50 protein-coding genes, 3 tRNA genes and 1 pseudogene (1 of these 54 cut by a window edge) are annotated in these 57,089 nt (G+C 65.5%); 28 read left to right on the top strand and 26 right to left on the bottom strand.

Going from position 1 to position 57,089, the window contains the following annotated elements; translation table 11 throughout:
* Positions 1-267 precede the first annotated feature (267 nt).
* Both NO876_RS08545 and NO876_RS08550 read left to right on the top strand, forming a co-directional pair.
* On the top strand, positions 268-1,044 hold the full coding sequence (locus tag NO876_RS08545) for a PPC domain-containing protein (protein WP_256421269.1): 777 nt from the start codon (positions 268-270) through the stop codon (positions 1,042-1,044).
* A gap of 141 nt (positions 1,045-1,185) precedes the next feature.
* Complete coding sequence (locus tag NO876_RS08550) at positions 1,186-1,773, top strand: acyltransferase (RefSeq protein WP_256421270.1); 588 nt, start codon at positions 1,186-1,188, stop codon at positions 1,771-1,773.
* 67 nt (positions 1,774-1,840) lie between these two features.
* Here the strand turns inward: NO876_RS08550 and NO876_RS08555 are convergent, their stop codons facing one another.
* Both NO876_RS08555 and NO876_RS08560 read right to left on the bottom strand, forming a co-directional pair.
* Positions 1,841-2,806, bottom strand: coding sequence for a hypothetical protein (locus NO876_RS08555; protein WP_256421271.1), 966 nt, complete (start codon positions 2,804-2,806; stop codon positions 1,841-1,843).
* A 147-nt stretch (positions 2,807-2,953) separates the two neighbouring features.
* Positions 2,954-4,204 (bottom strand): protoporphyrinogen/coproporphyrinogen oxidase, encoded by a 1,251-nt coding sequence (locus NO876_RS08560; RefSeq protein ID WP_256421272.1) that lies wholly within the window; start codon positions 4,202-4,204, stop codon positions 2,954-2,956.
* 251 nt (positions 4,205-4,455) lie between these two features.
* Here NO876_RS08560 and NO876_RS08565 point away from each other — a divergent pair, with 251 nt between their 5' ends.
* Complete coding sequence (locus tag NO876_RS08565) at positions 4,456-5,943, top strand: lipopolysaccharide biosynthesis protein (protein WP_256421273.1); 1,488 nt, start codon at positions 4,456-4,458, stop codon at positions 5,941-5,943.
* A gap of 110 nt (positions 5,944-6,053) precedes the next feature.
* Here NO876_RS08565 and NO876_RS08570 read toward each other — a convergent pair whose 3' ends face one another.
* The 3 genes from NO876_RS08570 to NO876_RS08580 form a co-directional block, all read right to left on the bottom strand.
* Positions 6,054-7,715 (bottom strand): GMC family oxidoreductase, encoded by a 1,662-nt coding sequence (locus tag NO876_RS08570; RefSeq protein WP_256421274.1) that lies wholly within the window; start codon positions 7,713-7,715, stop codon positions 6,054-6,056.
* On the bottom strand, positions 7,708-8,289 hold the full coding sequence (locus tag NO876_RS08575; RefSeq protein ID WP_256421275.1) for a gluconate 2-dehydrogenase subunit 3 family protein: 582 nt from the start codon (positions 8,287-8,289) through the stop codon (positions 7,708-7,710). The genes NO876_RS08570 and NO876_RS08575 overlap by 8 nt, the downstream gene beginning before the upstream one ends.
* A 129-nt stretch (positions 8,290-8,418) precedes the next feature.
* Positions 8,419-9,312, bottom strand: a complete 894-nt coding sequence (locus tag NO876_RS08580) for a hypothetical protein (protein ID WP_256421276.1) — start codon at positions 9,310-9,312, stop codon at positions 8,419-8,421.
* 248 nt (positions 9,313-9,560) lie between these two features.
* Here NO876_RS08580 and NO876_RS08585 point away from each other — a divergent pair, with 248 nt between their 5' ends.
* Both NO876_RS08585 and NO876_RS08590 read left to right on the top strand, forming a co-directional pair.
* Positions 9,561-10,697, top strand: coding sequence for a glycosyl hydrolase (locus NO876_RS08585; RefSeq protein ID WP_256421277.1), 1,137 nt, complete (start codon positions 9,561-9,563; stop codon positions 10,695-10,697).
* 3 nt (positions 10,698-10,700) lie between these two features.
* The gene (locus tag NO876_RS08590) at positions 10,701-11,867 is read left to right on the top strand and encodes a glycosyltransferase family 4 protein (RefSeq protein WP_256421278.1); all 1,167 of its coding nucleotides are present in this window, start codon (positions 10,701-10,703) and stop codon (positions 11,865-11,867) included.
* A gap of 54 nt (positions 11,868-11,921) precedes the next feature.
* On the opposite strand, the gene NO876_RS08595 is transcribed toward NO876_RS08590, so the two are convergent.
* Positions 11,922-12,842, bottom strand: a complete 921-nt coding sequence (locus tag NO876_RS08595) for a glycosyltransferase family 2 protein (protein ID WP_256421279.1) — start codon at positions 12,840-12,842, stop codon at positions 11,922-11,924.
* A gap of 312 nt (positions 12,843-13,154) precedes the next feature.
* Here NO876_RS08595 and NO876_RS08600 point away from each other — a divergent pair, with 312 nt between their 5' ends.
* Positions 13,155-15,188 carry a hypothetical protein gene (locus tag NO876_RS08600; RefSeq protein WP_256421280.1) on the top strand — a complete coding sequence of 678 codons (2,034 nt, stop codon included), beginning with the start codon at positions 13,155-13,157 and terminating at the stop codon, positions 15,186-15,188.
* Between the two features lie 111 nt (positions 15,189-15,299).
* Here NO876_RS08600 and NO876_RS08605 read toward each other — a convergent pair whose 3' ends face one another.
* The 3 genes from NO876_RS08605 to NO876_RS08615 form a co-directional block, all read right to left on the bottom strand.
* Positions 15,300-16,280 carry a DUF1616 domain-containing protein gene (locus NO876_RS08605; protein ID WP_256421281.1) on the bottom strand — a complete coding sequence of 327 codons (981 nt, stop codon included), beginning with the start codon at positions 16,278-16,280 and terminating at the stop codon, positions 15,300-15,302.
* Positions 16,281-16,407: 127 nt separating this feature from the next.
* A complete protein-coding gene (locus NO876_RS08610) occupies positions 16,408-17,673 on the bottom strand; it encodes a sulfatase-like hydrolase/transferase (RefSeq protein WP_256421282.1) in 1,266 nt (421 codons plus the stop codon).
* A gap of 458 nt (positions 17,674-18,131) precedes the next feature.
* Positions 18,132-19,280, bottom strand: a complete 1,149-nt coding sequence (locus NO876_RS08615; RefSeq protein WP_256421283.1) for a hypothetical protein — start codon at positions 19,278-19,280, stop codon at positions 18,132-18,134.
* Positions 19,281-20,481: 1,201 nt separating this feature from the next.
* Between NO876_RS08615 and NO876_RS08620 the strand changes: the two genes are divergently transcribed.
* Complete coding sequence (locus NO876_RS08620; RefSeq protein ID WP_103992856.1) at positions 20,482-20,910, top strand: CopG family ribbon-helix-helix protein; 429 nt, start codon at positions 20,482-20,484, stop codon at positions 20,908-20,910.
* A gap of 34 nt (positions 20,911-20,944) precedes the next feature.
* Here NO876_RS08620 and NO876_RS08625 read toward each other — a convergent pair whose 3' ends face one another.
* Positions 20,945-21,442, bottom strand: coding sequence for a DUF7575 domain-containing protein (locus NO876_RS08625; protein ID WP_256421284.1), 498 nt, complete (start codon positions 21,440-21,442; stop codon positions 20,945-20,947).
* A 462-nt stretch (positions 21,443-21,904) separates the two neighbouring features.
* Between NO876_RS08625 and NO876_RS08635 the strand changes: the two genes are divergently transcribed.
* On the top strand, positions 21,905-22,732 hold the full coding sequence (locus NO876_RS08635; RefSeq protein ID WP_256421285.1) for a ZIP family metal transporter: 828 nt from the start codon (positions 21,905-21,907) through the stop codon (positions 22,730-22,732).
* Positions 22,733-22,745: 13 nt separating this feature from the next.
* Here NO876_RS08635 and NO876_RS08640 read toward each other — a convergent pair whose 3' ends face one another.
* The 4 genes from NO876_RS08640 to NO876_RS08655 form a co-directional block, all read right to left on the bottom strand.
* Positions 22,746-22,943 carry a DUF8029 family protein gene (locus NO876_RS08640; protein ID WP_256421286.1) on the bottom strand — a complete coding sequence of 66 codons (198 nt, stop codon included), beginning with the start codon at positions 22,941-22,943 and terminating at the stop codon, positions 22,746-22,748.
* Complete coding sequence (locus tag NO876_RS08645; RefSeq protein WP_256421287.1) at positions 22,933-23,625, bottom strand: DUF4382 domain-containing protein; 693 nt, start codon at positions 23,623-23,625, stop codon at positions 22,933-22,935. The genes NO876_RS08640 and NO876_RS08645 overlap by 11 nt, the downstream gene beginning before the upstream one ends.
* A gap of 158 nt (positions 23,626-23,783) precedes the next feature.
* Positions 23,784-23,858: transfer RNA gene (locus NO876_RS08650), tRNA-Ile, on the bottom strand.
* A 107-nt stretch (positions 23,859-23,965) separates the two neighbouring features.
* Positions 23,966-24,038, bottom strand: a tRNA-Asn gene (locus NO876_RS08655).
* Between the two features lie 258 nt (positions 24,039-24,296).
* On the opposite strand from NO876_RS08655, the gene cca reads away from it, so the two are divergent.
* The 4 genes from cca to NO876_RS08675 all read left to right on the top strand — a co-directional run bounded on the left by cca (position 24,297) and on the right by NO876_RS08675 (position 28,739).
* Complete coding sequence (gene cca / locus NO876_RS08660; RefSeq protein ID WP_256421288.1) at positions 24,297-25,691, top strand: CCA tRNA nucleotidyltransferase; 1,395 nt, start codon at positions 24,297-24,299, stop codon at positions 25,689-25,691.
* Positions 25,692-25,767: 76 nt separating this feature from the next.
* Positions 25,768-27,231, top strand: coding sequence for an APC family permease (locus tag NO876_RS08665; protein ID WP_256421289.1), 1,464 nt, complete (start codon positions 25,768-25,770; stop codon positions 27,229-27,231).
* A 72-nt stretch (positions 27,232-27,303) separates the two neighbouring features.
* Entirely contained in the window at positions 27,304-28,023 is a 720-nt protein-coding gene (locus NO876_RS08670) for a universal stress protein UspA (protein WP_256421290.1), read from the top strand.
* Positions 28,020-28,739 (top strand): universal stress protein, encoded by a 720-nt coding sequence (locus NO876_RS08675; protein ID WP_256421291.1) that lies wholly within the window; start codon positions 28,020-28,022, stop codon positions 28,737-28,739. The genes NO876_RS08670 and NO876_RS08675 overlap by 4 nt, the downstream gene beginning before the upstream one ends.
* A 113-nt stretch (positions 28,740-28,852) precedes the next feature.
* Here NO876_RS08675 and NO876_RS08680 read toward each other — a convergent pair whose 3' ends face one another.
* The 5 genes from NO876_RS08680 to NO876_RS08700 form a co-directional block, all read right to left on the bottom strand.
* Positions 28,853-29,869, bottom strand: a complete 1,017-nt coding sequence (locus tag NO876_RS08680; protein WP_256421292.1) for a histone deacetylase family protein — start codon at positions 29,867-29,869, stop codon at positions 28,853-28,855.
* Between the two features lie 2 nt (positions 29,870-29,871).
* Positions 29,872-30,303: a histone gene (locus NO876_RS08685; protein WP_256421293.1), complete on the bottom strand. Its 432-nt coding sequence runs from the start codon at positions 30,301-30,303 to the stop codon at positions 29,872-29,874.
* Positions 30,304-30,433: 130 nt separating this feature from the next.
* Positions 30,434-31,912, bottom strand: a complete 1,479-nt coding sequence (locus tag NO876_RS08690) for a single-stranded DNA binding protein (RefSeq protein WP_256421294.1) — start codon at positions 31,910-31,912, stop codon at positions 30,434-30,436.
* Between the two features lie 285 nt (positions 31,913-32,197).
* Entirely contained in the window at positions 32,198-32,698 is a 501-nt protein-coding gene (locus tag NO876_RS08695; protein ID WP_256421295.1) for a hypothetical protein, read from the bottom strand.
* 102 nt (positions 32,699-32,800) lie between these two features.
* Positions 32,801-34,105: a dicarboxylate/amino acid:cation symporter gene (locus NO876_RS08700; RefSeq protein ID WP_256421296.1), complete on the bottom strand. Its 1,305-nt coding sequence runs from the start codon at positions 34,103-34,105 to the stop codon at positions 32,801-32,803.
* Positions 34,106-34,437: 332 nt separating this feature from the next.
* Between NO876_RS08700 and NO876_RS08705 the strand changes: the two genes are divergently transcribed.
* Positions 34,438-34,510: transfer RNA gene (locus tag NO876_RS08705), tRNA-Arg, on the top strand.
* Positions 34,511-34,763: 253 nt separating this feature from the next.
* Here the strand turns inward: NO876_RS08705 and NO876_RS08710 are convergent.
* Entirely contained in the window at positions 34,764-36,311 is a 1,548-nt protein-coding gene (locus tag NO876_RS08710; protein ID WP_256421297.1) for a right-handed parallel beta-helix repeat-containing protein, read from the bottom strand.
* A gap of 360 nt (positions 36,312-36,671) precedes the next feature.
* On the opposite strand from NO876_RS08710, the gene NO876_RS08715 reads away from it, so the two are divergent.
* Entirely contained in the window at positions 36,672-37,679 is a 1,008-nt protein-coding gene (locus NO876_RS08715) for a YeiH family protein (protein ID WP_256421298.1), read from the top strand.
* Between the two features lie 65 nt (positions 37,680-37,744).
* Here the strand turns inward: NO876_RS08715 and NO876_RS08720 are convergent, their stop codons facing one another.
* Positions 37,745-37,972, bottom strand: a complete 228-nt coding sequence (locus NO876_RS08720; protein WP_256421299.1) for a DUF7564 family protein — start codon at positions 37,970-37,972, stop codon at positions 37,745-37,747.
* A 169-nt stretch (positions 37,973-38,141) separates the two neighbouring features.
* On the opposite strand from NO876_RS08720, the gene NO876_RS08725 reads away from it, so the two are divergent.
* Positions 38,142-38,780 (top strand): DUF309 domain-containing protein, encoded by a 639-nt coding sequence (locus tag NO876_RS08725; protein WP_256421300.1) that lies wholly within the window; start codon positions 38,142-38,144, stop codon positions 38,778-38,780.
* Between the two features lie 52 nt (positions 38,781-38,832).
* Here the strand turns inward: NO876_RS08725 and NO876_RS08730 are convergent, their stop codons facing one another.
* Complete coding sequence (locus tag NO876_RS08730) at positions 38,833-39,312, bottom strand: universal stress protein (protein WP_256421301.1); 480 nt, start codon at positions 39,310-39,312, stop codon at positions 38,833-38,835.
* 183 nt (positions 39,313-39,495) lie between these two features.
* Here NO876_RS08730 and NO876_RS08735 point away from each other — a divergent pair, with 183 nt between their 5' ends.
* On the top strand, positions 39,496-40,929 hold the full coding sequence (locus NO876_RS08735) for a glycoside hydrolase family 68 protein (RefSeq protein ID WP_256421302.1): 1,434 nt from the start codon (positions 39,496-39,498) through the stop codon (positions 40,927-40,929).
* 45 nt (positions 40,930-40,974) lie between these two features.
* Here NO876_RS08735 and NO876_RS08740 read toward each other — a convergent pair whose 3' ends face one another.
* The gene (locus NO876_RS08740) at positions 40,975-43,122 is read right to left on the bottom strand and encodes a glycoside hydrolase family 32 protein (RefSeq protein WP_256421303.1); all 2,148 of its coding nucleotides are present in this window, start codon (positions 43,120-43,122) and stop codon (positions 40,975-40,977) included.
* Positions 43,123-43,409: 287 nt separating this feature from the next.
* On the opposite strand from NO876_RS08740, the gene NO876_RS08745 reads away from it, so the two are divergent.
* Positions 43,410-45,089, top strand: coding sequence for a glycoside hydrolase family 13 protein (locus NO876_RS08745; protein ID WP_256421304.1), 1,680 nt, complete (start codon positions 43,410-43,412; stop codon positions 45,087-45,089).
* Between the two features lie 46 nt (positions 45,090-45,135).
* On the opposite strand, the gene NO876_RS08750 is transcribed toward NO876_RS08745, so the two are convergent.
* A complete protein-coding gene (locus NO876_RS08750; protein ID WP_256421305.1) occupies positions 45,136-46,059 on the bottom strand; it encodes a DUF8054 domain-containing protein in 924 nt (307 codons plus the stop codon).
* A gap of 151 nt (positions 46,060-46,210) precedes the next feature.
* Between NO876_RS08750 and NO876_RS08755 the strand changes: the two genes are divergently transcribed.
* The 8 genes from NO876_RS08755 to NO876_RS08790 all read left to right on the top strand — a co-directional run bounded on the left by NO876_RS08755 (position 46,211) and on the right by NO876_RS08790 (position 53,831).
* Positions 46,211-47,185: an aldo/keto reductase gene (locus NO876_RS08755; protein WP_256421498.1), complete on the top strand. Its 975-nt coding sequence runs from the start codon at positions 46,211-46,213 to the stop codon at positions 47,183-47,185.
* Positions 47,186-47,266: 81 nt separating this feature from the next.
* Positions 47,267-48,319 (top strand): TrmB family transcriptional regulator, encoded by a 1,053-nt coding sequence (locus NO876_RS08760; RefSeq protein ID WP_256421306.1) that lies wholly within the window; start codon positions 47,267-47,269, stop codon positions 48,317-48,319.
* A 133-nt stretch (positions 48,320-48,452) separates the two neighbouring features.
* Positions 48,453-49,961, top strand: coding sequence for an extracellular solute-binding protein (locus NO876_RS08765; RefSeq protein ID WP_256421307.1), 1,509 nt, complete (start codon positions 48,453-48,455; stop codon positions 49,959-49,961).
* A 57-nt stretch (positions 49,962-50,018) separates the two neighbouring features.
* Complete coding sequence (locus NO876_RS08770) at positions 50,019-51,026, top strand: carbohydrate ABC transporter permease (protein WP_345780740.1); 1,008 nt, start codon at positions 50,019-50,021, stop codon at positions 51,024-51,026.
* Positions 51,023-51,976 (top strand): carbohydrate ABC transporter permease, encoded by a 954-nt coding sequence (locus tag NO876_RS08775; RefSeq protein ID WP_256421308.1) that lies wholly within the window; start codon positions 51,023-51,025, stop codon positions 51,974-51,976. The genes NO876_RS08770 and NO876_RS08775 overlap by 4 nt, the downstream gene beginning before the upstream one ends.
* A gap of 2 nt (positions 51,977-51,978) precedes the next feature.
* Positions 51,979-53,166 carry an ABC transporter ATP-binding protein gene (locus NO876_RS08780; RefSeq protein ID WP_256421309.1) on the top strand — a complete coding sequence of 396 codons (1,188 nt, stop codon included), beginning with the start codon at positions 51,979-51,981 and terminating at the stop codon, positions 53,164-53,166.
* The gene (locus NO876_RS08785; protein WP_256421310.1) at positions 53,166-53,369 is read left to right on the top strand and encodes a DUF8005 family protein; all 204 of its coding nucleotides are present in this window, start codon (positions 53,166-53,168) and stop codon (positions 53,367-53,369) included. Before NO876_RS08780 ends, NO876_RS08785 begins: the two co-directional genes overlap by 1 nt.
* 174 nt (positions 53,370-53,543) lie before the next feature.
* Positions 53,544-53,831 carry a hypothetical protein gene (locus NO876_RS08790; protein ID WP_256421311.1) on the top strand — a complete coding sequence of 96 codons (288 nt, stop codon included), beginning with the start codon at positions 53,544-53,546 and terminating at the stop codon, positions 53,829-53,831.
* 37 nt (positions 53,832-53,868) lie between these two features.
* On the opposite strand, the pseudogene NO876_RS08795 reads toward NO876_RS08790, so the two are convergent.
* Both NO876_RS08795 and azf read right to left on the bottom strand, forming a co-directional pair.
* A pseudogene (locus tag NO876_RS08795) lies at positions 53,869-53,994 on the bottom strand (NAD(P)-dependent oxidoreductase); the annotation flags it as partial.
* A 351-nt stretch (positions 53,995-54,345) separates the two neighbouring features.
* On the bottom strand, positions 54,346-55,134 hold the full coding sequence (gene azf, locus NO876_RS08800; protein WP_256421312.1) for an NAD-dependent glucose-6-phosphate dehydrogenase: 789 nt from the start codon (positions 55,132-55,134) through the stop codon (positions 54,346-54,348).
* Positions 55,135-55,303: 169 nt separating this feature from the next.
* Between azf and NO876_RS08805 the strand changes: the two genes are divergently transcribed.
* From NO876_RS08805 to NO876_RS08815, 3 genes are all read left to right on the top strand, one after another.
* A complete protein-coding gene (locus NO876_RS08805; protein ID WP_256421313.1) occupies positions 55,304-55,648 on the top strand; it encodes a dihydroneopterin aldolase family protein in 345 nt (114 codons plus the stop codon).
* Positions 55,649-55,732: 84 nt separating this feature from the next.
* Positions 55,733-56,197, top strand: coding sequence for a DUF5790 family protein (locus NO876_RS08810; RefSeq protein ID WP_256421314.1), 465 nt, complete (start codon positions 55,733-55,735; stop codon positions 56,195-56,197).
* A gap of 174 nt (positions 56,198-56,371) precedes the next feature.
* Positions 56,372-57,089, top strand: the 5' portion of a protein-coding gene (locus NO876_RS08815; protein WP_256421315.1) for a helix-hairpin-helix domain-containing protein. 206 nt of this gene lie beyond the right edge of the window; the window shows 718 of its 924 coding nt (coding positions 1-718); its start codon is at positions 56,372-56,374; its stop codon lies beyond the right edge, outside the window.

The following is a 57,089-nucleotide window of genomic DNA, read 5'->3' on the forward strand; positions in this document are numbered from 1 at the left end:
CCCGGTCTCGTTTGTTCTGTCACCTGGTGGTCGACGTGTATTCCTCGTCTTGGCGGTGAAAGCGGGTGCAGTCGGGTCGCCCTTCGTCGTTCGTTTATTCTCATATGTAACCTGTTATTATATGGACAAAACCTACTACGTGGGATGATATAAAATAGCCATATATAATATATAAAAAAGTCTATACTATATACATAGTACTTTTTCGGCTGACATACCATTAGAGTACGGCCAAAACGCAAGCAAACGGGTCCATACGGATGAACTATGCGTGAGAAAGACGGAACAGAGGGTCAAGAGGGCTCGGGACTGAGTCGTCGCTCCTACCTGCAGCTCGGTGGTGCGACCGCAGCAGCGCTCGTGAGCGGTTGTCTCGGTGGCGACGGTAAATCGACGGCGACGGAGATGCAGCCGCTTCTGGCGTACGGATATGGAGGTGGTCCGATCGTTTCGCAGGAGTCGTTGACCGTGAGTGCCGGAGCGACATCGGAGAGCGAACCGAACGACCACCGGAGCCACGCGACGGGAATCGAACTCGGGACCGAAGTCGCTGGGACGCTCACGTCGGCAGACATCGACTGGTATGCGTTCGAGGTGGCGGCCGAGCAGTCGTTCACCGTCGAACTCGACCGGGTGGCGGCCGACGGCGTGTCGCTGGTCGCGCTGTTCGATCCGGAGGGGAACAACCTCGACCAGATATACGTCGGAAGCGACGAGCCCACGGCGCTTCCGGAGACGGCCGATCAGTCGGGGACGTACTTCGTCGAGGTCGTCGACATCAACCAGAGCGCCAGTGACTACACGCTGACTGTCCAGTCCGCTTCGGAGAGTCCGACCGAGACGGCGACGCCAACCGACACTCCCACGCCGACTGAGACGGCGACGGCAACTGAGACGGCGACGCCGACGGAGACTGAGACGCCGACGGCAACCGAGACGGCGACAGCAACTGAGACGGCGACGCCGACGGCGACTCCCGGCTCGGATTCAGACTACGGGAAACTCGGATTCGGCCAGTACGGGTACGGCGGCAGCGGCGCGTAGCGTCGCAGCGGCTCTCCAGCCCGCGCTCGGTCGATCGTCCGGCCGTACCGGCGGTCGTTTCGAGCGATTACCGCGATCGATCGGGCGCGACGACCGATAACGCAGGGATACTTTTATTCTCGCGTTCGAATACTAATCACGATGGAGACGATCCGTTCGGCCGTCGCACTGCTCTCCGAGAAAGGGCCCGTTACCTTCAGTGCCATCGTCCGGTCGCGCGTCGCCGGCGAACTCAGGCGATTGGCGCTGAACGCCCGGCACAACACGAGTATTCATCGCTCCGCCACGGTGGATTGGGACACGAAGTTCGGAACGGACGGACGCATACGTATCGGCCAGGACTGTCGGATCCGAAAGAACGCCGTGATTATGCCGTCGGGCGGACGGGTTCGGATCGGATCTAACTCCCTCGTGAACGTCTTCGGAACGCTGCTGGGGCAAGGTGGCCTCGAAATCGGGCGGGACGTACTGATCGGTCCGCACACGACCGTCGTCGCCGCGAACCACACCTTCGAGAACCCGGACGTACCGATCGACGAGCAGGAACTGTCCAGGGAGGGCGTCGAGATCGGCGACGACGTCTGGATCGGCTCGAACTGCACGGTCCTTGACGGCGTCACGGTCGGCGAGGGATCGGTGATCGCCGCGGGAAGCGTCGTTACCGAATCGGTCCCCGAGTACACCGTCGTCGCCGGCGTGCCGGCCGAACCGATCGGCACTCGCGACTGAGACTCGGCGGTCAGCCTTCCGCCGTCGATCCTCATCGGCGGTGCGTCTCGACGTCGACTCCGTGACTTCAGCGATAGCCCAGCATCTCAAGTTGCTCTTCGACCTCGTCTTCGAGGTCGTCGGCCGACTCGTCGGACCGCTGTAGCTGCGGAGTGTACTCGCCGCGGCCGCGCCCGCTCGTCCGCACCCACGGCACCTTCCGGAGCGGGGGGACCGGCAGCATCGGATGCGCGTACAGGCCATACTCGCCGAACAGTTCGCCGTGGTCGGCCGTGACGACGATGTCGTCGGCGTCGATGTCGTCGACGAGCGTCGCGATAGTATCCAGCCCGTCTCGGAGATCAGCTAGGTACGTTTCCCACACCTCCTGGCGGGGCGTTCCGTTCTTCAGCGCCGTCCACGGGTCGCGTTCGAACTCGCGCAGCGGACGGTTCTCCCGCAGGGCTCGGCTCCCGTACGGATGGTGCGGCGGGAGGTAGTGGACGATCATCCGATCGGGTGACAGCGACCGCCACGTCGATATCGCCCTGTCGGTCACCGCCTCGGGAACGACGGTCCCGCTGTAGGGGTTCACCGGTCCGTAGCGCCACACTTCGTCGAACGCGAGGAAGGCGTCGGGCGTCACCGTGTCCCAGCCGGTGAGACGCTTCGAGAACTCGGGCCAGTCCGGTTCCGCCTCGTGCAGCAGAGCCCACCGACTCGACGGGTTGGCGGTGACGAGCGCCGTGTTTCGGATCTCTGCGCGGTTGCCCTGCGTGAACGTGTGCGCGACCCACTCGCGCGTCGCGCTGCCGCGCGACCACACCGTGTCGCGCGGCGCCAGGAAGTCGTACTCGTCCGCGACCGCTTCCATCGCATCGACCCGGCAGGTGTCTAAGATGACCAACACGTCCCACTCCCGATCGAAGACGTCGACCCCGTGTGGGAGCCAGGAGGACGCCACCGTCAGCGTGGCGTCGGCGGCCTGCCTGAACCGGCCCGCGTGCGGGACTCGGCGGACGATCGAATCCGGGAGGTACCGGAGGTTCTTCATTGGGGGACACACGGTCGTCGTCGACTAAATGATTACTGTCTTACCGACCCGGTAACCGTCGCCTAACGGACCGTTGATGGGGAGCACGCCCGCTCGTCGATTGGAATCGACTCGGAACCGTCGATCGGATCCGACGCTGAACGCGACCTAGTCGGTGGCTCTGACGTCTGTCGTCGTGGTTATCTCTTCGAGCGTCTCGTACGCTTGCTGGACGATGTCCTTGATCCAGATGTACTCGTACGTGCTCACGCGGCCGAGGTTGAAGACGTTCTCATAGGAACTGAGCTTCCCGTTGATGCGCTCGAACTTCTCGATCTCCTCGTTCACCGGCAGGGGGTACGCGTGGGGTGCACGGCGGATTTTAGCGTCGATCGTCTCCGCTTCGATGCCCTGTTCGTCGAGGAAGTCGAGCAGGTAACTCTCGAACCACTCCTCCGAGCGCGACCAGACGTCGTCGCCGACGAAACACGGGAACTCGACGGTGAGGATGTACTCGCCCCCGGGGATCGACTGGGGCGTGAACTCGTAGTCGGTGATGCGCGTGAACTCGTAGTGGTTTGGGAAGTACCCCCAGTCGACGTGCTCGGGGAACAGTCGCTCCGAGGCCTCGAGGTGTGCACCGAGAATCACCATACTCCGATAGTTCAGTTCCTCCTCGGTGTCGACGAGGATGCTGGGATCGATCGTGCTGACGAACAAGTCGCTCGTGAGTTCCTCGCCGCTCTCGGTCCGGACGCTCGCGATCGTGTCGCCGTCGGTGTTGAGATCGGTCACCCCGTCGAAGACGACCTCGCAACCGGAAACCATCCCCGAGAGGATCTCGGTGTACTTGTCCGTCGGGTAGTACGCGCCGTCGCCAAAGAACTCCTGTTCCTCCTCGGGGAAACTGATCTTGAAGTCGAACCAATCGCCGGTGATCCGCGCGGGGTCGATCCCCCAGTGTTTCTCGGTGTAGTGCTTGTTGTACCGCTCGTACAGCGTCGGGCCCACCTGGTTCAGCATATACTCCTCGAAGAACTCGGCGTCGGTCTTCCCCGGTGCCTCTGCCAGTTCCTCGCGGATCTGATCGGCGTCGTCCCATCGGTCGATGTTCTGCTTGCTCACCGGGTAGTGGTGCGGATCCTCGAGGCCCCCACGCGGATACGTCGCAGCGTAGAACTCGTGTGCATCGAGGTCGGTGAATTGTGAGAACAGCTCCCCGACGATCGCTTCCTCCTCTTCGTCGTAGAAGAGCAGGTGCGGAGCCGAGTCGCAGTGGTATCCGCTGTCGAACTCGATCTCACGGAGGAGCCCGCCGATCGCGTCTTTCTCGACGATCGTCACGTCGTACCCCGCCTCGTCGAGCAGGTGGCCGAGCGAACAGCCGGCGACGCCCGCGCCGATGATTGTCACGTCCACGGTCGTCTACGTATACAGACTGTTTCGGGTAAAGTTATTCGCGTTCTACCGCCCGGTACGGGCAGCCTCATCGGAGATTGTGGCGGGTCACAACATCGCACGGCGTCGGGGTCGAGATCGCTGCCGCGTCTCGTGACGTTCGCGAGTGAGGGAGCGTCTAACTGACGGAAACGATCGCGATAGCCGTGTTAGGACGTTTATTCTATGAAAAGAACTTAGTCGGGCTCTGCCATACCAATCTGCGACTGTGAATGGCTACCGATAATTTGGGCGACGTCGAGAGCAGGCTTCGAAAGTTGATCCACGACACTAGCTTCTACTCCATCGCCGTCTCCCTCTCGTCGCTGCTGGGGCTGGTCTCGCTCCTCATCTTCACCCGGGCGTTCCCGCCCGCGTCGTACGGTCGCTACGCGTCTTCGGCGGCGATCGTCGCCATCGTGAGCACGCTTCTGTTCGGGTGGCTCGAGCAGGCCGTCGTGCGGTTCACACCCGAGTTCGAAAACCGGAAGGTCATTCAGAATCTCCTCTCCGTCTTCACGCTCGTGTCCGGAGCGTTCGTGCTCGTCGCTATCGGCGGCTATCTGCTGTTCGGCGACTCGCTCGGTGCGTACCGACTGTTCTTCTTCCCGGTGGTCGCGCTCATCGTCGCGCAAGGGTTCTTCCAGCCGCTGATTATGTTCTTCCGCGGCACGCTGGAGTCCCGCTCGGTCGCGAAGTTCCGGACGTTCAACGCGTTCGGCCGACTGCTCATCTCGCTGGTGCTGGCGCTCGTCGTCCTCAACCACATCGTCGGCTGGCTCTGGGGGACCGCGCTCGCGATTCTGGGGACGATCGCCCTGATGTTTATCACGACCGACGAATTGCGCGTGGTCCCGCGGATACAGAAGGACGTCCTGCGTCGGATGATGAGCTACGGCGTGCCGATGATCGGATTCATCATCGGCGAACCGTTCTTGACGCAACTCGATCGGATCCTGTTGGAGGTGATCCGCGACAGCGCTTCCGTCGGCATCTACTCCTCGAACTACACGCTCATCAACCAGGGGCTCAGACTCGCGTACTTTCCAGTCCTCCGGGCGATGCAGCCGATCGTCGTCAACGAGTGGGACGGCGACAACGAGGACGAGGTCGGCGACATCATCTCGAACTTCTCGCGGTACTTCGTACTCCTGGGGATCCCGGTGATGGTGCTCGGTATGGGGCTGGGCCGACCGCTGAGCGGATTGTTGCTCGATCAGGGGTACAACCAGGGGTACACGATCATTCCGTTCGTCGCCGGCGGCGTGTTCTTCTGGGGGTTGGCCGACGCTGGTCAACGGGGATTAGAGCTGAAGGAGGCGACGCTGACGCTCTCGATCGGCGTGCTGCTGGCGATCGGCTCCAACTTCCTCCTGAACCTCCCGATGATCTACTACTTCGGGTATATGGGGGCTGCGGCCGCTACCCTCATCAGTTCGGGTATCTACGTCGTCTTCGTCTGGTACGTCTCGAGTCGACACATCAACTGGAGTTTCCCCGAACACACGATTCGAAACACCGTCCTCGCCGGGACGCTGATGGGCCTTCCGCCCGCCGCCGTGTATCTCACGGGAAGCTACACCCACGTGCTCGTGGTCGCCGCGAGCCTCTTGGGGGCCCCGATCTACCTGACGGTCGTCTACGTCCTGGGAGAGTTCCGCGAGGACGAAATCCGGGCCGTCTCGGATCTGTTCGACACGGTCGTCGGCCCCCTCCGCTGATCGGGACTGAGGACTGCGTACCGGTGATCGTACGGCGGGGGTCGCGACCTTCGATAGGTGGCTCCAACAGCGTCTAAGACGCCTGGTATCGATCGGATCTCGGAGCGGATTCACAGACTTTCGTCGACGTGATCGGCCGCCTTCAGGGCGAGCGCGGCGATCGTCAACGTCGGATGCGTCGCGCCGCCGGTGACGAAGACGCTGCCCGAGGCGACGTATAGGTTCCGGACGTCGTGGGTCCGCAGCGTCGGACGCACGACGCTCTCGGCCGGGTCGGTTCCCATTCGGGTGGTCCCCATCTTGTGGGAGGCGGGCCGCGGGCTGTCGAAATCGCTCTCGAAGGTGATCTCCGCGCCCAGTTCGTCCATAATGTCGCGCTGTATCTCCCGGGCGTACGCCATCGTCTCGCGAGCGTGTGAGCCGAGAGACCACGAAACGTCGGGGACGGGATTTCCGAAGCCGTCGGTCCGGGAGAGATCGAGCGTGACGGCGTTCCCTTCTCTCGGAAGGAGTTCGGGATTCGCGATCATCCCGACGCGCCGGTTCGGCGTGTCGGCTCGCATCTCTTCGAGCGCTTCGTCGCCCCACTTGTCTCCGACGAGCGGGTCGAACATATCCTCTCGCGTGTCGCGGTCTCCGCCGCGGAGCGCGCGAGTCGTCCCGGACACCGGGTCGATGTTCTCGAACGCGAGTTTGATGCTCCCCGGAGTCGGCTCCTCGTGATCGTAGAATTGGTGGGTCTCGCTCGTGTAGAACCCGATCGGGTTCTGGTTCGTCGGCTCGTCGAGGACGCCCTCGACCCGGACGATCGGGTGATCCATAAAGTAGCGGCCGACCGCGCCGCTGGTGTTCGCCAGTCCGTCCGGATACGTCTCCGAGGCCGACAGAAGCAGCAGCCGAGGGATCTCGACGGCACCGCAGGCGAGCACGAACCGGTCGGCGGTCTGTCGGTGCCGCTCGCCGTCGGGCGTCGCGTACACCGCTGCCTCGACGTGCGCGCCCTCGTCGTCGTGGACGAGGCGCTGGACCGGCGCGCGGTCGACGACCCGGGCTCCCTCCGCTTCCGCCTTCCTGACGTGGATGTCGGCGCTGTATTTGGCGCCCGAGGGACAGACTGGGATACAGGTGCTGAAACCGAGACACTGGGTCCGGTCGTCGTAGGGCTCGGAGTTTCTGGCCTGCGGGATAGTGTGCATCGTGATCCCGAGTTCCTCACACGCCGCTGCGAACAGCGAGTCCGAGTAACTCGGGGGGAACGCGTCCATCGGATACTCCTGTTCGCGGGGGGGCCCGAAGGGGTTGTCGTCGGCACCGGCCACGCCGAGCTCCCGCTCGGCGCGCGCGTAGTACGGGCGGAGATCGTCGTACCCGATGGGCCAGTCCGACGCGAGGCCGTACCGACTGTTCATCTCGAAGTCCTTCTCGTGGAAGCGCGTCGCCATCCCGAGCCAGTGGAGCGACGTCCCGCCGATCCCCTTCACGCGCGTCCGGTTCAACCGGTAGTACACGTCGCCCGAAGAGGCGTACCTGTCTCGCGCGCCCCCGACGTCCCACACCTCCTCGAAGCCCACTTCCGGGCGAATCGCCGCCTCCATCCGCTGACGGCGGCTCTCCCGATCGAACCGGGGGCCGGCCTCGAGGATCACCACTTCGTGGCCCCCCTTCGACAGCGAGTAGGCGGCGAGCGCGCCCGCCACGCCCGAACCGACGACGCAGACGTCGGGGTCCGGAACGGGGGTGCGATCACGCGACTCCGAGGACGACTCACTCATCGCTCTGAGGTCCCACACCGTTCACCGACGCCGATCCGGACGTGGTCGACGGTGGTTTCTGATACGACTCGTACCCGCCCGGATGGCCGATCGGGTTTTCGACTCCGAGCAGCCGACTTCCGCGGGGTGAGGTGTACAGTCCGTACAGGAGTTGATTGACGACGTGGTAGCGGACCCGTTGGGGAACGCTCCCGTCCGGACTGGAGACCGTTCGATCGACGCCCATCGATCGCAGCACGGAGTCGCATTCGGTCGGTGACAGCGCGCTCATCGCCGCCCCGTGCGTCCCTCGGGCGCGTTTGTCGAGCGCTCTCGCCGCCGAGGCAATCTCACGCTGCCGTGCCGGCGGCAACCCCCGCACGTATTGATCGACGAACTCCCCGATTCCCGTCACCTCCGACGGATAGACCACCCTCGCGACGGCGGTCAGGACACCGACGCCGTCGTCGGTGATCTCGACTCCACCGCTCGCGGACGGTTCTCCGACCAGCTCCGGCACGTCTCGAACCGCCGGAATTACCGAGCCGCCACCGGCGAAAAGGGCGGCTACCGCGTCCCGTCGCGTGAGTTCCATACTGCGTCCTCACAATCGCCACACATATCATATTTAATTCACGTGAGGATGAAAATAACAAAAACTGACAGTTTTATGGCCGGCGAGGAATACGGGCTGTCGACCCGCCGCGGGGCGCCCCCCCAGACTTCAATTTCGGGCGTCGGACTCCGGTCGGTTCAGCCGCCACCGCCGCAGCGCGAGCACCAGAAGCGTCATCGCTGTCACACCCAACGCCGTCTGCAATTTCGACCCATGCCGGCCGAAAATCCACGACTGCTCGAGGAACAGGAGCGGCTCGAGGCCCCGGCTTCGGAAGTGGACCGCCGGAACGAGTTCGATCAGATAGAAGCCGACTGCGGCGATGCTCCCGAGACAGAGCCACGCGACCGGAACGGCGACGACCGCGAGCGGCCACCGTCCGCCGGCGTCGGCGGGGGGCTCCAGAGACGGCTGCGAACTTCGGAGTCGCGAGAGCGCTCGTCCGATCGCCGTCGAGCGAGTCAGCACCGCGGCACCGACGCCGCCGAGCAGCACGGCCGAGAGGAAACTGTTGATCGAGAGGACGACGCTCGTCGGGAAGAACTGAAACCGTCCGGTGAGTTCGTAGCCCCACGCGGTGACGGTTCCCACGTAGAGCGACGCCACGGCGACGACGGCGACGGTACGACGTATCCCCAGTCCGGAATCGGTGTCGACTCCCCGATCCGACGGACGGTCGAGAGCGTTTCGGAGTCCCGAAGCGGCGAGGCCGAACGCGAGATAGCCGAGGGACAGCCAAGGGTCGAACACGCCGTGGAAAAGCTGGTAGGCGAGGTAGCCGAGGACCGTCCCGACCACCGCCGCTGGCCCCGCGAACAGACCTGCCAGTGCGGCGAGTGCAGGCAGCAGTTGCAGCAGCACCGGTCCGGTCAGCGGCCACGACGGACCGACTGTGATAAGCGCAAGGCCGGTGAACGCGGCGATGCTGACGAGAGCCGACCCCACCGCCCGCCGCGAGAACAGCGGGCGATCCGTTGGAACGCGTGCGGTACCGTCTGACACTTCGATAAACGTCCGTCGCAAGTATAATAAATATCTCGGCGGGCCGGCTGGTGAGTTTCCGCTACCGACGTGCGAGAGGAACCCGACGGACCTACGCGCGACCGTGGACACCCGACTGAGCGGCCACTTCGATTCCGTGGAGACCGGCTCGATGACCTCCTCGGTTCCGCGAAGACTCCGTTCGGCGATCCGTTCTATCCCACGAAGTTAAGTTGGAGGAAACGGAAATACAGTGGTAATTGACTGCTATGGACGCCGGATCAACGAGCCGACGGTGCCGGACCGACAGGATTGAAGACGGCTCCGACACGGACACGAGCGTCCGACGGCGGGAGCTACTGAAACGTGCCGGACAGGGAGCAGTCGTCGCGTCGGGGCTGCTCGCCGGCTGTTCGGCGAACGAGGACGGCGGAGACGCGAATCCGACGGGAACAGCAACCGAGACTTCGGCCAAACCGTCACTCGACCAGTTTGGCGTCGGCGTCTACCTCGGAGACGAGGGCGCGCTGGAACCCTGGGAGGAGTGGTTCGGCCGGACTGTCGACTACTACTCGCTCAACGTCCCGCGCGACGGGTGGGAGAAGTACCGTATCGAGAATATGCCGCTTGAGCGGCCGATAGCCGACATCGCAGCCGACAGAGAGATCGTCGTCACCGTCCATCTGTACCCGCCGGAACAGACGAGAATGATCGCGGTTGCCAGGGGAAACCACGACGAACAGTTTCGGGCGATGGCCCGGAGTTTTCTCGACAACGACCTCGCGGACGCGACGCTCCGAATCAGTCACGAGATGAACGGGCGCTGGGCCGCGACCGGGGCGGTCGGCCGCCCCAGGTGGTACGTCGCGGCGTGGCGACAGGTCGTCGACGTGTTGGACGGCGTCGACGGAACCGACTTCTCCTACATATGGGCCCCGCACATCGGGGAACTCCATATGGACGCGACCGAGGCCTATCCCGGCGACGACTGGGTCGACAAGGTCGGTCTGACGGTCTACGACGTGAACGACCTCTACTACCCGGAGGACTGCGACCCCGAGTGCGTGCGAAACCGTCGACGGCAGGTGTGGGACAACATCGTCGACGGCAACTTCGGCCTGAACGATTGGGCCCAGTTCGCCCGCGACCACGGCAAACCACTGGTGTTCCCCGAGTACGGCGTGACCGCACGTAATCGAAACGGCGCAGGTGGCGGCGACAACCCGCTGTTCTTCCGGTGGTTCGCCGACTGGATGCTCGCCAACAGCGACGTGGTCGAGTGGCACAACGTCTGGAGTTTCGTCGCGGGGTCGCACTACATCGGCCCCGAGAGCGAACACCAGTCGTCGGAGTTCCCGCGGCACGCCGACGCCTCGGAGGCGTTTAAATCGCTGTACGGGGGCTGAGCGATGAACCTGCTACAACTGAGTCGGGTCGCGCCGCACCCACCACAGAACGGCGCTGAGGTCCGGGTCTGGAAGACGTCGGAGAAGCTGTCGGAGCAGGGGGATCTCTGGTTGGCGACGCCCCCGGGCGACGAACCGATTCCGGGCGATATCACACAGATCAGTCTGGACTCGATGCTGTTCGAACGGCGGCCGCTCTGGAATGAACTCTGGACCGCGTCGTTCGTCGTCTCGAAGCGCCACCCGCTCCGGACGCTGCTCACGCGCGCGGCGGTCTCCGCGGTGGACGATCACGACGTCGCCTTCGACGTCGTCGTCTGCGAGTTCCCGCAGCTGACCGACGCGGCGATCCGACTGGCGAACGAACACGACGCGTGGCTGCTGTTGAACAAGCACAACGCCGACTATCGGATTCTGGACGGCTTCCTCAGAGAGCGGTCCGTGCCGAAACCCATCCGCCGACGGGCCGTCGAGAATTTCCTGTCGCTCGAACGGCGCGGGATCGCGCACGCCGACGCGGTCGTCTTTCAGTCCCAGGACGACGCCGACCGGTTTGAGGACGCACCCGCCGAGTCGACGTTCGTCGTTCCGAACGGCTGCGACTTCGAGTCGATTCGAGCTGGCGGAGATTCGGAGGCGCTGCGACGGGCGTGGGACATCGACCCCGAGGCGTTCGTCTGCGTGTTTCTCGGCTCGTACGACTACTCGCCGAACCGGCGTGCCGCGGAAGCGATCACCGACGAGATCGCGCCGGCGCTCCCGGACGTCGAGTTCGTTCTCATCGGACGGAATCCGCCGACGACGGACGGGGAAAACGTCCACGCGCCCGGCTACGTCGACGATCTCGCGGGTGCGCTGGAGATGGCCGACGTCGCGCTCTGTCCGCTGTTCAGCGGCTCCGGCACCAAACTCAAACTCCTCGATTACTTCGCGGCAGGGCTCCCTGTCGTGACGACACCGGTCGGCGTCGAGGGACTCCCCGTCGAGGACGGAAAAGACGCGCTCGTCTCCGAGACCGTCGAGGGGATCATCGCGGACGTCGACCGTCTCAGGGCGTCCGATGATCTGCGTGCGGAGTTGTCGGAGGCGGGGCGCGACATCGCCGCCGACCACTCGTGGGAGTCGCTGATGGCGGAGTACGACGAGATACTCGACGGTGTCGATCAGTAGAGCGGATGCGGTCGGCCAGCCACGTAGCAATGCACTCCAGCGGCCCGCACTGCGTCACCCGGCGAGTTCCGAGTACGGTCGGAACGGCGCGTCGGCGGCGTAATCTCGGAGGCCGATCAGCACGGTTCGGATCGCCGCCGTCTGCCCCGTGACGGCCCACTTGACGAATGCCAGCAGGAGAACGGCGGCGAACGACGGGTAAAACATCGTGCGCTCCGTCAGCGAGAAGTTCTCCGCGGCGAACTGGAGTTTGTTCCGCGTGCTGTGGTAGGTCATAAACGGCGAGGTGCCCCCCGTGAGGCCGATACGGTGGTAGATCTTCGAGTCGGGCGTCGTGAGGACCTTCCATCCCCGTGCTCGCGCCTTCCAGGCGAGGTCGACGTCTTCCATCCCGAGGAAGTAGGCGTCGTTCAGGAGACTGATCTCGGTGAGGAAGTCCGGATCGAGGAGGACGAGACACGTTTGGACGTAGTCGACGGGGTACGGCTCGTCCCGAGGCGGCTCGCGTATCAGCCTAGCCTTCCCGCCGGCCCAGGGGTAGAACCGATAGCCCGCGTTGTGTATCTCGCCCGTCTCTGCGTGGTGGATGACGCCGCCGACGGCGGCCACCCGCTCGTATCGCTCGGCGGTCTCGACGAGCGGTTCGAGGAAGTCCTCGGTGACGATGGTGTCGTCGTTCAGGAGGAGGACGTAGTCGACGCCGGCATCGAGGGCGTGGCGGATGCCGGCATTGTTCCCGCGGGCGAAGCCCAGATTCTCGTCGTTGGCGACGAACTCACACCACTCGTACTCGCGTCGCAGTCGCTCCAGGGACCCGTCCTCCGAGCCGTTGTCGACCACGACGACGCGGTAATTGGGGTAGGAGATCGACTCCAGGGAGTCGAGACAGTCGCTGGTCTCCCCGTAGTTCTCCCACGTGAGGACGACGATTCCGACTGTCGGCGTGTCGCCCGAGTGTTCGGTGACACCCGACATCACGACCCCTGGAATCGATGATCCGACTCCCGAAACGGACTCTCATAGCGGGGCATCGGCTGTTGTGTGTGCATCGTTCCATAGCGAGTGGAACGTGCCCCGTATTCATTGTTGTGCCGTTATCTGGAAGTTAACGTCGACAACGTCGGGATCCCCGAGACGGAGTGTCGATCGATAGACCATCTGAGCCGACGGGTAGATCGACGCCGTCGTGGTGGCCTGTTGCGGCCATTCCGCCGATAAACGGGGGAGAGAAACGCCCTTCGTAACCTACTCATAATAATACGAGGTGGCTCACAAACGGGAGTGTAGATGGTGCACGTCTATCCTCGAATCATACTCCGTCTCTTTCTCCCGGCGGCCCTTCTCTTGGCGCTGATCACGTCAGTGACCGCCTTCCAACTGCTCGGACCGGTCGCCGGTATCAAAAGCGGGTACATACTCATCGGGCTGCTGTTCGCGGTGGTGTTGTACCTCGCTGTCGGTGCCAGAGAGTTCGAGACCGGCTGGGACGCAGAAGGGATCGGCTCAGACTGGAAATCGGACGCGGGGGGTCGCTCGGAGTTCGCCTGGTTCGGTTCAGCGGTGTCGCCGTACAAACTGGTTCTCGTCTTTGTCTGCGTGCTGGTCGCCGCGGTCGCGGCGGCCGACGCGGTTCCCGGAATCGACGCGTCTGCCGTCCGGACGGGTGCGATAGTGGTCGGGCTCCCTGTCGGGTACAGCGCCCTCATACTTCAGCTCCGGCGTGGCGTGCCGACCCGCGAATTCCTCGCACAGGCCGTCGCGCTGTACGCGCTCGACCCGCTTACGAAGTACCTCTCGACCGCGTTCTATTTCGGACGGGGAGACATCCCGAAACACGTCCACTACATCGATCTCGTGGCCACGACGGGCACGTGGCGGTCGATCCCCGAACTATCGTTCTACCACTACTTCCCGGGACTGCAGACGCTCGGTGGCTCGATCAGCCTCCTCACCGGATTCCCGGCGTACGATTCGCTGATGCTCACTGGTATCGTCACCTACGCGATCGTCATCTGCGTCTCGTATCTTCTCGCGCGACTCCTGTTCTCCGCCCAGCCGATCGCGCTCTGCGTCGCGCTGGGCACCAGTATGCTCGCGCCGATCCATCGGTACAGCGTCTACTTCTACCCACAGGCCTTCGCCGTGGCGCTCGTGCTGATACTGGTGTTTCTCTCCGTTCGGTACATCGACGCTGACTCGACGGGCTACGTCGAGTACCTCCTATTGAGCGCGCCGCTGGTCGTCGCACTCTGGTTCACGCACCACCTGACGGTCGTTCTCTTCGTACCGATCCTCCTGTGTCTCGTCGCGATTCCGATTCTCGCCGAGCGGGTGTTCGGGGTCGGAGATATGATCCGACCCCGGATACCGGTACTTGCGATCTGGGTCCTCGGGAGCGTCCAGTACTGGCTTGCACAGGGAGTGTTCGTTAGTTCGCTCCTCGATTCGGTTGCCAACGTGTTCAGTCAGGGAGAGATCGCGGAATCGGAAGCGGGCGCGACGATCGAGGCGCTCGGGACGGAAATTCCCGAACCTTCTGTCGGTGAGGCAGTGCTCAGCCTCGCCAGCGCCGGCGGAATCTACAATATACTTCTCGTCTGCGCGCTCGCGTTCGGTGTCGTCTGCATCGTTCGGGCCCCTGCCAGATACCGCCGCGCCGGCGGGTTCGTCGCCGTCGGCCTGCTTGGTTCGGTCCTGATGCTCCGAATTCCGATCGATATCCACGGGTTGACACGGATTCAACTGCCGCTCAGCGTGTTCGTGGCGTTCCTCGTCGGTGGCGGAATCTACGCCGTCGTCTCGGCTCGGAACGTGCCGGTGAAACGAATCGCGCCCGGACTGTTCGTCTTCGTGCTGCTCGCGACCGCCGGCCCGGCGGTCGTCTCGGACGACCTCTACGACCTCCACTCGGGGCCCGACCTCTGGGAGACGCGGACGCTCCCTGAACCGCAGAAGGAGTTCACCGCCACCGAGATGGAGAGCTTCCGGCAGTCGGCCGCCTACGCGGAGCGGTACGACGTGACCGTAGAGACTGACTGGCCGTCGTCGATCGGCCTCAGCCGGTACGGTACCGACTCCGAGCAGTTCGCGGTCGACGACGGCCGTATCAGGACCGAGGAGGAGCTTCTGCTCTACCGACAGCGGTGGACCGACCACAGCGTCAGACTGATCCCCGAACAGGCGTCGTTAGTGACGCTTCTCGTCTCCGAGGAGTGGCTTGGTGAAACCGTCCGGACCGAGAACAAGGTGTATACGACCGGAGAAGTCGGACTGCTCGCAGATCACTCGGACGGATCGCAGTTCGAGCGCGCAAATCCGTGAGGAGAGCGTTTCGACTTCACCGCGTGGTCGTACTTCGGACGTTCGTTCGTTCGTGGAATACTTCGGCACTACGGGGTGCCGAGAATCTCCATACAGGTACGTCGGACAGTATCAGGATCCGCCTTCGACGTCGACCCAGATGTGCACCTCGCGGTAGGCGGTCTCGACCGACGGGTTCGTCGGCGGCGAATCGGCGTAGAGCAGGTACGTCAGCCGGTAGTTCCCGCTACCCACCTCGGGAGTGACCGAGTGGTTGACCCGTCTGGTCTCACCGTCTTCGAGGGTCGCAGCGAACTGCTGTAGCTCCGTCTCTTCGACGGATTCGCCCCCTTCGTATCGCTGCAGAAGCACGACCACCGTGTACGTGACTTGTTCTCCCTCCCGGTTGTCGATCTGGACGGCGAACGGTTCGCTCGCGCCACGAATCAACGACGACGGATAGTCAGACGCGACGAGCTCGCCGTCGTCGTCCGTCGCGAGCAGGCCGAACCCCGTTATGTCGTCCTCCCGTTGATCGCCGAGACCGAGGCCGACAGAGACGGCAGCCAGCACGACCGCAGCCGCGACAGTGACGTTCACCGCGGTTTCCGCGGTCGTCCAGTCGGAGATCCCCGGACGAACGTCTTCCGCGGCCGCCTCGGAAGGGGACCGGAACGGTCTTTCGGACCGCTGCCTCCGCACGGCCGCGCCCCCGACACCGGCCGCAGTGACTGCGGCGAGGCAGACAAAAATGGCGGTCGGGGTGATTCTCCCCTGAACGAGTCCGAGCGCGAGTCCGACGACGATGGTGAGCGCGACGCTCACCCCGAAAGAGAGAACCAGACGTTCGAGCCGGTCGAACGTTCGGTCGGCGTCCCCCGTGGACTCGGTCGGCCAGCGTCTCCCTTCCGCCGTGTCGCCGTCGCTGGGGAGGACCAGTGCGGCGACGACGGCGTATCCGGGAACGAAGAGGACGAAGCCGAATGAGAGCACCCCGCGGAGCGGCGTCCCGTTCAACGGGGAAACGAACACGAAAAGCCCCGTGACGACGGTGACGACGGCGACAGCGAGGAGGTCCGAGGGGTAATCGAGAGAACGGTCCGTCCCCACCATCAGCCGATCACCGCGTTACCGTACGAAGGGGCTCGTACCTGTGCTGCCTCCGAGACGGCGACGCTCGCTGGTCGGCCGCGCGGGTCCCCGCGTCTGTCTCGGTCAGTCATCGGTTCGGCTGTTTGGGTCACCGGTATCCGAGTTCTTCCAGGCGTTTCTCTACGGTCTCCGAGGCGGTTCTCCGAGACGACAGCACTCGCTCGACGACCTCTTCGGCGTCTCTGAACTCCGACAGCCGATCCGAGGCGGACTGTCGCCTCGGATCGGTCGGATCGTCGATCGAGTGGGTTTCGTTGGGGTCCGTCCGTAGACCGTAGAACTCCGACCGCTGCTTTTCGCCGTCGGCGTCGTAGGATTCGATGAGTTTCGCGTCGGCGGTCCGGTGTGCGAGATACACCATCTCTCGGTCGCCGAGGTGGGAGTGGTTCACCTGGACGCTATCTCGCGCGGTGCCGTCGTACGGTTCGCCTCGCCAGTCTGCCGGCCGTTCGAGGTCGAATCTCTCGGCTATCGTGGGGGCGAGATCCATCTGTCTGATCGGCGCTTCGGTCAACTCGATTCCCGGGTCGCGTACGTAGAACGGAACTCGCACGCACTCGTCGTACAGCCTCGCGTGCCCGATGTACCCGTTGTACAGCTCTTCCCCGTGATCCGCCATCACGATCACGGTCGCGTCGTCCGGAACGAACTCCAGCACCGCCGCCATCTGCTCGTCAAGCAGTCTGACGCACTGCCAGTACAGTCGCTCGATCGTCTCGAGCACGGACTCCGACGCGTCCATCCCGTCTCGAGAGAACTGGACGATGGATCGATACGTGTTGACCAGTCCGGACAACAGCCCTCGACGCAGTCCGGGATAGTACGGCCCGTGGACGTCCATCAGATGCATCCAGAGGAACCGGGGGGAGTCGGTGTCACGGAACCACTTCCGCGCCCGACGACCGATCTCCTCTGCTCGCACCCTCGACTGTAACCTGAGGAGATTCCAGAGCCGGTCGAACTGCGTGTATTCCGAGCGGTTCTGCTCCTCGGTCTGACTGCTCATCCCGTCGTTCCAGAACGTATCGAATGACCCCGCCCACTTCCCGAGAAACGGGTTCGACGCGATGAATGCCCCCGTTTCGTATCCGGACTCGCTCAGTAGCGCCGGCAGCGTCGTGACGCCGTCAGCGACGGCGTCGAAGTCGGGTTCGCGGTAGGCATTGTGAAAGAACTGCGAGGCCAACACCGTGGGAAAGACACCGTTCGTCGCCGCCGCCTGACAGATCGCTTCCCCGCGCTCGAAGTCCGACACCAGCCGTCGGAACCGGGGCATCCTCGCCGGTGCGTCGTGTCGCCAGCAGTCGATCGTGAGTAGAACGATGTCCCGACCACGCGAACTGTCGCCACCCATCTTCTCACCGGCTGTGTCGAGGGGCTACCTGCTCGGAAACCGAAGCGCGACTCCCCACCCAGCGAGCCGTACGCGATCTCGCGTCGCCCCAGTTGGAGTCACCGCCGACAGCGGCCACCGACGGGAGGCTCCGCGACGAACGGCTCGTTCCCGTGACGCTCGACGACCGCCCGGCCGCTGTTCCGATTCGAGCGGTCCGTACGTCACACTCCGAAGGATCAGTCCTCATTACGAACTGAACTCTCCGCCCCTTCGCACATTGTTATAGTTCGTTTAACGTGCGAGCGGATCCAGACGGGACGTACGACTGGGAGCGGAACTGCGCGCTCGATCGATAAAAAATGACGGCGGTAGGATCGAGCATACCCCGTTCTCGTGCCCGGAAGTCGGTGCTTTCGACCCGCGAGGACTCTGTGCGGTCGAACGGGGCGAACCGGTGGGGCGCGGCCGAGATTCAGTTACGTCGACTCGATCTGCTCGATCCGCTCGGCGAGGTCCTTGATGTCCTCCTCGATCGATGCGAAGTTGTCGTTCAACGGGACGTGCCAGTCCAGCGTGCCTTCATCGGGTCGAGAGTACCCGCCGTACGCGGATACTGTGTCGTCGGTCCCCGACTCCGTGTCAGTGGAGTCGGTGCTGCCGCCGCTGTCGACGGTGTTGTTCAGGTCCGACAAGACGCGGTCGCGCCACGCTTGGCCGACGTCCGGCAGCCCCGACTCCTCGGGCGGGTAGATCCGGTGTTTGGGCGAGTCACCGTTCCAGTAGGTCTGGAACACCCAGTCGTGCTGTCCGGCGTAATCGAGGACCCGATGAATGAACTCGGGATTGTCGAGTCCGCCGTTGTTCGTCCAGGCCTCGGTCGCACAGCCCCACTCCCGGAAGCCCATCTTGGCGCCTCGCTGGTCGGCGAACGCCTGCCACATATCGAGGACCGGTTTGTGCTTCTGGTTCCACGCCTCGTCCCGAACCTGCTCTAACTCCGACTCTGTGAGCGAGGACGGGTCGTCGGGGTAGACGCCGTTACCGGCGTCGTAGAACGAGGGCGTCACGATCGGTGCCGGTTCGTCCGACGGCCAGTAGTCGGACTGCACCGGCCACGCTTCATCGGCGACGCCGATCCGATTCTGCGAGGGCGCATAGCAGAACGTGAAGTCCGCGCCGTCGACCGACTGCATCTCGCGGACGACGCGGGCATATCCGTCCCGGTAGTTCCCCGGCTCGTCGTACGCTGACTTCGAGCCCCACTCGAGGCTGAACTCGTGGTTCGGTGCGATGTAGGCGTCGCCCATCCCGACGCTGACGAGGTCTCTGGCGAAGCTACGGTACTTCGCGTCGAAGTCCCCTCGCGCGGGCGGGCCGTAGTCCCCGCGATTCTCGCCCGCGAACTCGTAGGCGATCACCATATTCCGGTCGGTGTTCCCGAACGTCTCCTGGAGCGACTGTCGAGTGTTCGATGCGCCCGCGCCCGGCTCCCAGGTGATTCCGACGACGTCGTGGAATCCCGCGGTAAAGGTAGTCGTAACGAGGTCGATCTGCTGGCCGTCCAGCCAGTCATCCTCGAACTGTTCGACCTTCGATTTCGTCAGCAGGTACAGTCCGTGTTTCATAATTCGTTCTCCGGAGTGGTGTGCTCGTTCGACTCCATCATCCGTTAGTTATAGCTTAATAGGATAAACCTTTCCTTTTTTGGAGGTATTAGTAGACATTCGTTACATTCTCGATCTAGTGAAGTTATTTCTTCCAATAATATAAATAGCAGTAGAAACCGATCTTAGCCGCCACCAATATCTGATAATTAACTCGTTAATAGCTACATTAACGGTGCGAAAGGCGGTTTACTCTGGAACGCGACCGCGATCCCAGCGTCGCTTCAACGATGTAGACACTGGCGTGGTCACGCCGTCAGTGCCTGCTCGCGTCCGATGGCGACGCGTACTATCTCGTGGACGAGCAAACGCTCTGATTGGGATTTGGTAGGGGAGTATGATAGCCCAGAAGCTCGACCCCCCCGACTGGCTACAGTCGTCGATTCGGATGAACCTGAATCGACGAAGTGCTACGATACTCCCCGAATGGCTCACCGGCTCGATCCGGAGACCGTGTTTCGACGGATCTCCTCGGACCGGAAACGAGTGATCGCCCACAGTGGATCTCGATCCGACCGTGTCCCGGTCTCGTCAACTCTCGGAAGTCGTCGTCGACCCGCTCTATCGGACGTAGACCATTGTATCGCTACGGTTTCTCGACGTACGCTTCGCCAGTTCCGATGCCCGTCCCGTCGTCGGAGGTTTCTTATCGGATCCGGCAGTCGGATGCGGCGATTGGGAACGAAGCGTCCGAACTATCGTCTGGGGACGGTCCTCGTGACCGAACCAAGGAGGCGTTCGTCGTTCCTCGGCTTCGAAGAGGAGCCCCATACGACTATCCGGAGGTGACCGCTACGTCCACGGTACAAACGCGCATAGAAACATTGAAATATTGAATACTATCACAAAATATTGTAAAATTTACTTCAACGGTCGCAACCGGAGGGAGAGAATCTGATAGCAGAAACGGTTTCAATGGCTCAAATACGGATTAACACGACCATACCTCGGTATATCTGATCATAACCTCAACTACTGACCAACTCCTATAAGATAAAATATCTATATTCCAAAGTGATATAATACCTCTCGGAACCGACGTCGAAGGGCCAAAAGAAAATACATAGAGAGACTCAGTTCTGTCCGCCCCGGGATGTTGTCACAGCCGACCTCCGGACCGAAGTTGCAAGGAATTAATATCGAACACCGACTGAGTTAATATATGACCGTCGTCAGCGTCTCGATGCCCGAAGCGTTGGTCGAACGCATCGACTCCTTCGCCGAGGAGCACGGCTACACCGGCCGGAGCGAAGTCGTCCGCGAGGCTTCGCGGAACCTCCTGGGGGAGTTCGAGGACAAACGACTGGAGGAACGCGATCTCATGGCCGTCGTCACCGTCGTCTTCGATTACGAGACCACGAACGTCGAAGAACGGATGATGAAACTCCGCCACGAATACGAGTCCCTCGTCGCCTCGAACTTCCACAGCCACGTCGGCGAGCACCGCTGTATGGAACTGTTCGTCCTCGAAGGTCGCCTCGAAGACATCTCGACGTTCGTCGGCAAGATCCGCGCGACGAAGGACACGCTCAGCGTCGACTACTCGGTGATGCCGGTCGACGAGTTCAGCGGTTTCGACGTCGAGGAGTGATTCGGACGGGCAGAACGGTCTCTCGGTGACCCCGTCACTCCCCCCGGCCGTCGTCGGTGTCCAGTCGCGTCGTACACCACGGACAGAAGTCCAGTTCCGGGTCCAACTCCTTCCCGCAGTTCGGACAGCTCTCGGCGTCCGACGCGACCGACGGCCCGTCCGATCCCATCGTGGCGGTCGCGGCGAGGCCCGTCTCGCGCCCGTCACCATTTAGACCCGCGGCTCCGTCCGCTGTCCGTGTGGTGCCCTCGCTGCGTGCCTGCTGCTGTCGGCGGCGAGCGAGGACGTACGCGTCGGCGATGCTCGCGATGCCAACCGCGAAGACGGGTGCCAGATCCGCCGGATCGCTCCCTTCTCCCGACAGCAACGCCTGTGCGGCCTCTGGCGGGACGAACAGGTACGACACGATGACGGCCGCTGCAAACCACGCAAGCCCCCGTCGCCAGCGCCGCAGATAGAAGTGTCCGAGTCCGGTGGCGAGCGTCCCGAGGAGCGCCGCGAGCCACGGCCGCTTCCCCCGCTTCCGATCCATATCCCCTACTTCGGACGCCCCCGATTAGGTCTTGTGGGTCGGTTTTTGCACGGTTGTGTCCCGGCTATCCTGACGGGGAGAGTGTTTAGTTTGGAGCATTGAGACAGTTGTCGACGGCGACAACCCCGCTAACTGCAGTTGAATACCGAGCGTCATCGCACGCTCGGGTGTCTGCTGTCGCTCCAGGAGGTCCCAATCAATCCAGTCCCCACATCCTCTCAGAGGGTTGATTTTTGCATAGACCAGCACAGAACCATACCGCCTCACTCTTCGTCCGTAACTAAACACGACCGGGTCATCCGACCGATAATATAAGGCGTTCCGCGATGAGTCCCCTGCTGTGATCGACTGTTCGAGACGCCGGGACCCGGACGACGGCTACGTCACGCGGGGCGGTCGCCGTCGACGGTCGACGATCGCTCCCACCACTCGGTCTCGTCGGACCGACCCGGAGGCGACGACGTGATCGCCGACCTGTTCGTCGAGTGGTTCGGTCCGAATCCGATCGTCCACGCCCTCGTCGGGGGATTCGTCATCGCCGGGATGAACCTCTTCGGGGCGTCCCTGGTGTTGGTCTGGCGGGATCCCTCCGAGCGCGCGCTCGACGGCGCGCTGGGCTTCGCCGCGGGCGTGATGCTCGCGGCCAGTTTCACGAGCCTCATCATTCCGGGAATCGAGATCTACTCGAACGGGAACCCGATCCCGACTCTCGTCGGCGTCCTCCTCGGCGCGCTCTTCCTGGATCGATCCGACGGCCTCGTCCCGCACGTCCACTACCTCCTGACCGGACGGCGGCGCTCCGACGCGGCGAACCCGAGCGACGCGCTCCCGCTCGACGACGAACGGCTCGTTCCGGTCGTGCTCTTCATCTTCGCGATCACGATCCACAATATGCCCGAGGGACTCGCCGTCGGCGTCGGATTCGGCAGCGGCGACGTCGCGAGTGCGATTCCGCTGATGCTCGCGATCGGCATCCAGAACATCCCCGAGGGGCTCGCGGTGTCGGTCGCGGCCGTCAACGCCGGGCTCAACCGCCGCGCCTACGCCGTCTTCACCGGCATTCGCTCGGGGATCGTGGAGATTCCGCTGGCCGTCCTCGGTGCCTACGCGGTCCAGACCGTCTCCGTCTTACTCCCCTACGCGATGGGCTTCGCCGCCGGCGCGATGCTGTTCGTCATCAGCGACGAGATCGTCCCCGAGACGCACACCGGCGGCAACGAGCGGATCGCGACGCTCGGAACGATTATCGGCGTCGTCGTGATGCTGTATCTCGACATCTCGCTGGGGTGAGTCCCACGTCAGCTTAGATCGGTCCGAGCCCCACCGCGCCCAGCAGCCACAGCACGAGGCTGACGGCGAGGGCGACGAGGACGACGCGCCAGGCGAGCGCCAGCACGATGCGCCCCACCACGATCACGAGCAGCAGGACGAGCAGGGTCCCGACGATCCCGGGGAGGGAAGTGAGCTGACCGCCGAACAACAACGCGGTACTAGGTCCCATCGTCTCCAGAGCCGTATTCGACCTGGGTACCGCTCGCGACCGGCTGGAGCAGGTACCGATCGGTCCGGCCCCGACGAACGGGCGTGAAGTCCCCCGTGAAAGTCGTCACCTGGTCCTCGCGGATCTCGAAGGGCTCTTTGAACTGCAGGGGGGCGCTCCCGGGCGTGTCGACCTCGGCCTCGTCACCGCCGTCGAGCACCCCTTCTACGTCCGTCACGTCGAGTTGCAGGAACTCGTAGGTCCCGACGTCGAGTTCGCGCTCGTCGATCAGCTGTGTGTTTCCGTTCTGTAGCTCCACGAGGTCCGCTTCTTGCGGTTCCTCGAACTCGTGGTACTCCCGGCTGTCGCTCTCGTCGACGTCCGCTTCGGTCTGTTCCCCTGTGCCGTCGGCTTCGGTCCGCTCGCTGTCGGTTCCGCTATCGTCCGCTTCGGTGCCCGCGGTGTCGGTGTCGGCGTCGCTGTCGCCCTCGCTCGGCTTGAGCCAAATTCCCTGAATCGCGACCACGCACGACTCGAAGTCGGCGATGTCGCCGGGTTGATCCGTCACCTGCGTGGCGAGCGTTCCGGTCGCCGATGCGGTTCCGGCACACCCCGCCAGCCCGACCGTTCCCGCTGCCGCGATTCCTGCTGCCTTGAGGTACGTCCGTCTGTTCAGATCGGTCGTCGGTTTCTGTCGGTTCATCGTGTCTCGTTCCTGGATCGGCTACCACTTAGTTCGGAGACTCTATGACCCGGAATACCCCCGATTTTCCGCCGTTGAAGGCTATTTTCGGTGTTTTAACGATTTCAAACTCGGCTTTATTGGGGATGCCGTCGGCTCAAAAGCGATTAGTTTCGAGATGGGCCCTAGGGGGTTCGAACCCCTGACCACCCGGTTATGAGCCGAGCGCTCTGACCAGACTGAGCTAAGGGCCCGACGGTCTACCGTTTCCCGGTCTCCCCCTTAGACGTGTCGTTGGCTGGCGACAGCGCGGGACGAAGGGCAAAGCGGCCGCTCCCGGGTCGACGTCGAGCGGAAGTGACGCCGTCGCCAGGGCTCGAACCTGGGACCACCTCGTTAACAGCGAGGTGCTCTACCAACTGAGCTACGACGGCTCGGTGTGCCTGCACACGAACGTACACCGAGGTAGTATGATAGGGCTTTCGTTTTCACCGCACGGATGCGAGGTACGGACACGGGGACTGCACCGACGCCGCCTCGCTCTGCCCGCACCGATGCCGCCTCGCTCCGCCCGCACCGACGCCGCCTCGCTCCGCCCGCACCGACGCCGCCTCGCTCCGCCCGCACCGACGCCTCTCCGACCCGCCCGCATCGACACCCTTTCGCCGGACCCTCTCGAAGCCGTGACAACGATGGCCGACGCCGACGAGAGACGCCGGGTGATAGAGCGGGTCCGCGAGCGCGTCACCCCCGACGCGGGCGAACGCGAGGCGATGCGGTCCGCGGTTTCGACGCTCACCGCGCGGATCGAAGCCGAGCTCTCGGATCTCTCGGTCGACGCCGACGTCGTCCAAGTGGGATCGACCGCCCGCGGGACCTGGCTCGCCGGCGACCGTGACATCGACCTCTTCGTGCGGTTCCCGGCAGATCTCGACCGCGAGACGCTGGAACGCTACGGGCTCGAAATCGGCAACGCCGTCCTGCCCGAGGGTCACGAGGAGTACGCCGAACACCCCTACGTCACCGGCGAGTTCGAGGGCTTCGACGTCGATCTCGTGCCCTGCTACGACGTCGGCGACGGCTCCGCCCTCCAGTCGGCGGTCGACCGGACACCGCACCACAACGCCTACCTGCGCGAACGGATCGACGCCGACCTCGCCGGCGAGATGCGCGTCTTCAAGCAGTTCCTGAAGGGGATCGGCGTCTACGGCAGCAACCTGAAGACCGAGGGGTTCTCGGGCTACCTCTCGGAACTGCTCGTCCTCGAACACGGCGACGTGGAGGCCCTCCTGTCGGCCGCGGCCGACTGGCACCCGCCGATCGTCTTCGACCCCGAGGACCACGGGACGAGATCGCACGACGACCCGCTCGTGATGGTCGATCCGACGGATCCCGCGCGGAACGTCGCGGCGGTCTGCGCCGCGGAGAACGTCGCTCGGCTCCAGCACTACGCTCGCGAATTCCGTTCGGCTCCGAGCGAGGATCTCTTCGAGGTCCGGACGCCGGAGCCGATCGGCTCCGATGCCGTCCGAGCGCACCTGGATCGCCGCGGGACGACGCCCGTCGCGGTCGTCTTCGACGCCCCGGACCTCGTCGACGACCAGTTGTACCCCCAGCTCCGGAAGTCGCTGTCGGGCGTCCGCGACGAACTCGACCGCCGGGGCTTCGAGCCGATTCGGGCGACGACGTTCGCCGACGACCGCGCCGTCCTGTTCGTCGAACTCGCCCACCGAACCCTCCCGGCGATCGAACGCCACGACGGGCCGCCCGTGCACGTTCGGGCGCACGCCGAGGGGTTCTGCGAGGCGTACGCGGACGAACCGGCGGACGCCGCTCCGGGAGACGACGCCCCGCCCGACACCTACGGTCCGTTCGTCGAGGGTGACCGGTACGTCATCGAGCGGGACAGGGAGTTCACCGACGCCGTGGCGTTCCTCGAATCGGAGGCCCTGCTCGGAGTCGGTCTCGGGGCCCAGATCGAACCGCGACTGGAAACCGGCTACGAGGTTCTCGCCGGCGACGCGGTCGCGACGCTGTCAGAGGAGTTCGGCGCGGCGCTGGCGGCGTATTTCGATCCCCGGCCGTGACCGCCTCGGCGGACGCACGCCGGTCGTGCGACGACGAATCCAAACATTTTGATGGTGGATCACGTGTGGCACCGTAATGGCCTCGGAGACGGAGACGCAACTCGAACGAACGCTCGGACTGACGGAGGCGTCGATGATCGGCGTGGGGACGATGGTCGGTGCCGGCATCTTCGTCCTTCCGGGATCGGCGGCGGCCTTGGCCGGCCCGGCGTCGGCGGCGGCGTTCGTGATCGCCGGTGGCATCGCGATGCTGACCGCACTCTCGGCCAGCGAACTCGCGACGGCGATGCCGGCGTCGGGCGGTCCGTATCACTTCATCAACAAGGGTCTGGGACCGCTCTTCGGCTCGATCGCCGGACTGGGTAACTGGCTCGGGCTGGCGTTCGCGACGGCGTTCTACGCCGTCGGGTTCGGGAACTACGTCGCTCCGCTGGCGGCCGGTCTGAACCTGAACCTCGGGATCGTCGCCGCGGTCCCGCTGAGCGGCGCACAGATCGGTGGGGTCGTCGCCACCAGCGCGTTCATCGCCGTCAACTACCTCAGTACGGACGGCACGGGTGACCTCCAGAACGTCATCGTGATCGTCCTGTTGGCGATCCTCGGACTGTTTATGGCGCTGGGCGCGACGCAGGTCCGATTCGCGGAACTGACGCCGTTCTTTCCGCAGGCGACGGGTCCGAGTGCGATCCTCCCCACGACCGCACTGGTGTTCGTGTCGTACCTGGGATTCGCGCAGGTGGCGACCGTCGCCGGCGAGATCAAAGAGCCCTCGACGAACCTCCCGCGGGCGATGGTCGGTAGCGTCCTGCTCGTGACGGTGATCTACGCGGTGTCGATGCTCGTCCTCCTCGGCGTCGTCCCGCTGGACCGGGTCGCCGGCGAGGGGACCGCGATCGCCGTCGGCGCGCGAGCGGTCTTCGGCGGGTTCGGGATCGGAGTCGTCGGCGTCGGGCTGTTGACGTTCGGCGGGCTGCTGGCGACGGCCTCGTCGGCGAACGCGTCGGTGCTGTCGGCGTCTCGCATCAACTACGCGATGGGTCGAGACGGCCTGATGGACCAACGACTGTCGGCGATCCACGACCGGTTCAACACGCCGTACCGCTCGATCGCGCTGACTGGGGCGCTCATCCTGGTGTTCATCGTCGCCGGGCGAGTCAACGCGCTCGCGAAGGCCGGGAGCGTCCTCCACCTCCTCGTGTACGGGCTGCTGAACGTCTCGCTCATCGCGATGCGCGAGACCGAGGCGATGGGCTACGACCCCGGGTTCGAGGTTCCGGGCTACCCCGTGGTACCGGTGCTCGGGGCGCTCCTGTCGTTCGGGCTGATCGGTTTTATGGACCTCCAGCAGATACTGCTGGCCGGCGCGCTGGTCGTCGCCGGCGTCGTCTGGTACCTCGCGTACGTCCGAAAGCGCGTCGAGGACACGAGCGCGCTGGCCCGGTATCGCTCGCCGCCGGACGTCGAAGTCGAGGTCGAGGTCGATTTCGACCTCTCGACCGACGACGGTGCGACGACTCAGGAGCGTGGTACTGATGTCTGATCGCCATCGGCCGACCACGTCCCCCGCGATCGAAACGGCGGTTCGGACGCCGACGCGCAGCGGTGATGGCATATGATCGAGAATCCAACCATACTCGTTCCGATCGACGTATCGGACCCGGACGAACCGGCGCTGGACCTGATCGGGGCGGTGCACCCCCTCCGCATCGTCCTCCTCGGATACCATCCCGTGCCCGATCAGACAGCGCCGCAACAGATTCGGGACGCGCACGAACAGGACGCCACCGACGCCTTAGAGGCGTGCGCCCGACGGTTCGCCGACGCCGGAGTCGACCTCGAATCGGTGCTGGTGTTCACCCGCGATCGCGTCCAGACGACCGATCGCGTCGCCAACGAGTACGACTGCGATGCCGTGCTCGTCCCCGGCGAAGCCGCGACGCTATCCCGCGTGCTCGTGTCGCTGAAGGACGAACAGAACATGTTCCGCGTCCTCGAAGTGATCAGGCTCGTTATGGAGGCCAACGACCTCGAAGTGACGCTGTTTCACGCCGACAGCGTCGAGCGGGGCAGCGCCAGGTCGGAACTCTACCTCCGGGGAGCGACCGACTGGCTGGTCGAACAGGGGCTCCCCCGCGAGTCGATATCCTGGGAGGAGCCGACCGCCGAGACACAGGAGAGAGACCTCCTCGACCTGGCGGATTCGCACGACTTCGTCGTGATGGGCGAACACGAGCCCGGCATCCGCGAGCGCGTCATCGGCGACCTGCCGAACCGCGTCCACGACACCACCGGCCGACCGGTGCTGGTCGTCCGGAAGGAGAGGAACCGATGAACGAGTTCGCCCCCACCGTTCTGGTTCCGGTCGACGTCTCGACCGACGAGCGGCCCGATCCGGATCTGCTCGATCTGCTCCGACCGGCGCGGGTCGTGCTGGTCGGGTGGTATCCCGTCCCCGATCAGGTCGCCCCGGAACAGATGCGGGACGAACACGAGGGGGAAGCCGTCGAGCGTATCGAGAACGTGGCGTCGCACTTCCCCGACGGGAGCGACGTCGAGACGCTGGTCGTGTTCACGCGCGATCGGTCGGAGACGGTCGACCGCGTCGCAGAGGAGTACGGCGCGTCGGTTATCGTCGTCCCTCGAGACGTTCGGGTCGTCGAACGGGTGTTCGTACCCGTCCGCGGCGACGTGAACCTCGATCGGATCCTCTCGATCGTCGCCACCCTGTTGGCGGAGAGCGAGGCGTCGGTCACGCTGTTCCACGCCGCACCGGCGGGTGACGAGGATCCCACCGTCGGGCAGACACTGTTGGAGGGGGCGTTCGACCGCCTGACCGACGCGGGAGTCGACGACGACCGGATCGCGACCGCCACGGTCGAGAGCGAATCGCCGGTCGACGACATCGTCGACGCCGCGAGGAACCACGACGTCCTCGTCATCGGCGAGACGAAACCGTCGCTGATAGAGCAGATCCTGGGCGACGTCCCGACGCAGGTGATCAAACGGTCCGAGTCACCGGTGCTCGTCGTCCGCGATACCGACGCCTGACAGCGATCGGCTCTACGAGCGCACGTCGCCGAGTGCTCGGTCCGAACCGTCGGCGGGGTCGGCGCGCGGATCGAAGCGTCGCTGCCTCCAGCGGCGGACGGCGGCGGACGTCCTCAGTCGTCGAGATCGTGTGCCCGGCGGACGTCCTCGACGAGCTGCTCCGTGGACTCGCTGGGTTCGTTATCGGGCTCCATCGGCGTCCGGCCGTCGAAAGTCTCGTGGACGGTCGCGACGCCCTCCGAGAGCGTGTCGAGGCCGTACCCGCCTTCGAGGACGAACGCCAGTCCCGCGTCGACGTCGTCGGCGATCGAGCGGACGCGGTCCGCCAGCAGTGCGTACCCCTCCGTCGAGACGCGCATCCGAGAGATCGGGTCGTGCCGGTGGGCGTCGAATCCGGCGCTGACGACGAAGAGGTCCGGATCGAACCGTTCGACGACGGGGCGGAGCAGTTCGTCGACCGCGAGGAGGTAGTCCTCGTCGCCCGCGCCGGCCGACAGCGGCACGTTCAGCGTCGTCCCCTCACCGTCTCCCGCTCCGGTCTCCTCGATATCGCCGGTCCCGGGGTAGAGCCCGTCCTCGTGGGCCGACGCGTAGAGGACGTCGCCCTGCTCGTAGAAGATGTCCTGCGTGCCGTTGCCGTGGTGGACGTCCCAGTCGAAGATGACCGCGCGCTCGACGTCGGCGTCGGGGTCGTCGAGGAGGGTCTGTGCGGCGACGGCGGCGTTGTTGATGAAGCAGAATCCCATCGCGTCGTCGGCGACCGCGTGATGTCCGGGCGGGCGACCGATCGAGAAGGGCGTGTCGCGGCCGTCCGCGCCGTCTGCGGCCTCCCGCGCGGCCCACTGTGCGAGGCCCGCCGAAGCGGTCGCGGCCTCCCAGGTGTCCTCGGAGGCGACGGTGTCGGGGTCCCAGTTGCCGCCGCCGTCCCGACAGAACTCGCGGATCTCTTCGACGTACTCGTCGTCGTGGACCGAGGCGACGGACTCCTCGTCGGACGGGTCGGCCTCGACGTAGGAGATCCCGTGCCGCTTCGCGAGCGCGCGACGGATCGCCCGCAGCCGGTCGGCCGTCTCCGGGTGCCGTTCGCCGGTGTCGTGTGCGAGACAGGTCTCGCTGTAGCCGAACTGCATCGCTACTCGAAGAGGGCGAAGTACGTCTCGATGTCTTCGGCCTGGACGGTCCGACGGTCCGCGTGCCGCGCGAGCGTCGCGGCCGCGCTCGCGACGTTGTCGGCGTAGTCCTCGAGGATGTCCGCCAGCGCGATCCTGGCGTCCATCGAGACGCGGAAGCGGTCGTCGATCCGGAGGCGGGCGATGCGGTCGATCGGCGCGATCGGCAGTTCGAGGTCGCGGCGGCTCACGACCTGCTGGACGTCGAAGTCCTCGGCCATCAGCGTCTTCCGATCGTCTGCGGCCGCTCGCTCGGCGGCGTCGACGGCGAGCGCCGCCCCGTGCGCCTGAACGCGGCGAGCGAGCTCCTCTGCGGCCCCGGAGCTGACCCGGAGGTCGCCGGCTCTCCGTCGAATGATCGCGTCCACGGGGGCGAACGGCAACTCGACACTCATTACCACTATATCGTGTTCGACCGGCGTATAATCCTTTCCGTAGGCCGCTCCGTCCGCCTTCGACGCTCTCGGCGGCGCAGCGGCTCTCGATCGGAGCGACCCGTCCGGACGCGGTGCGGCGACCGCGCGTTCAGCCCGACCGCTCGACGTCTTCGGCGGCGATCGTCCCGTCGGCGACGGGGCCGCTCACCGTCACCTTCTCGCCGAGCCGCAGCGACTCGTCGGTCTCGACGCTCCGCGTCTCGCTCCCGTCGTCGAGGACGACGGGGCTCCCGGCCTGGACGACCGTTCCGGTGAACGTCTCGGTCTCGCCGTCACCCTCGGACCCGTCGGGACGCTCAGCCACGGCCGCCGTGGCGGGGCCGCCGTCGCTGGCTGCGCCCCCGGGGGCGGACGTGGCGGAGTCGGGCCCAGCATCGCTCGTTCCCGCCGAGCCGCTCGCCTCGAACGCGCCGAGCCCCGTCGACTGCGCCGCCCCCGTGTCGGTGTCGGTGGCGTCCTCCGGGGCGTCGTCCATCACGCTGACCGTCGACTGCCACCCGGCGGACGCCTCGCGGTCGTCCTGCCAGCCGTCCTGGATCTCCACGTCGGTGAAGACGACGTAGTCCGCGAGGTCGATGTCGAGATCGGCCTTGTCGCCCCACAGCGCGACGCGGATGTCGCCGGTGTCGTCTTTCACTCGCACGTTTCGGACCTGACCCTCGGAGCCGTCGTCGCGGTCGAACGTCCGCTTCGGGTCGGTCTCGATGACGCCGCCGGCGATGTCGACGGTCTCGCCGATCTCCAGCGAGTCGATGTCGCGGGTGTCGGGGACGTACTCGATCTCCTCGTCGATCGCGTCCACGGCCCCGCGGTTGCCCACGTGGAGTTCGAGCGTCCCGTCGCGCTCGCGGACGTACCCGTCGACGACTTCCACCGATTCGCCGGCGTCGAACTCGGTCGCGAGGTCGGCCTTCTCGTCCCACAGCGTCACTCGGATCCGCCCGGTCGGATCGCCGAGCGTCAGGTTCGACACCCGCCCCTCGGAGCCGTCGTCGCGGTCGAACGTCCGCACGCTGTCGGTACTCAGGACGCGGCCCTCGAGGTTCACGTCGGAGAGGCCGAGCGCGAGGTCCTCGACGCGATAGGAGTCGCGGGCCTGCACGTCGACTTCGGCGTCCGGCGCGGGTTCGACCTTGTCGACGTCGACCTCGATGCCGTTGTAGCCGTCTTTCGGCCGGCCGGCCACGCGGAGCGTCTGGCCGGTTTCGAGCCGTTCGACGGCGTCCTCGGCCATCCCGTCCCACATCGTGATGCGGATCCGTCCGGACTCGTCGGCGACGTCGACGTTGACGACTTTCCCGTCCTCGTCCTCGCCGTCGCGCTCGAACGTCCGGAGCTCGCCGATGCTCATCACCTTCGCGAGGAACTTCACGTCGTTCATCCCCGGCGCGACGTCGGCGACGCCCTCGACCTCCTCGTCGCGGAGTTCGTGGGCGATGAGCATCGCCGCGGTCTCCTCGTCGGCGAGGCCGCCCATCTGTTCGACCTTGTCCTCGACGGCGGCCTCGAACTCCTCGAAGTCGACGTCGGTGTCGAGGTCGTCGTACACCTCTTCGATCGCACCCATCTACGCGACACCTCCGTCGCGGCGACGGCCGTCGGGTCCGAGCGCGAAACCCGCGGTTCGAGCGGCTACGGCCACAGACATATCCACAGCCAAGGCAGGCCGCCGCTTAAGCGTTGTCTTGTCGGCGGTGCCGACTCGGTCGCGGCTGGTCGCCCTCCCGCGCGACTCGGCACCCGTCCCCCGCCGCTGTCTCTCGATTCGATCGTCGGTTCCTGGCACGGCGGGTGTGGGGTCGGCTTCGTATAAGAACGTTCGTCCCCGGCGTCCGACGCGCGCGTCGGCCGCTCACTTCGTCACGTCGACGACGGTCCGGCGGCCGTCGACGTCGTCGTGGACGACTCGCACGCTGACCGGCTCGATCCCGGCGGTCTCGATATCGACCTCGTACCCGAGGTTCACCAGCGCCTCCGTGCAGGCTTCGTCTTCCTCGCGCTCTTCGACGGACGCGACGACGACGGTGAGTTCCTCGGTTCCCTGGTCGTAGTCGACCTCCTGCAACCGCGGGACGGTACAGCCGTTCTTGCCGACGACGCAGCCGACGACCGAGACCGTCCCGTCGCCGAGGCTGACCGTCGCCTCGCCCGGGTTCGGACACGCCTCGCGCGGTACGAGATTCGCGGAGATTCGTCCCGGGGTCACCGTGTCGTCATCTGGCGTGTCCGTCTCGCTCGGCTCGTCGGTGGTGTCTGCTCCGTTCGAATCGCTCGGCGGGGACCCACCGGTACAGCCGGCGAGTGCGAGCGGGAGGGCGACGACGAGGCCGGACAGGACGGTTCGGCGGCGCATACCTCCCGGTACGACGGGTGATCCAAAAGAGGTGCCGGAGATTCAAACGATTCCTTGTCCCATCCGGCCGTACCGGCGGCGTCGAGACTGCGTCGACGGGGCTCAGTCGTCACCTGGGACGACGCCACCGAGGCGCTCTCTTCCGCGCGTCCACACTCCCCCGTCGAAGTCGACCGCGTCGTTCCACTTGCCGACGACGGTGGAGACTGCGAGGTCCCCGGTGACGTTGTTCATCGTGGCGATCCGGCCCAGAATCGGATCGACGCCGGCCACGAAGCCGACGACCTCCAGCGGGAGGCCGACCTGCGTCAGGATGACCGTGAGCATCACGATGCCCGCCCCGGGGACGCCCGCGGTGCCGATGCTGATGAGGACGGCGACCAGCAGGACGAACGCCTGCTCCGTGAGCGCCAGCGGCTGGCCGACGACGTTGGCGGCGAACATCACCGTGATCGCCTGCCAGATGGCCGCGCCGTCCATGTTCGCCGTCGCGCCGACCGGCAGCGCGAACGAGTAGACGCGCTCTTCGATCCGCAGGTCCTCCTCGGCGTTCCGCATCGTCACGGGCAGCGTCCCGCTGGAGGAGCGCGTCGCGAACGCGGTCAGCATCGCGTCCTTCGCGCCCGCGAGGAACGAGATCGGCGAGACGCCGACGACGACGCCCATCAGGAGGAACAGGTACGTGAAGACGACGTGAACGGTGACCCCGACCGCGACAGCCAGCACGAGCGCGCCGAGCGAGGTGAACACGCCGATGCCCTCCGTGCCGATCCCGGAGGCCATCAGCGCGAAGACGCCGACGACGCCGTATTCGAGCACGCCGCGGACGACGACGAACATCGCCTCCGCGCCGACCTCGAAGGCCTCGAACACCGAATCGACGCTCTCGGCGTACTCCTCCTTCCGCGCGCGGACGTACGTGAGCGCGATCCCGAAGACGATCACGAAGAAGACCGTCCCGAGGAGGTTGCCATCGGCCATCGCCGCCACCGGATTGTTCGGAACGAGACCGAGGAGCACCTCCGTGACCGACGGCGGGGCCTGCGACTGTGCCTCCCCGCCGGCGAACTCGACGCCGCGACCCGGCTGGAGGACGTTCGCGACGGCGAGCCCGATGATTCCCGCGATGGTCGTCGTCACGGCGTACAGGCCGACAGTCGCTCCGCCGATCCGCCCGAGCCGCGCGGGCGAGAGCTGTCTGATCCCGGTTAGGAGCGTGAAGACGATGATCGGGATGACGAGCATATTGAGCAGTCGGAGAAACAGGTCCCCGAGCGGCGCGACGACGGCCATCTGCTCGCCGAAGACGATACCCGCTGCGGAGCCGAGAACGAAGGCGACGGAGATCCGATAGATGAGCCCCACGGATCGATACTGTCGCCAGAGGGAACGAATTAGATGTGCCACAAACGAGTCAAAACCGTCGGTTCATAAAGACTCCCGCGTCTCGTCAGTTTCTGAAGGCAACTGCGATGGGAAGAATTCCACCACTGGCGGATTATATCGGACTACCCTACGAAACACTGTAATAATAACCGCACATACAAAATATATTTTTCTTTCACACCGGGATATGCGTGATCGAGCGAACCACAGGATCTCCAGGGATGGCAGAAAATATTGCTGCTTGGACCGCACGACTCCGCGCCCGTTCCGAGTGAACCGGTCCCGTGCGGTGCGGTGTCGCGGTCCCGTCGCATCGTAACCCTCATAAGTCAACCCGCAGTACGAAGAGGTGAGTCCTGGTAGGGTAGTGGACTATCCTCTTGGCTTGCGGAGCCAGGGACCGGAGTTCAAATCTCCGTCAGGACGTTTCTGCGAGACGCAACGCGACGAGCGAAGCGAGGAGTCTGCGTCTCGCGAAACTCCGAAAGGAGATTTGAGCAGCGAGCATCGCGACGCGATGCGAGTGAGTTCAAATCTCCGTCAGGACGCTCACTTCGTTCGCGACCTGACTTGCTCCACGCTCGCGTCCGCTCGCGTGGAACTCCGTCAGGACGTTTCTGCGAGACGCAACGCGACGCGCGGAGCGAGGAGCCTGCGTCTCGGAGTATCGTATGGGTTGCTATTCCGCTTCAGCGAACGGTGCGAACGTGGTCCGCACTAGGTCGAGCGGAAGTCCGACGTCGTCGCCGTCGCCGTTCGTGGGCTGAACGGTCTCGTGGGCGACTGTCGGCTCCAGGTCGTGGATGTCGTGTTCGACGTCGAACTGGACCTCCTGGGCCTCGTTGACGAACAGCCAGCTACTGCAGTCCTCTCCCCAGGGACCCTCGCCGCTCGGCCCTCCGCTACTGGTGGTGTCCGCCTCGGCCGAGATGAGATAGCCGCGGAAGGACTGAGAGGAGTTCGGGACGTCGACGACGACGCCCTCGTCGCTCCAACCGTTTCGGGCTTCTCGCCGTATGTAGAAACTGTCTCCCCAGCCGTCCTCGTCAGGCACACAGGCAACCTCGTCGTCACCAGTCACCTTCGTGAACGACGACAGACTGATGTAGCCGACCCGTTCCTGACCGCCGATGCAGACGCCCTCGCCGTCTTCGATCCGTTCGACCGACCACGGAGTAACGTCGATGCTTTCGGTTACGCGTTCGCCTTTCGGGTCGCTCCGGGGGTTATTCTGGTGCTTCGGACCGCTCTCGTCCCCCCAGTAGTTGCATTCCGCGTCGACTTCGTTCTCGAACTCCTTCCGGAAGAACGCCCCGTACTCCTCGTTATTTTCGACGTTGTTATATCTGAGTACGGCGCTGCCCACTTCGATTCCGTCCGCGTAGTACCCGTCCCGATTGCCGGCGAGCGTACACTGTCTCACTTCGAGATATCCGCTGTCGTGGCTGATTCCGGGGCCGTCGTTATCATGGATGTAACAGTCCGTGATTCGGACCGGCTCGTCGGGGCTGTTGTGCACGTCGCCGTAACTCGTTGCGATTCCCTCCTCGCTGGATCCGGCGATCACGCTCCCCTCGATTCTCGTGTCAGGGTTTACTGTGAACCCCACCGGACCGCCGTTCCCGACGATCTCACATGCCTCGACGACCACTGACCCACGGCAACACATACCGATTGGAATGCCGCCGTTGTCGCGTATCTCGCAGTTTCGGACGGTTAGGGTCTCGTTACTGAGGTAAATGCCGTTCCCGTCGTTGTCCCGAACGACCGAGTTCGTACAGGTGAGGTCGGATAAATTGCCCCTTATCCCCTCGACGTTTCCCTCGACTGTCACGGAATCGATCGCTACGACCGACCCGTACTCCGGTGCGATCCCTCGATCGAAATTCCGAACCGTGAGGTTTCGTACCGTCGATTCCGGCCCGTACATCCCGATCCGGATCCCTACTCCGTCCCCGTCTCCTTCGAGCGTGTAGCCGTTCCCGTCGAGCGTGACATCGCCCGCTTGAATCGCGATACACGCGTCGTCGTCGGGACCGAGGGTTCCGCCTCCCGTGATGTCGTTCTTGAGCTCGTACTCGCCGGGTTCGTCGATGGTCGTACAGTTCTGAATGCCCTCGGGCGCGGCCTGCGAGACCATCGGGATCAGTCCGGTTACCGCCCCGAAGGATCCGATAGCCCCGAACTTGAGCGCGCCGCGTCGCGTCGCCCCCCGTCGATCTGTCATATCTCCCGTACCGGACGAACTCTTTTTGTTAGTACTTCGATACGACGTCTAATACAGTGCTAACTGCGACCGACTCGGCCCGACAGTCTGTGAACTGACCGCCTTTCGATCAGGCCGAAGCCGAATGCCTCTAATATTTCCGCTATCTCGGACACAATAGATCCGGGAGATGGCGACGGCGGACGAGAATGGTCCACTGACCGTCGCGAACTCAGATCAGTACCGGAAATCGCACTATGTCGACTCAGACCTGCTACGATGCCCGTCTCCGATTTCCCTGCGCTGGTCGCGGACCCCCCGATCTCGTTGCGACTGTAGTGCACACCTAATCGATCCGACTGTACACGAAAGATCACATATATGACTGTTCGAGCTGCCCCGCGAGTACTCCCCGGACTGCTCGTACTCCTCGTCGGCGGCGTCCTCGCGCATCTCCTTTCGACGGCGGTCCTCGGCGTCAACAGGCTCCTGTTGGCGGTCGGGTTGGGCGTCCTGCTGGCCAACGCTGTCGGCGTCCCCGAGTGGGCCGAACCCGGCGTCGAGACGCACAGTCGCTGGCTGGAACTCGGGATCGTTCTGATGGGCGCTCGCGTCGCGGTCGATCAGTTGCTGGCGACCGGGCCGACCCTCCTGCTGCTCGTCGTCGGGTTTCTCGGCTTCAGTCTCGTGTTCGTCGAACTCGTCGCCCGCGAGGTGTTCGAGATCCCCGAGCGACTGGGCTCGCTGCTGGCGGCCGGCTACTCGATCTGCGGCGTCTCGGCCATCGTCGCCGTCTCCAGCGGCGTTCGCGCGAAGGCCGACGAGATCGCGTACGCGGTGGCGACGATTCTCCTGTTCGACGCGGTGACGCTGGCGGCGTACCCGACGATCGGACGCCTCCTCGATCTCTCCGACATCGTGTTCGGGGTCTGGTCGGGGATCAGTATGGTCAGCACGGGCCCGGTCGTCGCGGCCGGATTCGCCTACTCCGAGCAGGCGGGGCAGTGGGCGACGATCACCAAACTCGGTCGGAACGTGTTCATCGGAGTCGTCGCCGTCCTGTACGCCGTCTACTACGCTCGCCGCGACAGCGACGACACCTCGGCGGCCGCGAGCTGGCGGTCCCTCTGGGAGCAGTTCCCCACGTTCGTCCTCGGGTTCGTCGCGGTCGCGGCCGTCGCCAGCGCCGGACTGATCCCGCCGGCGGTCGTATCGCTCCTCGAACGCGGCTACCAGTGGCTGTTTCTCGTCGCGTTCGTCGGACTCGGGACGAGCATCGAGATCAGGAACCTGCGGAACACCGGTGTTCAGCCGCTACTGGTCGTCCTGGCCTCGCTTCTCACCGTCAGCGGGCTCTCCCTTCTCGCGTCGCTCCTGGCGTTCGGTTGAGAGTCCGTCCGGAACGGTCGAAACCGGCCTCTTTGGCCCGGTGAGCGCCGGCGTCGTCCCGCCGCTCACTCCTCGTCGTACCGCGACGGGGGGTCGGCGTCCTCGTCGTCGAGCCGTCGCACGGATGGCTTCGTGCCGCGCCGGAGCCGACGCGGCTCCGCTCCGTCCGTCGAACCGCGGTCGTCGTCGGCCGTCCACGACTCGTGGCACTCGGGGCAGTAGTTGCCGTCGTAGCCGTTCGGCCGGACGAACTCGGTCCCGCAGTCGAGGCAGGTCACGTGCGCTCGCGTCATCGTCGTCGGGGGGAGGCGGGGATCTCGGTCATCGTGCGTTCGGATGTTCGAAGGGTCCACAGCCGGATAAGTTCGTCACCGCCGGGGCGGTTCTCCCGCTCGGGAGTCGCGGACGCCGTCCCGCCGTCCGAGCGCCGACTATTTACTCGCGCGGAGACGATTCCGAGGCGTGCAGGAGGCGCTTCGAGTCGGCATCGCGGTGTTCAACGCGGGCGATCACCACGTCGCTCACGAGGCCTGGGAGGAGCCGTGGCTCGCGCTGGCGGACGGAACGTCCGAGGAGCGGTTGCTCCACGGGCTCATCCAGTACGCCGCGGCGGTCCACCACGGCCGCCGACGCAACTGGAGCGGGCAGCGCGGGCTGGCCGAGAGCGCGGCGGACTACCTCGCGGACGTCGACGACTCGCGAGTGAACGTCGACGAGGTCCGCGCGTACCTCCGACGGCTCGCCGCGGACCCGGAACTCGCAGAGCGCCGTCGGCCGCCCGCGCTACGATACGACGGCGAGACGCTGGAGCCGACCGACCTGTCGTTCGAGGAAGTCGCGACCGCGGTGACGCTCCTCGCGACCGAGTACGAGTCGTTCGAGACGAGCGTCGTCGACGACGCGGTTCGGTACGCCGGCGAGGAGCTGGCAGCGGACAGCTCTCCCGAGGGGACGCCGCAGCGGCGCTCGCGCGGTTTCGCCGGGATGCTCTTCGCCTTCGCCGCGGACCGGGACCGGCGCTCGCTCGTCTACGAACGGCTCCGCGGACACGTCGGACAGCGGCGAAGCGAGGAGTCCGACGTCTCGGGGCTCTTCGATTGATCCGCAAAGAAGCCAGTCCACGCAGACCGATCTGCGGGTTTTTCCCGGGCGATTACGCGGGAGCGGCGGCCTTCTTTTTCGTCGCAGACTGCTCTTTGACGAACGTCACCGGGCAGTCGGCCTCGACCAGCACCTTCTGCGCCGTCGAGCCGAACAGGGCCTTCCCCGTAGCCGAGCGACTGCGACCGCCGACGACGACGAGGTCGGCGTCCTCCAGCTCGCTCTGTCGGAGGATGGCGTCGCTCGTCTCGCCGATCGCACCGCGGACGACGTAGTCGATGCCGGCGCGGTCGAGGCGCTCGGCGATCTCGCGGCCGACCCGCGATCGCCGAGCGATGTCGTCGGGGGTGCTCTCGGCGTCGTCGTCGATGTTCAGTTTCTCCGCGATCGCGTCGTACTGCTTCCGGTCGAAGGCGTGAAGCAGGACGATCGTACCGTCGGGGTCGACGATCGAGGTCGCCGTGTCGAGGAGTTCGTCGATTCGCTGTTCGTCGTTCGGGCCGAACGCAAGCAGTACCGTATTCATGCTCATCTTGGTTGTACCAACGAGCCACGACTACTTGAGTCTTTTGAGATTTTAACTTAGATTTGAGTTAATATTTGGCACAAAATACCCGCCCCGTCGAGACGGCCGGCCGTCTTTCCGGACGGGCGAGAGCCGGTGGGTTGCAACCGAGTAAAAAGAGTTATTTCGAGGTGAGTTCACTCTCTGACGATGCCCAACCGACCGTCCAACAGGGAGCCGAACGTCGGCGGCGACCCGCCGCGTTCACGGTGGAGTCGCGAGCAGGCCGCCGGGATCGAGCGCACGCCCGAGACGGTCGCACCGATCATCTACCCGCCGGAGTCGACGCCCGCCAAGGACGTCCACGTCTGGGACACGTGGCTGCTGCGGGACCGTCACGGCCGCCTGGCGGACCTCGACGGTTGGCGCGTCGTGTTCTCGCTGACCGCTCCGAAAGACCTCCTCCCCGGCAAGCGCCACGACGTCGCCAGGATCCGCTACTTCTACTCGCGCGACGGTCGGCAGTGGCACGACGGCGGCCCCGTGTTCGACGGCGGCGCCCTGGGACAGCGGCAGTGGGCCGGATCGGCGCTGTACGACGACGGCGACGTCTACCTCTACTACACCGCGGCCGGGACCGAGGGGGCCGCGGAACTGACGTACACGCAGCGTCTCGCGGGCGCGTCGGGCGGGAAGGTCACGACTACCGACTCGTCGCTCTCGATCGACGGTCCGTGGACCCACCGCGAACTGCTCCGCCCCGACGGCGAGTGGTACGAGACCGAACCGCAGTCCCGCGGGATGATCTACACCTTCCGCGATCCGTGGTTCTACGAGGACCCCGAGACGGGCGAGGTCTGTCTGCTGTTCGAGGCCAACGCGCCGGTCCCGGCGGGCAGCGACCGCTGCGGCGGTGACCCCGCTCGCCAGGAGTTCAACGGCGCCGTCGGCGTCGCGGTGTCGCCGTCGGGCGATCCGATGGAGTGGGAGCTCCGCCCCCCGATCCTCGAGAGCGTCTGCACCAACCAGGAGCTCGAACGGCCGCACGTGGTCTACTGGGAGGGGCGGTACTACCTCTTCGTGTCGAGCCATATGCACACCTTCGCGCCCGGGATCGAAGGGTACGACGCGCTCTACGGCTTCGTGGCCGACTCGCTGGGCGGTCCGTACCGGCCGCTGAACGACTCCGGGTTGGTCGTCACGAACCCCCACAACGCCCCCTTCCAGGCGTACTCGTGGATGGCCTTTCCGCACCGCGAGGAGATCCTCGTCGAGAGCTTCTTCAACTACTTCGACTTCGCCGGCGACTCCCTCGACGAGATCGCGCACCTCTCCGAACGCGAACAGCGCCGCCGGTTCGGCGGGACCCTGGGACCGACGATCCGACTCGGGGTCGACGGCGACCGGACGCGGGTGCTCGGCACGCTCGATCACTGGCACATCCCGACGCTGAACGAGCCGCTTCCCGACTTCGACGTCGACGATCCCGCCGGGGCCGTGCCCGGGGACGGCGACGGGCCGCTCGGCCCGTCGGCCAGACGCGATTTCCGGGAGTCGGAGTACCTCGACTGCGACGGCGCGGCGACCGACGGGGGGGACCCCCGGCCCGAGCTGGTCGGCTCGTACGACGGTTACTCGATATAGGGTGAACTCGGCTCGTACGACGACTACGCGATGTCTCCCGGAACCCTAGCGAGTCGCGGGTGTCGATCGCCGCTCGCGCGCCCCCGACGGCGACCACGCGTCGCCCAGTTCCCACACCGAGAAGTCCGCGACTTCTGCCCGGCCGCCGAGGGCGGCGACCGCGAGGCCGGTGCTGTCGTCCCGCGTGGGATAGACGCGGCTCGTCAGGCAGTGACGCTCGTTGACGAACGCCTCGATCACCGAGCCGTCGAGGAACAGCCGCAGCGACAGCGGTTCGTCGTACGGCGTGACCCCCATCCGCTGCTCGTCGCTCCGGGCCCGGGGGTCCTCGCTGGCGTTCGCCCGGTCGACGACCAGTTCGTTTTCGGCCGTGTAGCTGATCTCGGTTCTCTCCCGCCGGTCGGGCGACTCGAAGACCGACAGCGTCACCGCGTCGGCGTCGCGGAGCGATATCGTCGCTGTCAGCTCCAGCGTTCGACCGCTCGCCGGTAGCTCCCGCCGCTCGTCGTCGAGGTCGATCGCGGCCGAGTCGACGTATTGTGTCTCTCTGAGATCTTTCAGTTGATCTGCCGGGCGCTGTCTGAGATCGCCCGAGTCGTCCACGTCGATGCGGCGCGGCACCGACAGCGACCCCGACCACCCGGCGTCCCACTGGGCCTCGTCGTCGCGGGCCTCCGGGAGCCAGCCCCAGGTCAGGTAGCCGTCGTCGACCGCCATCGACTGCGGGGCGTAGAAGTCGCCGTGATCCAGTATCCCCCGCGATTCCACCTCGAAGCCGTCGTCGCTGCGCTCGCCGACGAAGTACACCACGTCCTCGTAGTTGGAGACGTGTAGCAGCTCCTTCTCACCCAACCGCAACAGTTCCGGACACTCCCAGACGGCCCCCGAGTCCGCCTCGTCGCCGACGAGCAGCGTCCCCTCGTACGTCCAGTCCCGGAGGTCCTCGGACGTGTAGTGGAAGGCCGTGCCGCCGACGTCGGCGACGCCGGAACCGATGATCTGGTGCCACTGATCGTCCTCGTACCAGACGTTGTGGTCCCGGAACTCCGCCTCCCAGTGTTCGGTCTCCAGGACGTCCACGTCGGTCGGGGCTGATTCGATGACCGGATTTGCCGGGTCTTTCGTCCACGACCGGAGCGACCCGTCGGTTGCGGTCGCCAGACACGGGAGCTGTTTGCGCCCGCGTCCCCCGGTGTACAGCAGCGTCGGCGTTCCGTCGTCGTCGACCGCACAGCCCGACCAGCAGCCGTCGCGATCGGGGCCGTCGGGCGAGGGCGCGAGCGCGAGCGGCTCGTCTCGCCAGTGGACGAGGTCGTCGCTGACGGCGTGACCCCAGTGGATCGCGTGGTGGTACGGCCCGGCCGGGTTGTACTGGTAGAACACGTGATACCGCCCCTCGTGTTCGATGAGGCCGTTCGGGTCGTTGATCCAATTCGCCGGCGGGGAGATATGGAACCGGGGGCGGTGCGGGTCGTCGCGGAGGCGCGCGCGGAGGCGCTCGAAGCCCCCTCGGTCCACCGGACGGTCGAACCACGGGTCGGGGCCGGCCGCCAGCGATTCGACGAAGCCCGCGGCGACGCGGTCGCGGTTGGCGGCGATTTCGTCGGCCGGATCGGCCCCGAACGCCAGCGTGCTGGCCCCCAGCACCGCGCCGTCGCCGTGGTGCCAGGCGACCACCGACGTCTGCACGGGGCGGTCGTGTTCGCCCTCGACGGTCGAGGCGAGCACCTCGCCCTCGGCCGGGAGGACCGCCTCGTACCGCGCGAACGGCACCGTCCCGTGGTCTGCGATCGGAATCCGCAGGCCCCCGAACCCCTCGACGGCGGGGTGGTCGTCGTACACGGACCGCCACAGCAACCCGGTCGGAGCCGACACGCTCGCCGTGCCGACGGCGTCGGGAGCGACCGGGTCGATCCCGAGCGGTTCGACCGCGCTCACGGCTCGGAGGCCGAGGAGGAGGCCGCCGCCGTCGCGCACGTAGTCGGCGAGCGCCGCCGCGACACCCTCGTCGATATCGCTCGGGTCCTCGGCGCGGTGCCACCAGATCACGTCGTGTGACATCGATGCGGCGACGTCGTCGGTCCCGATCACGTCGAGGTCGTACCGGCCGCTCGCCCACTCCCGCGCGGCCGCCTGTTGGTCGCTCGGGCGCCCGTCGACGAGAAACCCGACGCGAATCGGCGTCGAAACCATACCGAGATTAATTCGCCCCCGAATAAAAACGCAACCCATCCGGCGGGAAATTATTAACTCGATCTCGGGTAGTTCTCACAACGGTTAATACGGAACGGGCGGAAGCGGAGACGACGATCGGGGATCCGACGGCGGTCACCTCCCCTTTGCTCGTGGCCGACGGGGCGAGTCGCGTGGGCCGACGAGGCGGTTCGTCGGTCGAACCGCAGTGCGCGGCCGCTCGCTCCGCGCGCCGGCGAAACAGACACCACGACCCGCCGACGGACTCCCGTCTACACCTCCCAACTATGAGAGAACGCACCTGGTGGAAGGAAGCGGTCGTATATCAGATCTATCCGAAGAGCTTCAGCGACTCCGACGGCGACGGGTTCGGGGACCTCCCGGGGGTCATCGAACGCCTCGACCACCTCGAGCGACTCGGCGTCGACTGCGTCTGGCTCAATCCGGTCTACGAGTCGCCCCAGCGCGACAACGGCTACGACGTCAGCGACTACCGCGCGGTCCACCCGGCGTTCGGGACGATGGACGACTGGGATCGCCTCCTCGAGGAACTCCACGAACGCGACATCCGGCTCGTGATGGATATGGTCCCCAACCACACGTCGTCGGACCACGAGTGGTTCCAGCGGTCGCGGTCCGAGCCCGACGGCGAATACGGCGATTACTACATCTGGCGCGAGGGCAGCACCGACGCGAACGGCGATCCGGTGCCCCCGAACAACTGGGAATCCTTCTTCGGGGGATCCGCCTGGGAGTACGACGAGGAGCGCGAGGCGTGGTACCTCCACCTCTACGACGTGAGCCAGCCGGACCTCAACTGGCGGAACCCCGCGGTCCGCGAGGCGATGACCGACACGATGAACTGGTGGCTGGATCGGGGGATCGACGGGTTCCGCCTGGACGTCGTGAACCTGCTCTCGAAGGCCGAAGGGCTCCCGGACGGAGATCCGAGCAACGACTGGGTCGGGAGCGAGCACTTCGTCGACGGGCCGCGAATCCACGAGTACCTCGGCGAAATCCGAGAGAACGTGTTCGCCGGCACCGACGCCGTCGCCATCGGCGAGATGCCGAACCTCGACCTCGACCACGCGCGGCAATACACGGGCCCCGACGGCCCGCTTGACCTGGTCTTCCACTTCGAACACGTCGGCCTCGACTTCGGCGAGCGGGGTCGGTGGGACGTCGGCGAGTGGGACCTCCGCGACCTCAAGCAGACCTTGCACCGCTGGCAGGACGGTCTCGACTGGAACAGCCTGTTCTTCGAGAACCACGACCAGCCCCGGTCGGTCTCGCGGTTCGGCGACGACGAGCGCTACCGCTACGAGTCGGCGACGGCGCTCGCGACGATCCTCCTGACGCTCCGCGGGACGCCGTTCGTCTACCAGGGCCAGGAGATCGGGATGACCAACGGGACCTTCGAGAGCCTCGAGGACGTCAGCGACGTCGACACCGTGCGGAACGTCCGGGAACTGATCGCCGAGGGAGTCGTTAGAGACTACGAGTCGATCCGCCACGTCGTCGACCATCGGACGCGAGACAACGCGCGGACGCCGATGCAGTGGGACGACACGGCCCACGCGGGCTTCACCGACGGCGAGCCGTGGATCCCGGTCAACGAGAACTACCCCGAGATCAACGTCGCCCGCGAGCGCGAGCGGACGCCGTCGGTGCTCTCGTATTACGAGTCGCTGATCGACCTCCGGGACCGGACCGAGGCGCTCGTCTACGGGGACTACGAGTTGCACCGCCCCGACGACGAGCAGTTGTTCGTCTACACGCGGACGCTGGGAGACGAGCGGATCGTCGTCGTGATCAACTTCTCCGAGCGCGATGCGACCGCGGACCTCGACGTGCTCGAACCGGACGCGTCACTGCGTCTCGGCAACTACGACGAAACCGCCGCGGATCCGCCCGCGACGCTGGCACTGCGGCCGTACGAGACGCGGCTGTACGAGCAGTCGATCTGAGGCGGCCGCCGCGACGGCCCCTCCCGGACGTTCCGTTCTCGCCCGATCACTCGAACGTATAGAGCCTGACCTCGCACGACGGACAGAAAAGCGTCTCTCTGGGGACGTCGTTCGGGCCGGTGTGACCGCCGCAGCAGTCCATTTCGTTCCCCCGTTCGAGTTCCGTCCCGCACTCGGGACAGTCGTCGAGGAACATCCGACAGGTCTGGGCGGCCGCCAGCGCCGTCGCGTCGTCGTCGACGAACGCGGCCGCCGCTCTCGCTCCGCCCACCTCCGCGACGGCGACCGGCCGCGAGAGCCACGTCTCCTCGACGGCGTTCGCGTCGGCGTGGGGTGCGAGCGCGACCCACTCCTCGCCGTCCTGGCTGACTGCGTCGGCGGCCGCCGCCGGCGAAACCTCCAGTGCGGCGTCGGCCAGCGCCTCGGTTTCGAGTCCCCGGAACTCCTCCATCTCCGCGTGCCACTCCGCCTCGAACGCCGCGGTGGGGACGATCGTGTCGCCGTCGATCGCCAGGACCCCGGCGGCGACGAGCCGATCCAGCAGGTCGCCGCCGTCGGAATCCGCCGGTCCGCCGGTCGTCCCGGAATCACCCGGTCCGCCAACCTCCCCGGGACGATCGGTACTTCCGGATCCGGCAGTTTCCTCGGATCCGTCCTCCGACGCGCCGCCGTCGGCGCTGAGCGTCCCCGACGCCGCCGGCGCGTCCGTCCCGTGGAACAGCGCGTCGCCGCCGGGGACCCGCGCGACGATCCGCGGCGCGAACCGGGGCGTGCCCGGGATCAGGTAGCCCCGGAGTCCGACGAGAAGCAGTCCGACGGCCGCAACGAGGACCGACAGGAGCGACGAGAGCGAAAACAGCGCCGCCGAGAGTGCGCCCAGGAGCGCGACGTTGACGACGGTGCACGGCCAGCAGCGGTTCTCCCCGGTGTGCTCCGGTCGACGGAGACTGGCGAGGTGCGAGGGACTCATCCGTTCGAGGTACCCGCCGCCGCGAAATCAACGTTCCGCCGGCGGCGGCGAGGCCGCTGGGACGGTGCACTGAACGGGTACTCGAATCCGTGTGAAACCCACTCAGCGTAGTTTTTTGCCGTTCGCTCCGGTATCGAACACAATGGTCGATATGGAATACACGACGCTCGGTGAGACGGGGATGGAGGTCTCCCGGCTCGCGCTCGGGTGTATGAACTTCGGATCTGGGGAACCGTGGATGATCGACGACGAGGAGAAGTCACGAGAGATCATCGAGCGCGCGCTGGAACTGGGGATCAACTTCCTGGACACCGCCAACGTCTACTCGCGGGGCGAGAGCGAGGAGATCGTCGGGCGGGCGATCGAGGAGTACGACCGGTCGGAACTGGTCGTCGCGACGAAGGTGTACCACCGGATGCGCGAGGGACCGAACGGCGCGGGGCTCTCGCGGAAGCACGTCCTCGACCAGGCCGAGGCCTCGCTGAACCGGTTGGGAACCGACTACATCGACCTCTATCAGATCCACCGCTGGGACGACGACACGCCGGTCCACGAGACGCTGTCGGCGCTGGATCACCTCGTCGACGAGGGCGTCGTCCGCTACGTCGGCGCGAGCACGATGCCCGCTTGGAAGTTCACCCGCGCGCTGTACGCCGCCGACGTCGAGAACTACGAGCGCTTCGTCTCGATGCAGCCGGAGTACAACGCGGTCGACCGACACGAGGAGGCGAACGTGCTCCCGGCGTGTGCGGCCGAGGGCGTCGGCGTCCTGCCGTGGTCGCCGCTGGCGGGGGGCTTCCTGACCGGCAAGTACTCACGAGACGAAGAGCCCGAGTCCGGCCGCGCGGCGACCGACGAGTACACCGCCCGGCGGTTCACCGAGGAGAACTGGGCCGTGTTGGACGAGATCCGCGACATCGCCGAGTCGAAGGGCGCGACGCCCGCGCAGGTCGGCATCGCCTGGCTGTTGCACAAGGACGTCGTCACCGCGCCGATCATCGGCCCGCGGCGACTCGACCACCTCGAAGAGAACGTCGAGTCGCTGGGGATCTCGCTCACCGACGCGGAGATCGAGCGGATCGAGGCCCCGAAGACGCCGCGCTGGCCCGCTCCAGGGAAGGACTGAGGCCGTGCCGCCGTCTCACCGAACGCCGCGGTCGACTCTGGACGCGACACCGTTTAGTCGCCGCCGCGCCCCCGAACGCGTATGGACACCGAGTCGCTCGTCGAAACGTTAAAATCGGCGGGGCTGTCGCCGTACCAGGCGGACGCGTACGTGGCGCTCCTGGATCTCGGGACCGCCTCGGCGACCGACGTCGCCGACGCGAGCGACGTCCCGGCTCCGCGGATTTACGACGTCCTCCGGGCCCTGGAGGACCGCGGATACATCGAAACGTTCGAACAGGCCTCGTTGCGAGCGCGAGCGCACAGTCCCTCGACGGTGCTGGACGATCTCACGGAGCGGGCGGACAGACTGGAGCGCGCCGCCCAGGAGGTCGAAAAGCGGTGGGAACAGCCCGAACTGGAGGCGGGGGACGCGAGCATCGTGACGCGTTTTCAGACCGTGATCTCCCGCGCGAAGTCCTTCATCGCGAGCGCCAGCCACCAGGTCCTGCTCTCGACGACGCTCGAGAACTTCGAGCAGTTGCGGCCGGCGCTGCAGGACGCGATGGACCGCGGGGTCTCCGTCCGCGTCTCCGTACATACGGACGACGAGGCGGTCTCACTGAACGCGGACCGTTTTGCCGGCCTCTGCACGGAGGTCCACCACCGACCGCTTCCCGCCCCGTTCGTCGCGCTCGCCGACCGCCGCCGTGCGTGCTTCGCGCACCACCCGGACTCCTACGACCGCTACGGCGTCCTCGTCAACGACCGGACCCACACGTACGTGTTCTACTGGTACTTCCTCACCTGCCTGTGGGAGCCGTGGGAGCGGGTCTATCGGGCGTCCGAGGAGGGCTACCCGATCGAGTATTTCGACGTGCGGCACCTCGTTCGAGACCTCCGCGACGTCGACTGGGAGGACGAACCGGTGCGCCTCCGCGTGGAGGGTTACGACACCAACACGGGCGAGGAGTGTCGCCTCGAGGGGACCATCACCGACGTCCGCGTGCCGTTCGACGCCGAGGCGGCGACCGGGTTCGAACTCGCCGGACAGGTCACCGTCGACCTCGACGTCGACGGCGAGCACGTGAGCGTCGGCGGCTGGGGCGCGATCATCGAGGACGTCGAGGGTACCAGACTTACCGTCTTCCGGTGATCCGATACCTCGAACGCGATAATTTGAGGGACAGAGCCACAGCACTGCCGGCGTCTCTCTTCTCTATATCTATTAACAACTGTCGTTGTAAAATCCCATGGGTATATTAATCATTGTTACTTATACCTAGGTGATGCCTCAAGATAGCACTTCGAACGGCGTCTCCCGACGACAGTACCTCGCGGCAACGGGCGCGCTCGGCGCGGTCGGGCTCGCGGGCTGTTCGGGTGGCGGCGACGGCGACGGCAGCGGTGACGGCGGGGGCGACGGCGGTTCGACCGACACCCCGATCGGCACGTCGACCTCCGACGAGGAGGTCACCATCCAGATCGCGGCGGACTCGAACTTCTCGAACGCCGCCGACGAGATCTCCCAGACGCTCCACGAGGACGGTGGACTCCCGGACAACATCTCCATCGAGTTCCTCGCCGGCTCGTTCACGACGGGGGACCGACGCTCGCAGTACCAGCAGATCCTCTCGGCCGGCCAGGGGCGCCCGACCGTGATGATGATGGACAACGGGTGGACGATCCCGTTCATCGCGCGGGGGCAGATCGCCAACCTCAGCCAGGCGCTCCCGAGTTCGATCACTGACTCTGTGATGAACGACTACCTGGAGAATATGGTCGCGACGGCCCAGGGGCCGAACGGCGACCTCTTCGGTATCCCGCTGTTCGCGGATTTCCCGACCATCCAGTACCGCAAGGACCTGATGCGCGAGGCGGGCTACTCCGACTCCGACTTCGACACCTGGGCCACCGAACCGATGACGTGGCAGGAGTTCTCCCAGGTCGTCAGAGAGACGATGGACGCGACCGACACGCAGACCGGTTTCACCTGGCAGGGCTCCGCGTACGAGGGCCTCGCCTGCTGTGACTTCATCGAGTTTATGGGCTCGCACGGCGGGTCGTACTTCGGCGAGTTCGAGAACTACTTCGGCCCGATCGGCGACCGCCCGGTCACGGTCGACCAGGAGAACGTCATCAACGCCGTTCGGATGATGCGGACGTTCATCTACGGCCAGGACGACGACGACGCCCTGGAGGGGTACGCGGACATCTCCCCCGACGCGGTCGTCCAGTACACCGAGGAACCCTCGCGGGAGCCCTTCACCAACGGCGACGTCGTCGCCCACCGCAACTGGCCGTACTCGATCAACATCAACGGGGCCGAGGACGCCTTCGGCGAGGACCTCGGCGTGATGCCGATCCCCTACGCGGTCTCTCAGGAGGACTCCCCGTACGAGTCGATCGGCGGCAGCACCTCGGCGCTCGGCGGCTGGCACCTCACGCTCAACCCGAACGCCAACGACGCCCGCAAGCAGGCGGCCGTCCAGCTGTTCCGAGCGCTGCAGAACGACGAAGTCCGGCTCCGGATGTTCGAGATCGGCGGGTGGACGCCGCCCATCGCGGACCTCATCAACACCGAACGGACTCAACAGCTCGAAATCATCGGACGGTACGTCGACAGCCTGCAGGTCGCCGGCGAGAACGCGCTCCCGCGCCCCGTCACGCCCGTGTGGCCGCAGCAGTCGGATCAGATCGCCTCGGAGGTCAACAACGCGCTCCGACAGGAGAAGGGTTCTTCGGAGGCGATGGCCGACCTCCAAGCGTCGCTCGAATCCATCGAGAGCCAGGCGTAAAGACAGAGACACCCACAATTTATTATTAATGATCGACTTTCGTACTATGTCGATACTATGAGTACCGAACACCGCACGGGAGACGCACCCGAGAGCGGCGACCGCGGGTTGTACGCGTCTGTGGTCAGCTGGATGGAGAACCTCTCTGAGACACAGTACGCGTACCTCCTCTTGACGCCCGCGTTCCTGTTGCTCGGGGCCATTGCCTTCTGGCCGCTACTGTCGACGTTCCGGCTCTCGATGTTCGCCGACAGTTTTGGCCAGGCGAGCGTCGGGAACTTCATCGGACTCGGAAACTACGTGGCGATCATCACCGGGGAACGCTCGGCGTTGCTGCCGTCGCCGTTCCTCCCGGAGGCCCTCACGACGCGAGCGTTTTTCAACAGCGCGCTCGCGGTGACCGTCATCTTCACCGTCATCAGCGTGTTCTTCGAGACGATCATCGGGTTCGTCCAGGCGCTCGTACTCGATCAGGAGTTCCGCGGCCGGCGGTGGGTCCGGGTGGCGATCATCCTGCCGTGGGCGATCCCGATCGTCGTCCAGGGGATGATCTTCTACCTGATGTTCCAGCCGAATATCGGGTTCCTCGTCGGGACCTCCGACAATCCCGCGTTCCTGAATCAGTTGGGGCTGCTGTCGACGACGCCGCTCGCGAACGCGCAGGACGCGACGATGATCGCCATCGTGGCCGACGTCTGGAAGACGACGGCGTTCATGGCGCTCCTGATCCTCGCGGGGATGCAGTCGATCGACCGCGGCCTCTACGACGTCGCGAAGGTCGCGGGCGCGTCGGCCTGGCAGCGGTTCAAGTACGTCACCTTCCCCATCATCCTGCCGACGGTGATGGTGGCGATGCTGTTCCGCACGATCCAGGCGATGCGCGTGTACGGTCTCATCGAGACCGTCTCGGGATGTACGACCGTCCCGTCGCTGTCCTGTCTGGTGGTCACGACGTTTAACAACCGGATGCTCGGCTCCTCGGCGACGATCGCCTTCATCACCGCGGCGATCATCGCCGTGGCCGTCTCCGTGTACATCGTGGGCTACGTGCGAGGTGGACAATGAGCGACGGATCGACGCGTTCCGACGGCGGCGTTCAGTCCGACCGCCACGAACCCGAACTCACCAGGGGACCGTTCCAGCGCTGGGTTCAGAAGTCGATCAAGGACCCGAAACGCGTCTACCGCGCGATGTTCTACGTCGCGACGCTCTTTTTCCTCGTGACGACGCTCTTTCCCTTCTACTTCCTGCTGGTGCTCGCGGTGACGCCAGACACCGGCAGTCTGGCGGTTCTCCCGCAGCTCAGCACGCTCGAATTCGGCGTGTTCCTCGACGTGTTCGACCGGATCAACTTCCTCCGGTACATGCTCAACAGCGTCGTCTTGGCGCTTTCGACCACCGCCATCGTCCTGTTCCTGGCCAGCCTGGCCGGGTACGTGTTCGGCCGACTGGAGTTCCCCGGACGCCAGCCGCTGATGCTTCTCATCCTGGCGATCAGTTACTTCCCGCCGGCGGCGTTCTTCGTCCCCCTGTATCAGCTGTTCACGGGAAACGTGGTGAACGGGCTGAGCCTCTACAACACGCCGGGCGCGATGATTCTCCCCTTCAGTTCGCTGTTTATGCCGCTGTCGATCTTCATTCTCACGACGTTCTACGGGCAGATTCCCGACGGACTGGAGGACGCCGCCCGGGTCGAGGGCACGACCCGACTGGGCGCGCTGTTCAGGGTGATCGTACCGCTCTCGGCTCCCGGAGTCGCGACCGCGGGCGTCCTCACCTTCATCGCCGTCTACAACGAGTTCTTCTTCAGTCAGTTGATGAACAACGGTCAGCCGGAGAACTGGGCGCCGATCGTCGGCGGACTCCTCAGCCTCCAGCGGGCCGGCCAGTTCGAGGTCACCTACGGCGTGATGGCCGCCGGGAGCATCATCGCGGTGATCCCCGTCGCCATCCTCGTCGTGGTCGCACAGGAGAAAATCGTTAGCGGGCTCACCTCCGGAGCGCTCAAGGAGTAACTATGGCACGAGTTCAACTCGAAAACGTAAGCAAGCACTACGACGACGTAACGGCGGTCAACGACATGAATCTCGACATCCGGCACGGCGAGTTCATCTGTCTCGTCGGGCCCTCTGGATGCGGGAAGTCCACCACGATGGAGATGGTCGCGGGGCTGACGAAACCCTCGGAGGGGACCGTCCGCATCGGCGAACGCGACGTGACGAACCTCCCGCCGAAGGACCGCGGGATCTCGATGGTGTTCCAGAACATCGCGCTGTTCCCGCACATGGACGTCTACGAGAACATCTCTTTCGGGCTCCGGCTCCGCGATTACGAGAAGGAGGAGATCGACCGGCGCGTCGACGACGCCGCGGAGGTGGTCGAACTCGGCGGGATGCTCGATCGGATGCCCGACGAGATGTCGGGCGGGCAGCGACAGCGGGTGGCGATCGCACGGGCGATCGTCCGCGACCCGGACGTGTTCCTGATGGACGAACCGCTGGCGAACCTCGACGCGAAGCTCCGCGTCCACATGCGGACGCAGCTCCAGCGACTCCACCGCGAACTCGACACGACCATCATCTACGTCACGCACAACCAGGCGGAGGCGATGACGATGTCGGACCGGATCGCCGTCCTCGACACGGGCGAACTCCAGCAGATCGCTCCGCCGCTCGTGTGCTACAACGAGCCGGCGAACCTGTTCGTGGCGACGTTCATCGGCTCGCCCTCGATGAACACGATCCCCGGATCGGTCACGGACACCGGGTTCAGCTCCGCCTACGGCGACGTCCACGTCGAGTTCGATCCGACCGCCGTCGGCGTGACGCCGGGGCAGGAGGTTACGCTGGGCGTCAGACCGGAGGACGTCTACAGCAGTGATCTGCGCGACGAGGTCGCCCACTCGACGCAGGCCGTCTCGACGCGATCGGACGTCCTCGAACCGATGGGCGACGAGATCTTCGTCTACCTGGTGACCGAGGACGTCGACCTCGGCGGCAGTATGGAGGAGGGCTCGGATCCCGGCGAGATCCTGATGAGCGTCGGTCCCGACAGCGACATCACGGAGGGTCAAGACGTCGACGTGGTGCTGGACCGCTCGAAGCTCCATCTCTTCGATGAGAACGGCGACGCCATCGCGCACGGGCTCGTCGAGACGCCCGGCGCGGGTGCGGCCGGAGAGGCGGAGGCCGAAGGGGACGACTGATGGTCGAGGCGGGCGTCCTCGCGTACGTCGGTGCGGTGACGGTCCTGTTCTTCTTCTGGGCGTACGGGCTCGTCTCGTTCGCGCTGGACCTGAAGAACAAGATCGTCCCGGGAGTCCGACAGTACCTCCGCGGCCGCCGCGAGCAGAAGGAGGCGGAACGCGAGCGTCGCGAGCGCGAAGAGCGCGAAAAGGAACTGTACTGACGGCGGGACGCCGTGCTGTCGGTCACCGCACGGCCGCGTCGCTGGTCTGCCGTCTGCCGGACCGGTGGCCCTCTTCGCCGTTTCGCCGTCCTCCGTGGCCGCTCGGACCGTCACGGCGTGGGACCGATTCGGACAAAAAACTGAACGAGTTGGGATGCGTACGTCCTCCCGGCTATGGTGATCCAAGACGACATCAGAGACGCCCTCGACGACGGGAGAGACGAGCTCGTCGGCGTGCTCGCCGAAAACGGCGTACTCCCGACCGTCGTGGAAGATTCGGGCGGATCGGACCTCCTCGGCTCGTCGACCCCGAACTTCCGATTCGAGACGACCGACGGCACGAGCGTCGCCGACCGGCAGACGCGCTCGCGGGCGGTCGACGCCCTCGGGCTGCGCTCGGCGGACGACTGTGAGGCGGTCCGCGAGGAGATCCGGGGTCACGACGCCTGGGACGGCGACTGAACCTCACCGACTGCCTCGCGTCCCTGGTCGACTGTCGCTACCGGCGGTCGCCGTCGACGTGCTCGTCGCCGTTCCACTCCGCGGAGTTGTCCTGGGGGTCGTACCCCAGGACCTCGCGAGCGCGGTCGATCGAGTAGTACTTCCTGTCGTTGTCGGAGACACCGCCAGACGAGTCTGGCGAGGTCCCGCTCGCAGGCTCGCGGGACTCCCGTAGACGATCTCTCGGGAGTCGTCGGTATCGCCCGTCGGTTCGGAGCACCTATGAGTCGAAAGCACACGCCCCCGACGGACGTGGATCGACCGAGGCGACTCGAACCGACCCAACCGACCGAGGCGAGACGACTGTCTCTCAGGTCCCGACAGGACGAGTCAGCCGACCGTTCGCTCGAACTGTACGACAGATACCTCACGTCGTTCTCGGAGTGGTGTATCAAGAATCAGCGAACGGGAAAAACGACGAGCCGTTTTCTGCGTGAGTTAGTTGGAACCGCTCAAACGCACGAAGAGCCGAGGGTCAGCGCTCGCCGTCGATGTGCTCGTCGCCGTTCCACTCCGCGGAGTTGTCCTGGGGGTCGTACCCCAGAACTTCCTTTGCGCGGTCGATCGAGTAGTACTTCCTGTCGTTGTCGGAGATTCCGTAGACGATCTCGTAGTCGTACTCCGCCAGGACGCAGCGCTCGAAGAGGTGCGCGCAGTCGGGGTAGGAGAGCCACATCGCCTGTCCGCGCTCGTAGTCGATCGGCGGATGTCCCTCTGTGAGGTTGCCGATCCGGACGTTGACGACCGAGAGGTCGTGGTGGTCGTGGTAGTAGCGGCCCAGGACCTCGCCGGTCGCCTTGCTCACCCCGTAGAGGTTGCTCGGGCGCGGCAGTTCCGTCCCGTCGAGGCGGAACTCGTCGTCCGGGCGGTACAGCTCCGGCGTGCGCGTGTCGGTCTCGTACGCGCCGACGGCGTGATTCGACGAGGCGAAAGCGAACTTCTCCACGCCGGTCTCGACGGCCGCCTCGAACATCGTCTGCGTGCCGTCGATGTTGTTCTGGAGAACGCTGTCCCACGGCGCTTCCGGACGCGGGTCGCCCGCGAGGTGGATCACGGCGCGACAGCCGTCGACGACGTTGCGGACCGCGGCGTCGTCGGTGACATCCGCGATGAACACGTCGTCGGTGTCGACGCCTGCGGGGAGTTTCGCGCTCGAGAGCGGTTCCCTGTCCAGCAGTCGCCACTCGAACGTCTCACCGAGGTGGCGCAGAATGGCCTGTCCGACGCGTCCGCCCGCCCCTGTCAAGAGAACCGGCTCGTCCATTCACCCGTCCATCCGTGCAGGGGAGGCAAGAAACGTCCGATTTGCGCCGGTGATACGTGGCTGACACGTGTTCGCTCTCGATCCGTGGCGGTCTCGGACCGATTGCCCGTCACGCCTCGCGCCATCACGGTGACGACATCTCTTTTTCTCTCGGTGCCGTGGGTCGACTATGCCCACTGACGCGGAGCAGGCGTGCTTCGAGGCCGGGATCAAGTTCGGATCGCTCTACCACCAGTTCGCGGGGACGCCCGTTAGTCCGGCGAGCGCCGACAGCCTCGGCCGGGCGATGGAGGAATCGATCGAGAACCAGCCGCACTGCGTCGACGTCGACGTCGACGTCAGGACCGACCGCATCGCCGAGGAGCTGGCAGATCGGTCGGCCGAGTACACCGAACTGACGGGCAGGTTCCTCGACGTCGAGATGCGGATCCGGTACGCGGACGTCAGCGTTCGCACCCGGATGGAGATGGAGGACGACTACCCGCTTATGAAACTCGTCTCCGTCGAGGAGTAACCCCGGACGAACCCGGTCGAAACGCCTGATTTCACTTTCACTTTCGGGCTCGTTTTTAACCCCCCGGCCGACGAACAAGATGGTATGAGTAGCCAGAGCACACTCGCGGACGACGACCTGTTCGGAGAGGCCGCCGCGGAGATGCGCGAGGAGGTCGAGAGCCACCTGGCCGACGCGCGAGCCGAGTTGCCCGACCCCGACACCGTGTGGGAGGCCGAGGCCGACAACGTCCTCGGCGTGCTGAACGCGCTCCGATCGGCGCTCGACGTCGACGGCGCGCAGGAGCACCTCCGACAGGCGAAGAAGACCTTCATCGTCGGACAGCGCGCGGACGCTTTTGAAGAGCCAGACTCCCTGGAGGCGGAGGTCGAGTCCGTCGAGGAACTCCTGGCGTCCATCGCGGACGCCGAAGAGATCGTCGGCGAACTCACCGGAACGATGCCACAGCTCCGGAGCCAACTCCAGGAGGCGGCCGAGTCCGGATCGCCCACCGGGGAAACGGAGTCCGATGCGGACGACGACGCCGACGCCGAGGCGGACGACTCGTAACCGTCGGAGGCGGGTGCTCGACCGCTCTACCGGTATCGACGCCGAAACGCGTCCGAGTGCGACCGGTGATAGCGGCGGCGCGACCGACGTCCTAGGGTCGCTGGAACCCCATATCCGGAAAGCGTCCCGTCTCGGACCGGTTTTTAAATACTCGACGAACATACCCACGACCCGATGAGTATCTTCGATACGATCCTGTCGTCGTTGCGATCGCTCGTCGGCAGCGAACGGACCGACGAGTCGGAATCGCCGCCGGACGAGACGGCTCCGTCGGAGTCGTCCCGTGCCGAGGGACGGGTTTCCGTCGAGCGTGAGGCCGAGACAGACCGCGACGCGGCGGACGCGTCCACCGAATCGGCGATCAAGGGGGCCGGCGAGACCGAGACCGAGACCGAGACCGAGGAGGCACCGGGCGAGACTGAGACCGAGGAGGCACCGGGCGAGGCCGACGAGGATGCCGCCTCGACGGAGGGCGTCGCGGCCGAGACGGACGCCGCGGCGTCGACGGAGACGCTCGTCGACGAAGCCGAGGGCAAGGAACCGGCCGAAGTGGTCGAAACGGCCGGCGAGGGGGACGAGGCGGTCGTCCCCGACCCCGACGAGGACGAGGTCGAAACCGCCGAAGACGCGGCCGCGGCCGAGACGGACGCCGCGGCGTCGACGGAGACGCTCGTCGACGAGGCGACGGGACAGGAACCGGCCGAAGCCGTCGCTCCGACCGAGGCTCCCGAAGACGAGGCGGACGAGGAGGAAGACGAGGAACCGGACGTCCCCGACGGGACTGGCGGTTCTGACGATTCGGAAACCGAGGACGGTTCCGAGGCGGACGAGCCCGATGAGGAGGGCTCCGAGGCGGTGGCCGACGATTCCGACGACGCGGACGACTCCGAGG

The organism is Halobellus rarus (assembly GCF_024494595.1).
Taxonomy (GTDB): domain Archaea; phylum Halobacteriota; class Halobacteria; order Halobacteriales; family Haloferacaceae; genus Haloquadratum; species Haloquadratum rarum.

Coding starts and splice junctions, on each gene's coding strand:
- NO876_RS08545 (WP_256421269.1), top strand. CDS start 268: ATGCGTGAGAAAGACGGAACAGAGGGTCAAGAGGGCTCGGGACTGAGT.
- NO876_RS08550 (WP_256421270.1), top strand. CDS start 1,186: ATGGAGACGATCCGTTCGGCCGTCGCACTGCTCTCCGAGAAAGGGCCC.
- NO876_RS08555 (WP_256421271.1), bottom strand. CDS start 2,806: ATGAAGAACCTCCGGTACCTCCCGGATTCGATCGTCCGCCGAGTCCCG.
- NO876_RS08565 (WP_256421273.1), top strand. CDS start 4,456: ATGGCTACCGATAATTTGGGCGACGTCGAGAGCAGGCTTCGAAAGTTG.
- NO876_RS08570 (WP_256421274.1), bottom strand. CDS start 7,715: ATGAGTGAGTCGTCCTCGGAGTCGCGTGATCGCACCCCCGTTCCGGAC.
- NO876_RS08575 (WP_256421275.1), bottom strand. CDS start 8,289: ATGGAACTCACGCGACGGGACGCGGTAGCCGCCCTTTTCGCCGGTGGC.
- NO876_RS08585 (WP_256421277.1), top strand. CDS start 9,561: ATGGACGCCGGATCAACGAGCCGACGGTGCCGGACCGACAGGATTGAA.
- NO876_RS08590 (WP_256421278.1), top strand. CDS start 10,701: ATGAACCTGCTACAACTGAGTCGGGTCGCGCCGCACCCACCACAGAAC.
- NO876_RS08595 (WP_256421279.1), bottom strand. CDS start 12,842: ATGTCGGGTGTCACCGAACACTCGGGCGACACGCCGACAGTCGGAATC.
- NO876_RS08600 (WP_256421280.1), top strand. CDS start 13,155: ATGGTGCACGTCTATCCTCGAATCATACTCCGTCTCTTTCTCCCGGCG.
- NO876_RS08605 (WP_256421281.1), bottom strand. CDS start 16,280: ATGGTGGGGACGGACCGTTCTCTCGATTACCCCTCGGACCTCCTCGCT.
- NO876_RS08610 (WP_256421282.1), bottom strand. CDS start 17,673: ATGGGTGGCGACAGTTCGCGTGGTCGGGACATCGTTCTACTCACGATC.
- NO876_RS08615 (WP_256421283.1), bottom strand. CDS start 19,280: ATGAAACACGGACTGTACCTGCTGACGAAATCGAAGGTCGAACAGTTC.
- NO876_RS08620 (WP_103992856.1), top strand. CDS start 20,482: ATGACCGTCGTCAGCGTCTCGATGCCCGAAGCGTTGGTCGAACGCATC.
- NO876_RS08625 (WP_256421284.1), bottom strand. CDS start 21,442: ATGGATCGGAAGCGGGGGAAGCGGCCGTGGCTCGCGGCGCTCCTCGGG.
- NO876_RS08640 (WP_256421286.1), bottom strand. CDS start 22,943: ATGGGACCTAGTACCGCGTTGTTGTTCGGCGGTCAGCTCACTTCCCTC.
- NO876_RS08645 (WP_256421287.1), bottom strand. CDS start 23,625: ATGAACCGACAGAAACCGACGACCGATCTGAACAGACGGACGTACCTC.
- cca (WP_256421288.1), top strand. CDS start 24,297: ATGGCCGACGCCGACGAGAGACGCCGGGTGATAGAGCGGGTCCGCGAG.
- NO876_RS08665 (WP_256421289.1), top strand. CDS start 25,768: ATGGCCTCGGAGACGGAGACGCAACTCGAACGAACGCTCGGACTGACG.
- NO876_RS08670 (WP_256421290.1), top strand. CDS start 27,304: ATGATCGAGAATCCAACCATACTCGTTCCGATCGACGTATCGGACCCG.
- NO876_RS08675 (WP_256421291.1), top strand. CDS start 28,020: ATGAACGAGTTCGCCCCCACCGTTCTGGTTCCGGTCGACGTCTCGACC.
- NO876_RS08680 (WP_256421292.1), bottom strand. CDS start 29,869: ATGCAGTTCGGCTACAGCGAGACCTGTCTCGCACACGACACCGGCGAA.
- NO876_RS08685 (WP_256421293.1), bottom strand. CDS start 30,303: ATGAGTGTCGAGTTGCCGTTCGCCCCCGTGGACGCGATCATTCGACGG.
- NO876_RS08690 (WP_256421294.1), bottom strand. CDS start 31,912: ATGGGTGCGATCGAAGAGGTGTACGACGACCTCGACACCGACGTCGAC.
- NO876_RS08695 (WP_256421295.1), bottom strand. CDS start 32,698: ATGCGCCGCCGAACCGTCCTGTCCGGCCTCGTCGTCGCCCTCCCGCTC.
- NO876_RS08710 (WP_256421297.1), bottom strand. CDS start 36,311: ATGACAGATCGACGGGGGGCGACGCGACGCGGCGCGCTCAAGTTCGGG.
- NO876_RS08715 (WP_256421298.1), top strand. CDS start 36,672: ATGACTGTTCGAGCTGCCCCGCGAGTACTCCCCGGACTGCTCGTACTC.
- NO876_RS08720 (WP_256421299.1), bottom strand. CDS start 37,972: ATGACGCGAGCGCACGTGACCTGCCTCGACTGCGGGACCGAGTTCGTC.
- NO876_RS08730 (WP_256421301.1), bottom strand. CDS start 39,312: ATGAGCATGAATACGGTACTGCTTGCGTTCGGCCCGAACGACGAACAG.
- NO876_RS08735 (WP_256421302.1), top strand. CDS start 39,496: ATGCCCAACCGACCGTCCAACAGGGAGCCGAACGTCGGCGGCGACCCG.
- NO876_RS08740 (WP_256421303.1), bottom strand. CDS start 43,122: ATGGTTTCGACGCCGATTCGCGTCGGGTTTCTCGTCGACGGGCGCCCG.
- NO876_RS08745 (WP_256421304.1), top strand. CDS start 43,410: ATGAGAGAACGCACCTGGTGGAAGGAAGCGGTCGTATATCAGATCTAT.
- NO876_RS08750 (WP_256421305.1), bottom strand. CDS start 46,059: ATGAGTCCCTCGCACCTCGCCAGTCTCCGTCGACCGGAGCACACCGGG.
- NO876_RS08755 (WP_256421498.1), top strand. CDS start 46,211: ATGGAATACACGACGCTCGGTGAGACGGGGATGGAGGTCTCCCGGCTC.
- NO876_RS08760 (WP_256421306.1), top strand. CDS start 47,267: ATGGACACCGAGTCGCTCGTCGAAACGTTAAAATCGGCGGGGCTGTCG.
- NO876_RS08765 (WP_256421307.1), top strand. CDS start 48,453: ATGCCTCAAGATAGCACTTCGAACGGCGTCTCCCGACGACAGTACCTC.
- NO876_RS08770 (WP_345780740.1), top strand. CDS start 50,019: ATGAGTACCGAACACCGCACGGGAGACGCACCCGAGAGCGGCGACCGC.
- NO876_RS08775 (WP_256421308.1), top strand. CDS start 51,023: ATGAGCGACGGATCGACGCGTTCCGACGGCGGCGTTCAGTCCGACCGC.
- NO876_RS08780 (WP_256421309.1), top strand. CDS start 51,979: ATGGCACGAGTTCAACTCGAAAACGTAAGCAAGCACTACGACGACGTA.
- NO876_RS08785 (WP_256421310.1), top strand. CDS start 53,166: ATGGTCGAGGCGGGCGTCCTCGCGTACGTCGGTGCGGTGACGGTCCTG.
- NO876_RS08790 (WP_256421311.1), top strand. CDS start 53,544: ATGGTGATCCAAGACGACATCAGAGACGCCCTCGACGACGGGAGAGAC.
- azf (WP_256421312.1), bottom strand. CDS start 55,134: ATGGACGAGCCGGTTCTCTTGACAGGGGCGGGCGGACGCGTCGGACAG.
- NO876_RS08805 (WP_256421313.1), top strand. CDS start 55,304: ATGCCCACTGACGCGGAGCAGGCGTGCTTCGAGGCCGGGATCAAGTTC.
- NO876_RS08810 (WP_256421314.1), top strand. CDS start 55,733: ATGAGTAGCCAGAGCACACTCGCGGACGACGACCTGTTCGGAGAGGCC.